Raw genomic sequence first — 57,671 nt, forward strand, 5'->3', positions numbered from 1 at the left:
ATGACCAGTTAAGAAAGTCCCATTAAACTAGAAAGCACGTAAGTCGTATTCATACTTACTGAAGGTTAGAAACAATAGATCCCTCTTAAAGGAGAAGAAACATGAAAAAAACAATTGAGACAAGTTTCAAACGAATCGAAACAAAATATATCGTCGCAAAAGATGACGTGAAGGACTTGATCAAAGACTTAAAAGAATACGTCGTAGAAGATGATTACCCAACCTCAACCATTTCAAACATTTATTTTGATACGGAAAATTTTGATGTCATTCAAGATGCTCTTGCAAAACAACACCGCCGTGAAAAAATTCGGATGCGGACTTATATAGAAAAACCTCAAGCAGACAGCCCAGTGTTTCTAGAGGTGAAGTCAAAAGATGAAGAAGGAATTGGCCATAAATTCCGCCTAGTCGCTACTTCGCAAGCCATTATCAACTTGATGACAGATGGGACAGTAGATCATCAGATACAAGATCCAGACTTAGTGCAAGAGATTCAGAGATTGCGCAAACGTTATGGTCATCGATTGGAACCACGGATGTTCATTTATTATGATCGTTTGTCTCTCAAAGAAAAGAAATCCATTCAGGGTTATCCTTATCAGAAGATTCGCGTGACAATCGATCAAAACTTAGTCTTTCGAGACCAGGCTGTTAGCCTTTTTGGTGGGAAGAAAGGAGAACCTCTACTAGAGGATGACTTCGTGATCATGGAAATTAAGGCTCCTGGCCAAGAACCTAAATGGCTAAAGGATATTTTAGAGAAGTATGGTTTGGTGAAACAGAAATTTTCAAAATATAGCTGTGCTTATCATAAATCACAAGGCTTGGATTATGCCCCAAGACCAGTTCAAGAAACGGTAGGTGCTGCCTATGTCTAATCTATTTGATTCTATTTTTAATAATGCCACAGCAGCGGTGGATCCCTTGCGCTTACTGCTGGCCCTTTTGGTCAGCCTCTTTCTAGGGTTGGCCCTATCTTGGACCTATAAATACCGAACACTTTACACTCGAGAGTTTGTCATTAGTTTGACCTTGCTTCCTTGTATGATGACCTTAGTGATCTTTTTGGTCAATGGAAGTTTGGGAACCTCGATTGCAGTGGCAGGGACCTTTAGTTTGATCCGTTTTCGTTCGGCTACGAGTGGTTCGAGAGAGTTGATTGCCATTTTCTTAGCTATGATTATAGGATTGGCTGCAGGTTCGGGCTATCTTTTATTGGCCATTTTATCAACTCTCTCTTTACTAGGGGTGTGGCTGGTATTAGAGAACAAACAGAGTAAGGCAGACCATCAACGGCGCCGCCATTTGACTATTACCGTCTCAGAACAAGATTCTGTTGCAGAACAAATCAGTCAGTTGTTGGACCAAAGTTGTTCAGAAATTGACTTTATTTCTGTCACAACGGCCCAAGCTGGAGAACAACTGACCTTGAACTACGAGGTAAATATGAAATCGAACATCGATGATTTTGCTCTTGCCAATCTATTGATTAGCAAGATTGAAAATTGTGATGTCGCTCTGACAAAGAAAGCGAAGAAAAGAAAGAATCTATAACGGCTATCCTACTTTAGGATAGTTTTTTAGGATTTTAAGAACTTTTTAAGAAAAAGTGGTATACTGTTTCTAAAAAATGGAAGGAATCCCTTATGAAAAAGACTGCTATTTTTGAAGATGTCGTCTCTATTATGACCCATGATTCATCTACCATCAAGGATCGAAAAGGATGCGATCTAGAGCCTTTTCGAGAAAACATTACAGATGATATGACAGATGATGCCTTTCTCTATCAAGTTAAGACTTACCTAGCTAGTTTTGGGGTGATCGGGCATGTTTCCTTTCGAGATAAAAAGGCCAGTCCAAAAGGGTTTCTTTTGAGAATAAACGGACAGAAACTGTATGTTGAGGAAGCTAATGAAGATACGGGTCTTCAAGTAGGAGATCAGATCCTAGGTTTGGATGGAAGTGACTTGGATCAGATAGCTTCTCTTCATAAAGACTATTTTATCAGTAAGACCCCTGAAAGACACTACCGAGAATGGGCGGATTTGGTCTCTCAGTCAACGAGTGTCACCCTGCTTCGAGAGGGGATAGAAAAGACCATTGAAGTAGTCCCTAGTCGAGAACCGATCCAAGATCAGATTTTTTGGAAAAGATTAGACGATGAGATTCTTTATCTTCGTCTGGATAACTTTATGGATGAAGGAGCCATTAGTCGGGTATATCAAGAGTGTTTACCGATGATGACGGAAGTCAAGTTTCTTCTCATTGATGTTCGACAGAACGGCGGAGGGACAGATTCTTTATATATCCCTCTGTTACATCTAGGCTTAGAGAAGGATCAGGGCTATGATTCGCTTGACTGGGATGATGATGGCATGGAAATTCTCTACACAGAGCGCAATGTTGACCTGCGCTTGAAAGACTTTGAGGACTGGATGCAACAGGAAGAAATTAGTCCCGAAACAGTTAAGCTACTTGAAGATATGAAAGAGAATTTGATCCACCATCGGGGGAAAGGCTATGTACCGTATCAGCAAGAAAGCGAGGAATTCTTCCCAGAGGTTAGAGGTGGCCACTATCCTGAACAGATCTTTATCTTATCAGATATTTATTGCGCTTCTTCTGGGGATAATTTTGTTCAGATGATGAAGCAGTTTAAGAAGGTAACGGTGGTGGGTCGACCAACTCTCGGGATTTTAGACTATTCTAATTGTTGTACAGTTGATTATGGCAATTTTTGTTTAATGTTTCCCACTTCTCGCTGCTTAAGCGTGGATCAAGGTAAAGGGATGACGGATCAGGGTGTTCTACCCGATATAGAGATTCCTTGGACACCTAGCCATTTCGAGAGAGATGTGGATCTGGACAAGTGTCTGGAGTTGATTCATCAGGGGACTGTGAAATAGAATAGGATTTCAACCAGAAAACTGATTAAAGAAAAATACTTTTGTTAGACAGCTTGAATGATCTGAAATGATAACGTTTTCTACGACATTCTCACTATGTTTAAAATTGCTTACTTGGTATAAAAAATGGTAAAATAGTGAGTAACAATCAAAATGAAGAGTGAAACTTATGAAACATAAAACACTTTATAAATTTATCGGGCAGACGGTCTTGTATTTCGCCATTTTCCTAGCCCTACTTTATTTCTTTAGTTACCTTGGTCAAGGTCAGGGTGGCTTTATCTACAACGAATTTTAGAAAAGGAGACTCCTAACCGTGTCAAACCAACCAATTACTGATATGATCGAGACAATTGAACGTTATGCGCAACTACAACCAGACTATCCGGTTTACAATGTCCTTGGTGAGGAACATACCTATGGCCAATTGAAGGCTGATTCAGATAGCTTGGCTGCCTACATTGACCAAATGGGACTTCCTGAAAAGTCACCTGTAGTGGTCTTTGGTGGACAAGAGTATGAAATGTTAGCAACCTTTGTAGCCTTGACAAAATCTGGCCATGCCTATATCCCAATTGATAGCCACTCTGCCTTGGAGCGCGTGTCTGCCATTGTTGAAGTAGCAGAGCCAAGCTTGATTATCGCCATCAATGAGTTCCCAATTGAAAACCCAGCTGCTCCAATCATGTCCTTGGAGCAAGTGAGTGAAGCTTATGCGGCTCAGCATGCCTATGACTTGCAACATCCGGTCAAAGGGGATGATAACTACTACATCATCTTTACCTCAGGGACAACCGGGAAACCAAAAGGGGTGCAAATTTCGCACGATAACTTGCTCAGCTTTACCAACTGGATGATTACGGACAAGGAATTTGCAACGCCAGAGCGTCCGCAAATGTTGGCGCAACCGCCCTATTCTTTTGACTTGTCTGTCATGTACTGGGCACCGACCTTAGCTCTTGGAGGAACGCTTTTTGCTCTTCCATCAGCTATCACTCAAGACTTCAAACAACTCTTTGCGACGATCTTTTCTCTTCCGATTGCTATCTGGACTTCAACACCATCTTTTGCAGATATGGCTATGCTGTCTGAAGATTTCAATGCTGAAAAGATGCCAGGTATCACCCATTTCTACTTTGATGGGGAAGAGTTGACCGTTAAAACGGCTCAGAAATTGCGCGAGCGTTTCCCAAATGCACGCATCATCAATGCCTACGGCCCAACGGAAGCAACTGTAGCTCTTTCGGCTGTAGCCGTAACAGATGAGATGTTAGCTACTTTGAAACGTCTGCCAATTGGTTATACCAAAGAAGATTCTCCAACCTTCATCATTGATGAGGCAGGCAACAAATTGCCAAATGGTGAGCAAGGGGAAATCATCGTGTCTGGACCAGCCGTTTCAAAAGGTTATATGAATAATCCAGAGAAAACAGCAGAAGCCTTCTTCGAATTTGAAGGTCTTCCAGCCTATCATACGGGAGATGTCGGAACCATGACGGATGAAGGCCTTCTTCTCTATGGTGGTCGGATGGACTTCCAAATCAAATTTAACGGTTATCGGATCGAGCTAGAGGATGTCTCTCAAAACTTGAACAAATCGAAGTATATTGATTCAGCAGTCGCAGTACCGCGTTATAATAAGGATCACAAGGTCCAAAATCTCTTGGCCTATGTCATCTTAAAAGAGGGCGTCAAAGAACAATTTGAGCGCGAAATTGATATCACGAAAGCCATTAAAGAAGATTTAGAAAATATCATGATGTCTTATATGATGCCTTCAAAATTCCTCTATCGTGACAGCCTGCCATTAACACCAAACGGGAAAATCGACATCAAAGGGTTGATTAGCGAGGTTAACAACCGATGATCGAGTTTTTGAAACAGCTCCCTCATTTAGAACACTATGGAACACCGATCTATTTTATCTACCTCATTCTAGCTTTTTTGCCGATTTTTGTGGGCCTCTTTTTCAAAAAGAGATTTCCGGTCTATGAAGGACTGGTGAGTCTGATCTTTATCATTTTGATGCTGACAGGTTCGAATCTCAAGCAAATTTATGCCCTGCTCTTTTACGTAGTCTGGCAAATCTTGATTGTGTATTCCTACAAAATCTATCGTCAGAAAGCGGACAACAAGTGGATTTTCTATCTTCATTCCTTCTTGTCTGTCTTGCCCCTGATCTTTGTTAAGGTAGAGCCAGCGATCAAGAACGGACACCAATCCTTGTTTGGATTTTTAGGGATTTCGTATTTAACCTTCCGAGCTGTCGGAATGATCATCGAAATGCGAGATGGTGTCTTGAAAGAATTCACACTCTGGGAATTCTTACGCTTTATGCTCTTTATGCCGACCTTCTCAAGTGGGCCGATTGATCGTTTCAAGCGTTTTAATGAGGATTATAACGCTATTCCTGAGCGTGAAGAATTATTGGATATGTTGGAGCAAGCTGTTAAGTATATCATGTATGGCTTCCTTTATAAATTTATCCTAGCTCATATTTTTGGCCACTTATTGTTAGGTCATGTGCAGACCTATGCCTTGTCTCAAGGTGGATTCTTCAATATCGGAACGCTGGGAGTCATGTATGTTTATGGCTTTGACCTCTTCTTTGACTTTGCAGGGTATTCCATGTTTGCTTTAGCAGCTTCCAATTTGATGGGGATTAAAAGTCCCATCAACTTTGACCGTCCTTTTAAATCACGTGATTTAAAGGAATTCTGGAATCGCTGGCATATGAGTTTATCTTTCTGGTTCCGTGATTTCGTCTTTATGCGTCTCGTAATGGTACTGATGCGCAATAAAGTGTTCAAGAGCCGGATTACCACCTCAAATGTTGCCTACATTATCAATATGTTGGTCATGGGCTTCTGGCACGGGGTGACCTGGTACTACATCGCTTATGGGCTCTTCCATGGGCTTGGACTGGTCATCAATGATGCTTGGATTCGTAAGAAAAAGACCATCAATAAAGAAAGAAAAGCAAAAGGATTGGATCCTATACCGGACAATCGTTGGACCAAAGCTTTAGGGATCTTTATCACCTTTAACACAGTGATGCTGTCCTTCCTGATTTTCTCAGGATTCTTGGATCAACAATGGTTTCCAAAATTGAAATAAAAGGAGAATAGAAAAATGGATGTAAAATCACAAGTAATTGAAATTATTGACGAATTGTTTATGGAAGATGTCTCAGACATGATGGATGAGGATCTCTTTGATGCGGGTGTCCTTGATAGTATGGGAACAGTCGAATTGATTGTAGAACTGGAAAATCGCTTTGGCATCCGTGTTCCTGTATCTGAATTTGGACGTGATGATTGGAATACTGCGAACAAGATCGTAGAAGGTGTAACGGAGCTTCAGAATGCTTAAGCGTTTGTGGCTGATTTTAGGGCCCGTATTTTGCGCGCTCCTCATGGTAACAGCTTTATTATTCTTTTATCCAATCAATCATAAGCACAACTATACCGAAGAGAAAAAAGCTGCGGTTAGTCTGAATGCAGAAGGATTCAAGAGCCGTACAAAGAAGCAAGAAGCGCTTTCTGATCCACAGCATCGCTTTGTCCCTTATTTCGGCTCCAGTGAATGGTTGCGCTTTGATGTGGTGCATCCAGCAGTTTTGGCTGAAAAATATGACCGCAATTATAGACCCTACTTTTTAGGAGAACGTGGTGCGGCTTCTTTGAACCAGTATTTTGGGATGCAACAGATTTTGCCAGAACTCAAGGACAATACAGCTGTTTATGTAGTTTCTCCGCAATGGTTTACCAAAAAGGGATACGATTCCTCTGCCTTTCAACAATTCTTTAATAGCGATCAGTTGAATAGCTTTATTGCCAATCACCAACAGGATGCTGCATCCCAGTATGCTGCAAAGCGTCTGTTACAACAGTATCCAAATGTCGCCTTTCAAAGTGTTGTAACAAAAATTTCTCAAGGAAAGAAAATTTCCAGATTTGATCAGTCTTTGAACCAGTTTGTTTCCCACCTTGTCCAGCGCGAAGATGCTTTGTTTAGTAATCTTGCAACGCGTACAAACGGGAATTACGATAAGAAGGTCAAAAAACGTCTACAAGATTTACCAGATCAATTCTCATATGAGAAATTGGAAGAAATTGCAACGGCTGAAGCAAAAGTCAAAACCAATAACAACGACCTTGGAATCAGCAATCATTTTTACAATACTCGTTTAAAAATGAAGTTGAAGAAACTAAAAGGTTTCCAAAAAAACGAATCCTATGTTCAATCTCCTGAGTACAATGACTTGCAGTTGGTTCTAGACCAGTTTGCTAAATCTCGGACCAATGTTATCTTTGTCATTCCTCCAGTTAATGCCAAATGGATGAAATACACAGGCTTGAGCCAAGAAAAGTATGAACAGGCTGTTCAAAAGATTCGTTACCAATTGGAAAGTCAAGGATTCACCAATATTGCAGACTTTTCTAAAGATGGTGATCAGCCTTACTTTATGGAAGATACGATTCATATGGGATGGAATGGTTGGCTAGCCTTTGATAAAGCGGTCAATCCCTTTGTCACAAAGGCTGAAAAAGCACCAACTTACCATCTAAATGACCGCTTCTTCAGCAAAGACTGGGCCCAATATAAAGGGACACCAGACGAATTTAAATAATGCTTGATCAAAGGGGGCAGGATCAAATCCTGGCTCCTTGATTTGTGAGGAAAGTGACGAGAAAGTCACAAATAAGCAAGAGAGTTATCCACAGGCTGTGGGAAACTTGCTTGTAAATGGATGAAAGCAAGTCCTGATGCTTCTGACGCTTCCTCTTTTGAGGGGGCAAAAAGTGAAAGTTATCCACATTTTTGTGGATAAGTGATAAAAAACAGTGGATAAGTCAGCTGGTTTGTGAAAAGGAGAATAGTGTGAAAAAAATTTGGTTTTACGCAATCGTTCAGGGAATTGTGATCTTTTTTATTGTGGGTGGCATGACCTATGTGCTTAGGGGAGATTTCTTTTTCCGCTACCTATCCCCTATTTTTGGACTAGCAGCAGCTGTCTTGCGATTTGGGACGGCGACTTTAATGAAGGTGCTAGCACCCACTCTCTACGATGATCCCAAAAAGAAAGAAGAGAGCCACGATAATTAAAGAAGTTGGTGACTGAAAAAGTTGAGCTAAAGGCCACTTTCTGCTGGTCTTTATGGTAAAATAGAAGGAAGAATATTAGTTTGGAGATTAATTAGAAATGAAACGTTCAATGTATGCTGGACGTGTTCGTGAAGAACACATTGGAACTCGTATTACCTTGAAAGGATGGGTTAGCCGTCGTCGTGACTTGGGTGGTTTGATCTTTATCGATCTACGCGACCGCGAAGGGATCATGCAATTGGTGATCAATCCAGAAACAGTTAGTACAGAAGTGATGGCTACAGCCGAAAGCATCCGTAGTGAATATGTTGTAGAAGTGACAGGTCTTGTAGAAGCTCGTGAACAAGCTAATCCAAACTTGCCTACAGGAGCAGTAGAACTCAAGGTAGAAACTATTACGGTTCTCAATACCGCAAAAACAACACCATTTGAAATCAAGGACGGTATTGAAGCCAATGATGATACTCGTCTTCGTTACCGCTACTTAGACCTTCGTCGTCCTGAGATGTTGGAAAACCTCAAACTTCGTGCAAAAGTAACCCATTCAATCCGCAATTACTTGGATGAATTAGAATTTATTGATGTGGAAACACCGTTTCTTTCTAAGTCAACTCCAGAAGGAGCGCGTGACTATTTGGTTCCTTCCCGTGTCAATAAGGGGCATTTCTATGCCCTTCCACAAAGTCCTCAGATTACAAAACAATTGTTGATGAATGCTGGATTTGATCGCTATTATCAAATCGTGAAGTGTTTCCGTGATGAGGATTTACGGGGAGACCGTCAACCTGAGTTTACACAAGTCGACTTGGAAACTTCTTTCTTGAGTGATCAAGAAATCCAGGATATCACAGAAGGCTTGATTTCACGTGTCATGAAAGAAACCAAGGGAATTGAAGTAACACTCCCATTCCCACGGATGAATTATGATGACGCTATGGCCTTGTATGGTTCAGATAAACCAGATACACGTTTTGAAATGTTGCTCCAAGACTTGACAGAGCTTGTCAAGGGTGTAGACTTCAAAGTCTTCTCAGAAGCTCCAGCAGTTAAGGCGATTGTTGTCAAAGGTGCAGCGGATCATTACTCTCGTAAAGACATCGATAAATTGACAGAAGTTGCGAAGCAATACGGTGCAAAAGGTCTTGCTTGGGTGAAATATGCTGAGGGTACTTTGAACGGTCCTGTTGCGAAGTTCTTGACAGACTTGACAAGTGACTTGACAGCTGCTTTACAGTTAGAAGACAAAGATCTAGTTCTCTTTGTAGCAGATACTCTTGAAGTAGCCAATGCAACGCTTGGTGCTTTGCGTGTTCGTCTTGCGAAAGAGCTTGACTTGATTGACAACAATCAATACAACTTCCTTTGGGTAGTGGATTGGCCAATGTTTGAATGGTCTGAAGAAGAAGGACGTTATATGTCTGCTCACCATCCATTTACACTCCCACAAGCTGAAACAGAGCATGAATTGGAAGGAGATCTTTCAAAAGTTCGAGCAATTGCCTATGATATCGTCTTAAATGGCTATGAATTAGGTGGAGGAAGCCTACGGATTAATCATAAAGATTTACAAGAACGGATGTTTAAAGCACTTGGCTTTACAAAAGAAGCTGCTAATGAACAATTTGGTTTCTTGTTGGAAGCAATGGATTACGGTTTCCCACCACATGGAGGATTGGCGATTGGTTTGGACCGCTTCGTGATGCTTCTTGCAGGTGAAGATAATATTCGGGAAGTCATTGCCTTTCCGAAGAATAACAAGGCGACAGATCCAATGACACAAGCTCCTTCTGTCGTTTCTGAAAAGCAATTGGATGAGTTAAATCTTCAAGTAGAACTAGCAGAGCAAGAATAGGACAAGAGAGAAAAGGGAAAGTCTAGGAATCAGTTGCTCTAAGATCTTCCTTTTCTTCTAATCGATGGATTGAAAATGAAAAAAACTCGCTTTCATAAGCTATTTCGCTATCATGTGCGGCGACTAGCTTATAACATTAAATTATTGCGCGTGCTGAAGAGCATCTCCCGTGAGAAGTACGATGAAAAAGTGTCAGCTTCCTTGCTGTATGGTTTTCTATCAGCGATTGCCGTCAACTTCTTCTTTCAACCAGGACATGTATACTCCAGCGGTGCAACAGGGCTAGCTCAGATTTTATCTGTTCTGAGCCAACGCTTTATTGGCTTTACGATTCCCGTTTCCTTGACCTTTTATGCCATCAATATCCCTTTGATGATTGTGGCTTGGTATCAAATTGGCCATAAATTTACCATCTTTACCTTTATTACGGTTTCGATGAGTTCCCTCTTTATTCAGTTCGTGCCAGTGATTACGTTGACCAACGATCCGATCATGAATGCCCTATTTGGTGGGGTTGTCATGGGAACAGGGATTGGTTTTGCTCTTCGGAACAACATTTCCAGTGGGGGAACCGATATTGTCAGTTTGACGATTCGAAAACGGACAGGAAAGAATGTCGGCAGTATCTCCTTTTTGGTCAATGGGACCATTATGTTGATCGCTGGTCTGACCTTTGGTTGGAAGTATGCTCTTTACTCTATGATTACCATCTTCGTATCGAGTCGAGTAACGGATGCTGTCTTTACCAAGCAAAAACGGATGCAGGCAATGATCGTAACGAGCCAGCCGGATGCCATTATTGAAAAGATTCATAAAAAATTGCATCGTGGAGCAACCATTATCCACAATGCAGAAGGAACCTATAACCATCAGGAAAAAGCGGTTCTGCTGACAGTTATTACGCGTGCAGAGTTTAATGAATTCAAATATATTATGAAAAAAGCTGATCCTCAGGCTTTTATCACCATTTCAGAAAACGTTCATATCATCGGACGCTTTGTAGAAACAGAAGAATAAAAATAAAGGTCCCACATTGTGGTGACCTTTATTTTGTTGATTCAGTTTCGTGGAGAAGGAGCCAACTATGGGCAGGAATAGAAAGTTCCTTTCCTTTAGGAATAGGGGTTTTTAGGTTGGCATGAGGATAGGCAAATAACAGCTGACTATCGCTCGGATGTTGATAGGTCTGTTCTTGATCACCGATATTGACAAGAATCGTTATTTTTTCACGATCTTTCTCAATCGTGTAGATCAAATGATGATCAGACAACCATTTGACATCACAGTAGTCGCGAATCTCTTGCCCTTTTTTCAAACGAAGGAGTGGCTGTGATTTCCGATAAGCAATCAATTCTTCAAGAAAAGCAATTTCTTCTTGGCATTTTGGAAGGGATGTCCAGTCCAATTGGTTGAGATTATCTGGTAGATTATAGGTGTTGTCTTCGAGCCCTTTTGTGCGGTAAAATTCTTGACCGGCATGGATAAACGGCACTCCTTGAGATAATAGTACCAAATGAAGCGCGAGACGTGAGAGAGCTTTTCGATCTTCTAAACGAATCTCTTCCTTTTCAAGTTGGAAATAATCAAAAACAGTTGCATTGTCGTGGCATTCGACGTACTGAATGGCTTGTTGCGGTTGGGTGAAATGAGCAGGCCCTAGCTTTCCGACATTCGCCGTTAGAATGTTCGCAAAATCATTCGCAGGATGTTGACTCTCACGACGGTGACCAGCTACAAGTGTTCTCTTGATCGTATCCCGGAAGTTATCACTGAAAAAGCCAAAGGCTGGTAATCGTTTCGAATTATATTGGTGAGCGAGCTGATCTTCAGAGAGGCCTGTATCCATCTTCCACCCTTCCCCATAGAGATAGATGTTAGGATAGATTTCACGGAGTTCTTCTGCAATCTCTGTCATGGTTTGAATGTCTAGGATTCCCATCAAGTCAAAGCGGAAACCATCAAAGCCGTAGAGGGAAACCCATTGTTTGAGGGATTGCTTGATATAGTGTCTCACCATGGAGCGTTCACTTGCTACGTCATTTCCACAGAAGGTTCCATTGGTCCGCTCTCCCTCTGCATTATAACGGTAGAAATAACCAGGAACGATCTGTTCAAAAGCATACTCATCTGCCTGGTAGACGTGATTGTAAACTACATCCATGATAACACTCAGATTGGCCCGGTGATAGGTGTCAATGGTGTCTTGGAGCTCTAGGATTCGTGCATAAGGATCGTTAGGATCACTCGCATAGCTGCCTTCTGGAACATTGTATTGAACAGGATCATAGCCCCAGTTGTAGGCTTTCCATTGATCCTCTTCATCGACACTACCGAAATCGTAAACTGGAAGTAACTGTACATGGGTAATGCCCAGTTTTTGAAGGTAATCAAATCCAAGGATCTGGCCATTTAGTTGGGGCGATTCTGTCAAGCCTTTAAACTTACCAGGATGCTTAAAGCCAGCCTCTTTTTGGACAGAGAAATCACGAACGCTCATCTCGTAAATGATTGCTTCTGTTGGGTCTAATTGACGAGTGGCACGCGTGATAGGACGTGTGATCTTCTTCCGGTCGATGACCAAGCTATCTCCAGAGTTCGCTAAAGAGGATAGAGCATAGGGATCATGAATCCGACGTTCTAGGCCATTGACACGAAACTTATAGTGGTAGGCAGCTCCTTCCCAATCCCCTTTGAGCACGAGTTCCCAGACACCGTTTTCTGTACGATTCATCGGATAGACCTGATCTTCGATATGGAGGGTCACATCTTGCGAAATTGGTGCCCAGAATTTAAATTGCGTCTGACTTGGTGTGTAGAAACTTCCTAGATCTTCTCCACTATAGGTGAAGGTTTGATCAAAAATGGGTTTGCGAACAATTTGACGATAGTGGAGAATAGAAGAATTTCCAGCAGCATCGTAGATGGTGTACTCTTCTCCCAGTTCAAGCGGAATCGGGCTTAAGAAATAGTCTCCTGTATCAGTCGCTCCACTTGACGTTTTGACAGGGATTAAGGCAAGACGACCTTGGTTTGTTTCCAAATAAAAAGGAAGGATATGCTCCTCTCCTTTTTGGATACGAATCAGGTCTTGGTCATCTAAATAAGCAGTAAATGTAGACATAAAGACTCCTAAAGTTTCGTAATGGTATGGTCAATCAATTGACGGTAGCAAACGGTTTTTCCTTCTTTGTGATCCTTGATAATTTGTAGAATTGTCCGAACAGACTCACGTCCGAGTTCCACCGCATTGATGTCAATATAGGCTTCAATATCGAGTCGTGGCTTGATCGAATCAAAGGAAATAATCGGGATTGTCAGCTGGTGTTCTAATAGGTATTGACGCACCCCTTCAGCAACGAGAATATCGGTTGTCATGATGGCATCTAACTCTGCTAGGGGAAGGCTTTCCATCATTTGATAAGAATTGTCTTCCAACATAAAGCCAAATGAGAAATGAACCAGTTTTTCATCCAGAGGAATCCCTGCTTTTTGGAGGGCTTCTTTATAACCTTCGTAGCGGTCTTGAGATACGAACAGTTCTTTGTTTCCCCCGATAAAAGCAATTTTTCGGTAGTTTTGTTGAATGAAATAATCCGTCGCATCAAATGCAGCCTTGATATTATCATTATCCACTAGTGATACAAAAGGTGAAGCTGCCTTTCCGAGAATGAGGAAGGGGAACTTGTCTTTGATCGCAAATTCAACGAGGGGATCATTCGGGTTGGAATAAAGGAAAATCAAACCATCTACACGATTTCCGTAGATGAGTTGTTTGAGGTTGTCGAGCCGCCGTTCTTCATTTTGCCCCGTACAGATTTGGATGGCATAATCATTGTCTGACGCGATCTGGGTAATTCCTCTTAAAACAGTTGGGAAGAAAGGATTCTGGTAGAAAACGTCACTATCGATTGGAAGAACCAAAGCAATGACTTGACTAGATTGGCTGACAAGGCTGCGAGCATTAAGATTGGGATGGTAATCCAACTCGACCATGGCCTCACGGACTCGTTTTTTTGTTTCATCACTAATCGTGGATTTATTTTGGATGACGCGCGTGACAGTTGAAGGCGCGACGCCAGCGAGTTTCGCAACATCTTTGATGGTAACACGCATGAGAAAACCTCCTAGCGGTGATAGTCTGGATCACGGAAGTGGGTCTTATAAAATACCATAGCAAGATAGAGTACAAATAAGACATTTTGGATCATGATCGTCGTAGTAAATACTTGATGGAATAGTAAACTGATGAGGACACTTAGTAAAATAGGAAGCCCCAAGCAATTCAGAATACAATTGAAACATTCCTTGAATGTTTGTAGTGAGAAGAGTCGAGATTTTCGTGTCAAGTAGAGGAAGAAAGATGCCCCTACGATGAGAATCAAATAATTGACTGTCGATAAGAAGCCAGAGAAAATCACGAGAAAGAGACTGACGGGGAGTCGGTTTTCACGGAACCAATCGCTAGAGATAGCTTGAGTGAAGCTTTTTTTATCCCGAAGGCTCTCTTGATTGATAGCCTGGTATGAGATTGTAGCGAGTTCTTTATTTTCTTTTGAGATGATCAACTGTTTGCGATCAAAATGGAGGGTTAACTCCTTGCTCTCGCTGGCCGTTGTTTCTTGGCCTAAGACAACCTGTCCTTTTGAAGTCTTGTGTACAGGGTTAGTTCCTATATAGGTGAGCACTTGGTCTTTGATCACGACGTGTTCTTGGATATCTTTCATAACGTCATTTGATAAGAGATCAAACACATCGCTAACAAAGGTTGTTAAGGGATAGGTTTTGAGTTGAGCATTTTGAAGAGCCACTGGTAATAGTGTGACAGAAATCAGAAAGAAAGAAGTAAAAATCATTTGGAACCAACTCAGCTTTTTGCGGTTTGCAAAAGAAGAGCGGAAATTGAAGATACTTGCAAAATAATTAAAAGGATAGGGCATGAGATGACCTTTCTAAACATAAGAGAATCAGAGATGCAAAGAGGAGTCTCTTTGATTGATTTTATTCTTAACGAAGGGTAGTAAAGCATTCACCATACTACCCTTAACTTAAAAATAAAATGTGTTTGAAATAAGGTTCTATTTTATCCTTTATCCCCACCAGCTGTCAAGCCTGAAACAAAGTTCTTTTGTAGGAAGAAGAATAGAATACAGATTGGAACCGCGATCAAAATGGCACCGGCTGCAAAGAAGGCGATCTTTTGATCTTTTTGGTCACTGATAAAGGTTTGAAGACCAACGGCTACAGTATAGTTTACTTCATCACGAAGCAAGAATTTAGACAAGATATAGTCTCCGAAAGGACCCATGAAAGCCCAGAGTGCTTGAACGGCGATCATTGGACGAACAAGTGGAAGGACAATTTGCCAGAAGCGACGGAAGTGCCCTGCACCATCCAATTTCGCAGATTCATCAAGTGAGATTGGAACGGTATCGAAGTATCCCTTCATCAACCAAGCGTTCATCGGAATACCACCACCAACATAAAGGAAGATCAAGAACCAAGGTTGGTTCAAGGCATTCAGCATCAAAGCCATAACGAAGAAGGCTGTGAGGGCTGCCATGGTTGGAACCATTTGAATAATCAAGAAGAAGACCAAACTTTGCTTACGCGCTAAGAAGTTGTAACGACTATAGGCGTAACCTGCGAAGGTGACAATGCTTGTTTGCACAATCATGGTGATAATGGCGATAACCAAGGTATTCATATACCAAGTCCCATAAGGAGTTTCAGAGAAAAGTTTTGAGAAGTTATCAAAATTAAGATTGCCACTTAAATCAAGTGTAAAGGCACTGACATTCCCTGATTTGAAGGCTGATAAAACCGTAATCAACAATGGATAAATGATAACGATTGAAAGAACCACCATGTACAGGTAAGTCAAGAAATGATTGAGGCGGCGTTTAAATTGAACTGAATTTTTCATTTTATACATCCTCCATATCAAATGCATGTAGTTTCTTGAAGGCAATCATAGAGATTGAGATCACGATTACAGAGATAATCAAGGTTACCGCAGCAGCCATTGAATATTGAGGAGAGGTATTGGTTGTCAACTTATAGATCCAAGAAATCAAGATATCTGTAGATCCAGCATTTCCTCCGACAGAACCGGGTCCCCCATCGTTAAACAAGTAAATGATGGAGAAGTTGTTAAAGTTGAAGGTGTATTGACTGATCAAGGTTGGTGCTGCAACAGCCATAATCATTGGGAAAGTGATGTTGCGGAATTTTTGCCAACCATTGGCACCATCAATATAAGCAGCTTCGTAAAGATCGTTTGGAATCGATTGAAGAATCCCCAAAGTCAAGACGTAGATATAAGGGAAGCCAAGCCAACCTTGCATCATAATCAAAGCGATTTTTGTCCAAGTAGGATCTGTCTTCCAAGGAATCAAGACACCATCTAAGAATGGGAAGATCTTTGCAAACAATGGGATAACTTGGGCGTTGATGGCACCGACACTATCGTTAAACATATTTGAGAATGTAAGGATAGTGATGAAGGCTGGAACAGCCCAAGGAAGCAAGAAGATAACCCCAAAGATTCGTTTTCCTTTTACGAATGGTTGGTTTGCCACAATGGCTGTCAAAATACCGAGTACAATTTGAAGAGTTGATGCTGCGAGAGCCCAAATCAAGGTCCAGCCAAGAACAGATGTAAAGGCTGAACGGAAGGTACTCAAGGTCCACATGTTAGTGAAGTTTTGGAACCCGATCCAATCCAACAAGGTTGTTGGTGCGGTATGTTTGAAGTCATAGTTGGTAAAGGCGATCATCAAGGTAACCAAAACTGGGAAGATAATCGCAAAGGTCATAGCGATATAAGAAGGGATAATCAAAAGATAAGGGAAGCCATTTTCATAGATTGCTTGCACCATTTCTTTTCCAGTTTTTGGAACTGCAATACCATTATTGATACGTTTTGCAACGGTTCCCGCATCCTTAATATTTAAGGCATAGAATAGGAAGTAAACAATGGTAATGATCAAGTGGAAGGCGCCACGAATCAAGATAAAGAGAGAATTATCTTGTCCACGGACTGTTCCAAGTGTAACCAATTTCGTTAATTCTCCAGCTCCGATTCCTAGGAAATAGGCGAGAAAGAGGACGGTTACGGCAAGAAAAATATAGCCTTTGGTTTTTTGTTTGTTATAAATTTGCCCAAGACCCGGGATCAAAGAGAGGCACATAGCCTTTTTTGGGTTTTGTTCTGTAGTCATTCAAATCTCCTTATAATGTCCTTGCTAGAGAGCAAGAAGACAAGTCCGACAGTGAGTTGTACTTGAAAATTGAACATAAGAGGTTGGGACCTTGTCGCCAACCTCTTACTGAAACCTAAAAACTGTCTTATTTGCTACCGAATTTTTGTTCGATGGTTTCTTTAATCAATTTCACTGCATCGTCAGCAGCAGCTTTTGCAGATTTTTTACCACTTACAGCATCGAAAAGCATAGTAGCAGCTGGATCCCAAACAGCACTCATTTCAGAGATGTTTGGCATTGGTTGAGCGTTCTTGAACTGATCAACAACGGCAGTTGTCAACTCATCGTTTTTGCTAACTGCATATTTACGAGCTTCTGTGTTGGCAGGAACTTCATTTGTCTTGTCAAACAAAGCTTTTTGTTGGTCAGTGCTTGTCAAGAAGTCAATGAACTTTTGAGCGCCATCAAGGTTTTTCGCACCTGCTGGGATAACCCAAGCTTTACCACCACCAAAGGCAGAATATTGTTTTCCGTTTGGAAGAGTTGGAATAGTTGCGACACCGTAGTTTACTTTAGCTTCTTTCAATGAAGCAGCTTTCCAAGGGCCGTCGATGATAGCAGCTGTTTTACCTTCTTGGAATTGTGTTTGGATGAAGTTAGCAGCACCTTTTGTATCTTGCAAACCTTTTGGCCATTTAGCATACCAAGTTTTCGCATATTCGATACCGTCGATAGAACCTTGGTTGTTCAATCCAAGATCTTTAGCATCTGTACCATCTTTACCAAATACATAACCACCATTACCTGAAAGCAAACCGTAAGCATAGTAGAAGTTTGTCCAGTCAGCTAAGAAGGCAGTTGTTTTACCAGGTTCGCTAGCAAAGTCGTATTTGCTATCTTTTGCAAGATTTTCAAGGTCACCAAATGTTTTTGGAGCTTCGCTTACAAGGTCTTTATTATAGTAGAGAACCAAAGTTTCGATCACGGCAGGTGCACCGTAAACTTTACCACCGTTTGTTACAAGAGCTTCAGTTGTTTTATCTGTATGGCTATCTTTGTTTAATGTCACTTCAGCTAATTGACCATCGTTACCAAGACCACCTACACGGTCGTATGGTGCCATCATAACGTCTGGAGCTTTTTTAGATTGGTTATCAAGAGAAAGGTTATCCAATCCACCAAGAGCATCGCCAGTTTTGATTTTAACTTTTACGCCATTTTCTTTTTCAAAAGCTTTTGCAGCTTCTTCAACATAAGATTTGTAGCCTTTGTCTACATAGACGTTGATTTCTTTACTTGCCTCAGAAGAACCTGATGAGCTATTGCTACAAGCAGCAAGCAAGAAGCCGGCAAAACCAACTGTACCAAGTACAGCAGCACTACGTAAAATTGTACGTTTCATGATTTATTCCTCCTAAAGAATAAAAAAAGATATTAATTAGAAACCGTTTTAGACAAACGTTTTCCTAAAACGACTTAAGTATATCACAAGACGAAAACGTTTGCAAGTGCTTTTGAAAAAATTTTTTAAAAATATTTTAATTCCGAACTTTCTTCTATAAAATGGATTATTTTGTTGACATTAGCCAAAGGAAAGAATACACTAGGGATGAGGGCGCTCTGAAAAAAAGTTAAAAAGTTTTTTAGAAACCCCTTGCAGAAAATGTGGAAAAAGTTTATAATGACATGGTACGCAAACGTTTTCGCAAAAATTGCGTAAATAGAGTTGCGCCTGTTTGATTTTAACAAAGAGTAGAGCCGCTCGAGAGCTGGATACGACTCTGCAACGATACCCATACCGTGCACCGAATCGCAGGCTTCAAAGAAATAAAAAGAGGTGGTAACCCATGAAAAAACGTCAAAGTGGTGTTTTGATGCACATTTCTTCCCTTCCTGGACAATACGGAATCGGATCATTCGGACAATCAGCTTATGATTTTGTTGATTTCCTCGTTCGGACCAAGCAACGTTACTGGCAAATTTTGCCACTTGGTACAACTAGTTATGGAGATTCTCCATACCAATCTTTCTCAGCTTTTGCTGGGAACACTCATTTTATTGATTTCGATCTTTTGATCAAACAAGGTTTGTTGACAGAAGAAGACCTTGAAGGAGTGGACTTTGGTCAAGATCCTTCTCAGGTTGATTATGCAAAAGTTTTTGAGCAACGTCGTCCCTTGCTTGAAAAAGCAGTTGCGAATTTCTTAAAATCAAGTGATCAAAAAGAATTCCAAGCTTTTTGCGAAGCCAATGCTTCTTGGTTGGAGCTATTCGCAGAATACATGGCTATTAAAGAACACTTTGATTTAAAAGCGTGGACAGAGTGGCCGGATGCTACCATTCGTGGACGTCAACCTGAAGCCTTGGCGCACTACCGTGAAGAATTGGCGGATAAATTGACTTACCATCGTGTAACTCAATTCTTCTTCTTCCAACAATGGTTGGCCTTGAAAGCTTATGCCAACGACCACCACATTGAAATTGTGGGAGATATGCCAATCTATGTGGCAGAAGATTCAAGCGACATGTGGGCTAATCCTCATCTCTTCAAAACAGATGAAAACGGAAAAGCAACTTGCATTGCAGGATGCCCGCCAGATGAGTTCTCAGCAACTGGTCAACTTTGGGGGAACCCAATCTATGACTGGGAAGCAATGGACAAAGATGGCTACCAATGGTGGATTGAACGCTTGCGTGAAAGCTTCAAGATCTATGACATCGTTCGGATCGACCACTTCCGTGGTTTCGAATCATACTGGGAAATCCCAGCTGGTTCTGAAACTGCAGCACCTGGTAAATGGGTTAAAGGTCCTGGCTACAAACTCTTTGCAGCAGTGAAGGAAGAACTCGGTGATTTGAACATCATCGCTGAGGACCTTGGCTTCATGACAGACGAAGTCATCGAACTTCGTGAACGCACTGGCTTCCCAGGAATGAAGATTCTTCAATTTGCCTTCAATCCTGACGATGAAAGTATCGATAGCCCTCACTTGGCACCAAACAACTCTGTGATGTACACTGGAACACATGATAACAACACAGTTCTTGGATGGTACCGCAATGAAATCGACGATCCAACTCGTGAGTACCTTGCTCGTTATACCAACCGGAAAGAGTACGAATCTGTACCGCATGCTATGCTTCGCACCGTCTTTGCTTCCGTCAGCTTCATGGCGATTGCTACTATGCAAGACTTGCTTGAGTTAGATGGCTCAGCTCGGATGAACTTCCCATCTACTCTCGGTGGTAACTGGTCATGGCGAATGACAGCGGATCAATTGACTCCAGCTGTCGAGCAAGAATTGCTTGATTTCACTACGATCTATCGTCGTGAAAACAAAGACTTGAAAAAAGAAGTTACGAAAGCAGAAAAATAATCTTTCCCCCTATTAAAAAATTGTTGAAACAAAGGAGACTCCCAACATGGAATCATTACAAAAATATGTGATTGATCATCATCAAAAAACAATTGCTGAATGTTCAAATGAAGAATTGTACCTTGCTTTGCTTAATTACACCAAGCAAGCAAGTGCCCAAAAGAAATTAAATACTGGTAAGAAAAAAGTTTACTATATCTCAGCTGAGTTCTTGATCGGTAAACTCTTGTCTAATAACTTGATCAACTTGGGTCTTTACGACGATGTCAAAAAAGAATTGTCTGATGCTGGTAAAGACTTGATCGAAGTCGAAGAAGTGGAATTGGAACCATCACTTGGTAACGGTGGTTTGGGACGTTTGGCAGCCTGCTTTATCGACTCTATCTCAAGCCTTGGTTTGACAGGGGATGGGGTTGGTTTGAACTACCACTTTGGTTTGTTCCAACAAGTATTTAGAAACAACCAACAAGAAACGATTCCAAACGCATGGTTGACTGACCAAAGCTGGCTCGTTCGTTCAAGTCGTAGCTACAAAGTGCCATTTGCACATTTCACATTGACTTCTACCCTTTATGATATCGATGTCCCTGGTTATAAGATTGATACGAAGAACCGTTTGCGTTTGTTCGACTTGGATTCAGTTGATTCATCTATTATTGAAGATGGTATTAACTTTGACAAGACAGATATCGCTCGCAACCTGACCCTCTTCTTGTACCCAGATGATAGTAACCGTCAAGGGGAATTGCTCCGTATCTTCCAACAATACTTCATGGTATCAAACGGTGCTCAATTGATCATCGACGAAGCCATCGAAAAAGGAAGCAACTTGCATGACCTTGCTGATTATGCTGTTGTACAAATCAACGATACTCACCCATCAATGGTCATCCCTGAATTGATCCGTCTTTTGACAGAACGTGGTATTGGAATGGATGAAGCCATCTCTATCGTTCGTAGCATGACGGCTTACACTAACCACACAATCCTTGCGGAAGCCCTTGAAAAATGGCCACTTGAATTCTTGCAAGAAGTGGTTCCTCACTTGGTTCCAATCATTGAAGAATTGGACCGCCGTGTTCGCGCTGAATACAAAGATCCAGCTGTTCAAATCATCGATGAGAATGATCGCGTACACATGGCACACATGGATATCCACTATGGATTTAGCGTAAACGGGGTTGCTGCACTTCACACAGAAATCTTGAAGAATTCTGAGTTGAAAGCTTTCTACGACATTTACCCTGAAAAATTCAACAACAAAACAAACGGTATCACATTCCGTCGTTGGCTCATGCATGCTAACCCAACCTTGTCACACTACTTGGATGATATCCTCGGACGTGACTGGCACCATGACGCATCTAAATTGGAAGACCTTCTTTCTTATGAAGATAAAGATGCCGTCAAAGCAAAATTGGAAAACATCAAGTCTCACAACAAACGCAAATTGGCTCGTTTCTTGAAAGACCATCAAGGTGTGGAAATCAATCCAAATTCTATCTTTGACACCCAAATCAAACGTCTTCACGAATACAAACGTCAACAAATGAACGCTTTGTATGTGATCCACAAATACTTGGACATTAAAGCTGGAAATATCCCTGCTCGTCCAATCACTGTTCTATTTGGTGGTAAAGCAGCTCCTGCTTACACCATTGCACAAGATATCATCCACTTGATCCTTTGCTTGTCTGAAGTGATTGCAAACGATCCAGCAGTAGCTCCACACTTGCAAGTTGTTATGGTAGAAAACTACAACGTAACTGCTGCAAGCTACTTGATCCCAGCTAGCGATATTTCTGAGCAAATCTCTCTTGCTTCTAAGGAAGCTTCAGGTACTGGTAACATGAAATTCATGTTGAATGGTGCATTGACACTTGGTACGATGGATGGAGCCAACGTGGAAATCGCTGAATTGGTTGGACGTGACAACATCTACATCTTCGGTGAAGATTCAGAAACGGTTATCGATCTTTACGCTAAATCAGCATACAAATCAGCAGACTTCTATGAACGTGAAGCTATCAAACCATTGGTAGACTTCATTGTCAGCGATGCAGTTCTTGCAGTAGGTAACAAGGAACGCTTGACTCGCCTTCATAATGAATTGATCAACAAAGACTGGTTCATGACTCTTCTTGACTTGGAAGACTACATTGTAACCAAAGAACGTATGTTGGCTGACTACGAAGACCGTGATGCATGGTTGGATCAAGTCATCGTTAACATTGCTAAAGCAGGATTCTTCTCATCTGACCGTACGATCGCTCAGTACAACGAAGATATCTGGCACTTAAACTAATCACTAGTTATTAGACCAAGGTTCTTAGGACCTTGGTCTTTTTTTGTAGCTTTGAGAGAGGCCACTGGTGAACTTTAAGAGATGTACAATGGGAGGAAGATAGAGATACGACATTTTTTTCAAATAAACTGAGAAGCTCCTCATAATTGAGAATGGTTTTCTTGTTTGAAGGAAAAAGATAAAAAATGAAACCTAATGGCTATCAAATGGGAATTTTAATGATGTCTTTTTTTTGAATCTGCAAAATACATAAGGGAAAAAGTTACATAATTTAAATTTCTAGAGTCTGTTCCTTACCGATGGATTATAAATATTTATTGTACCTATCTTTGTTTAGTGGTGAAAGTTTTAAAAATAAAAAACAGAGGAAATGCCTTGAGAATCCATTATTTTTTCAATACATAGTGCATTTATTTTCAACGAAAAAATTGGAAATGTTAGCAAATAAAAGTGCTATATATTGAGAGTAAAATAAAAAATTATATTAACACATCTTTTAAAATAGTTGATTGTGATACAATGTAATTAACTGGTAGTAGCATTTTTTTGTACCTACCGTGAGATTTTTTGACTAAAAAGGAGAATATTGGAAATGAAAAGCTATCGTGAACAGTGTTCGAAGCAGGAAAAATTTTCAATTCGTAAGTTATCAGTCGGTGTTGTTTCATTGGCCGTCGCTGGATTGGCTACTGTAAACACTTACGGAGCAGAAGTAAAAGCTGACGAGGAGACGGGACCTGCAACTGAAGCGACTACTACGGATACAGCAACAAGCGATGCAGCTGTTGCAACAAGTTCTAAGTTGACATCTACAACTGTGACAGAAGGAAATAAAACAGTTACGACTACTTATGTAGAATCACCAGAACTTGAAAAATCAAAAGCTGATGCAGCTACAGAAGGTGTGACAGTTACAGAAGAAGCTGAAAAAGTTCAACCATCTATCGCAGCAGCAGAAGCAGATAATAAAGCCCAAACAGCTGAAATCAACACAGTCGTTGAAAACTACAAAAAGGCAAAAGCTGAGTATGAAACAAAATCTCAAGAAATCACATTGATTGAAAAGAGAAATGCGGAAGCAGAAGCAGATTATCAAAAGAAATTAGCAGAGTACAATCAGCAAAAGGCAGCTTATGATGCCAAAGTAGCAGAAAAAGCAGCAGCAGATAAGGCCAATGCAGAAGCAAAAGCCAAGTATGATGCGGAAATGGTTCTTTATAATGCGGCTAAAGCGCAATACGATAAAGATTTACAAGAATATCAAGCTAAGAAAGCGCAATACGACAAAGATAAAGCAGCCTATGATCAACTTGTTGCTATTAAAGCAGAAGAAGATGCTGCTAAAGCTAAGTATGAAGTGGAGCTTGCTAAATACAATGTAGACCTAGAACAATACGGCAAAGATTTTGCTACATACCAAACAAAACTTGCTGAATATCAAACAGCTTTGGCACAGTACAAAGATGCTAAAAAAGCCTATGATAAGTACATGAATGACAATGGTTTCCAAGATCTTAAAAATGTAGAAACTGTTCAAGATTTGACCTTCCAACGTGAAGGTGGGGCTATTCACACCATTGATGGCATCAACACATATCTTACTCGTGATGCTCAAGCTCGTTTAAATACAAGCAATGTGCATCAGTATGATTCCAATAAATTGGAAGCTTCAGATATTGTAGCAACTAGTCCTTGGGCCAATAATGAAACTGAGTACATTCAAGTGAAAGAAGGCGATAAATTTGTCGTTACTTATGATAACTTGAATCAGTCTAGCATGCGTGAAAATACGGATATGCATCCAATCAAACGCGTGATTTATCGCTATGAGATTTTGAGTCTTCCATCAAATGATAGTAAAGGGATTGCAGCAGTCAGTGTGGACCCAACTGTTACTATGACAGTCGGAGCTTCAACAGATAAAGACAAACCTGTTAAAGTTGCTGTCGATGTTGAATTCTATGATGGTGATGGCAATAAGTTTGATTTGACACAGCATAATGCGATTGTCGCTTTGAACTCCCTCAACCACTGGACAGGTGCATCCTATGTAGATAGCGGAGATAAACCTCGTGCCCTTACAGTAGAAGCCAAAGATAAAGATGGCAACACTGTTCGTGGAACTTGGGATCCATATGCAGATGGTTCATCCATGAGCATTGAAAACAATGCGGTTGTTGTTAAAAATGGAACTGCTGACTTTGGTACTGCTGATGTGACGATCTCTGCTGAAAACCCAATCAAGATTGTGGCACAAAAAGCAACGTGGAATGGAAGTGAATTTACAGTTAGTGAAGAAACTGTAATTGACGCAACTTCAGTCAATGCTTCAGGTGCTGGGAATGGTCACTCTATCGGAACAGATGAATTCACATTTGATGGTAAAGATGATGTTATCGGTTCTTATACGATTGATCCAACTTCAGGACGGATCATCTTCACGCCTAAGAAGAAGTTTGAAAATATAGAGCACCAAGAGTCTGTAAATGTTGGTAACAATAAATACATTCCAATTCCAAATTCAAGTGTTTCTTACGATTCTGCTACAAAAGAGGTAACATCATTTAAAGATAACCAATACATTGAACATGGCTCTATCTTTAATGGTGAATCTTCAACGACTCTTGAAGGTTGGGACAATCCATCTTCTCCATACTTCTATTATGGTGGGGCAGGATTGAAGATGTCTGATGGTCACTTAGTCTTTACGGCTAATGGTGCCAATGCTGCTGGTCAACCAACAGTATATTGGTTCGCGATTAACTCAAATGTTGGTATTCCAAAAAATCCAGGTGAAGCACCAACAGAGCCAACAGCTCCTGAAGAACCAAAGGCTCCAACTCCACCAACGATCACAGTTGAAGTACTACCTGCAGAGCCAACAGCTTCAACTCCGCCAACAGAGCCAACAGCTCCAACAGAGCCAAACTATACAGTAGTGACAGTTGATGCTGAGGAGCCAACAGCTCCAACCCCACCGACTCCAGAAGTCGTTCCAAATACGAATCCGGTGAAACCGGAAGCTGAAGTGAAATGGCATAAGAATAAAGTGGTAACGGAAACAGATATTCCAACCCCACCAACACCAGTTCCACCAACTCCACCAACTCTATATAACCCACCAACACCAATTGTTCCACCGACTCCAGAGGTTCCAACAGAACCAACTCCTGAAGTTCCGGACCAGCCTGTACAACCTGCGCAACCACAAACACCTGCGCTTCCAAATACAGGTACAGAAAGCTCAACTGCAGCTGTTCTTGCAGTTGCGATGGCTGGATTGCTTGGATTGGGTCTTGCACGCAAGAAAAAAGAAGATTAATTCTTGTTTCTTTCGTTCATTCATCTAAATAAAGAAAGTCAGAAGGCAAGTCCTTCTGGCTTTTTTGATGGAGTGATGACCAAATAGTTGAGAAATAGAACAGAATAGTTTTTGGATAAGGAGAGGAAATGGCTTTTATAGACCAAATCGTGTCGAAATGAAGCAGAATAGAAATGGATGACACAAGAAGAAGAGAATGAGGTATACTGGTGGTGTTCGAATGAAAGTTTATAGGACTCCGTTATATCTCTAATCATTCCAATTATACAGTTGCGATGGCTTTTCATCTTTTGCACACATTACTTTTCCAAATGAATTTCATTTGAACGTATCAGTGATCAGGCAAGTGCTTCCACGGTTTTGAGGCGCTTGCCTTTCTATCTGTATCGCGATATAATAGGGTGTAAGAAATGAAAAGGAGTTTGTATGAAAAAGAAACCTATCTATCTTTACATCCTGTTATTTTTCTCTACGGTTGGAACCCTAACTTCAGCTGTTTCAACCTTTGGAGCTTCAAAGAGTTTTGAGTTGACAGATGATTTTGCGAAACAACTTGGTTTAACAACGGCTCAAGACAAGGCTGACTATGTGACATATTATGAGAAATCAGCCCAACTCAATCAGTCTCCATTAACCTTTTTATTTGTTTCCCTGATTCTGATTGCTTTGCTTGCAACTTTCTATTTCCTCTTTATGAAGCAGGATCTGTTAACAGCACATTATACTTATATGGGGCAGATTTTATTAAGTCAAGCCTTCTCTTGCTATAATTATTTTGCAGGGCGTCCACTGTTAGCTAGTTTTTCAACTCCGTCCCTTCGCCAACGATATCTGGCATCTTCGTCCATTGCTTTGTTACTCTTGACTGCTTTATCTCTTCTCTTCCTTGGAATTGTTTTGTATAAAACCTTGCGTTTGAGAAAAGCTCAAGCTACGGCGTAATAGATAAGTTTAAAGGGAGCTCTCTTAGAGGATAAGAGAGCTTCTTGATTGGAGAAAAAAGATGAAAGTATCCTTTGTTTATATTAGTCTGAGTGGAAATACAGAGAGTTTTGTCCGTCGCTTAAGTGACTATTTGCTGGAAGTCCATCCCGGACTTGAAATCGAGAAAGTTCATGTGAAAGACCTGGTCAAAGAGGGCCAGCCCTTCTTTGAAATGACCAATCCTTTTATCACTTTTTTGCCTACCTATTTGGAGGGTGGAAATGGTGTTGACAATGGCGATGTGGAAATTTTGACGACAGATGTCGCGGATTTTATTGCTTATGGAGACAATGCCAGCAAGTGCTTAGGAGTGGTTGGATCAGGCAATCGGAATTTTAACAATCAATATTGTTTAACCGCTAAGCAATACAGCCAACGCTTTGGTTTCCCCATGTTAGCCGATTTTGAAATGCGGGGGATGTTGGGAGATATTAAAAAAGTAGCTGCCATTGTAGAAGAGTTGTATCATCTTTAAAATAAAGAGAGTGGGACAGAAATCGGTAATTCGTTAGAATTCGATTTCGTCGTCCCACCTCCGCACAGTTGAGTAGGGCTGTAAAAGCTGATGAAATCAGCATAGTAGAGCCCACTCAACCACTGCGTCTTGCTCAACAATCCAAAAATAATTGAGAGGCTAGGACTTTTGTCCCCAGCCTCTTATTTGTTGCGACTGAATAGAAGAGGAGTCACATTTTATATGACTCCTCTTCTATGGCTTATTTTAATTTTTCAGTGATTTCTTTAGCAAGTAGGAGTCCCAATCGATAGTCCTTGTTGATTGCATGGATGACATCGTTGATATTGTCGGTCTCTTGGATTTTTTCCTTGATGCTATCTTTAAAAGCTTGATCTTTCAAGAGTTGCTCTTGTAAGAGCCGTTGTAGTTTTTCTCTTTCGTACTTGTTAAATAAAAAGAGGACCACTAAACTGATGAGGATTAAGATGTAAACGGTTTGATTCATAGATTTCTCCTGTATATAAAGGATCTGAAAATGTAGAGAATGAAGGGCATTGGGCATGAGAAAAGGAGTGAGAAAGAACTAAATTGAATCGCATTTAGTTTCTCCTCTCACTCCCATAAGAGATGTTCTACTTATCAATCATTAGATAAGAAATTACATTTTCTCAGGTGCATCGACACCAAGTAAGCGAAGGGCTTCTTTTAAGACTACTGCTGTTGAGTAGCTAAGAGCAAGACGGCTTTCGCGTTCTGGGCTTTCATCCAAGATACGAGTGTGTGCATAGTATTTGTTGAAGGCTTGAGCCAAGTTGATAGCATATTTTGCGATCAAGGATGGATCATAGTTTTCAGCAGCACGTTTGACAACACGAGAGAAGTCTTGGAGAAGCTTGATGATTTCCCAGCTTTCAGGATCGCTCAAGCTGTATGTCGCATCTGTAGATGGTGTAAAGTTTGCTTTGCGAAGGATTGATTGGATACGAGCGTAAGCGTATTGAACGTAAGGTCCAGTTTCTCCTTCGAAGGATACCATGGCTTCGAGGTCGAAGTCATACCCGTTGCGGCGGTCCGTCTTCAAGTCGTAGAATTTAACCGCACCAACACCGACTGCATGTGCTACTTCTTCCTTATTTTCAAGTTCAGGATTCTTTTCTTCGATCTGAGCTTTGGCACGAGAGATGGCTTCTTGAAGAGTTGGTTCGAGAAGGATGATATTTCCTTTACGAGTTGACAATTTTTGGCGGTTTTTCGTCACCAAACCAAAGTCAACGTGAACCATATCGTCGCTCCAGTCAAATCCCATTTTCTTCAAAACAGCTTTCAACTGACGGAAGTGGTTGGATTGTTCTTGACCTACAGCATAGATGTTTTTCACAAAGTTGTAAGTCCGTGCACGGTAGATAGCGGTTGCGATATCACGAGTGATATAAAGGGTTGCACCGTCTGATTTTTTGATCATAGCTGGTGGAAGGTTGACATCATCCAACTCAACGATGCTAGCCCCTTTAGATTCTTTCAACAAGCCTTTGTCTTCAAGGATTTGAACCCCTTCATCCATCTTGTCGTTGTAGAAAGCTTCCCCGTTTAAGCTATCAAACTCAACACCGAGGAGTTTGTAGATACGGTTGAATTCCACCAAGCTTTCGTCACGGAACCATTGCCACAATTCAGTTGCTTCTGGATCCCCATCTTCCAATTTTTTGAACCATTTACGTCCTTCTTCATCAAGCTCAGGATCGTTTTCGATTTCAGCGTTGATTCGAACGTAAAGTTTTAGCAATTCATCGATTGGGTTGGCTTCGACAGCTTCCTTGCTACCCCATTTTTTGTAGGCCACCATCAGGAGACCGAACTGTTTACCCCAGTCTCCCAAGTGGTTGATTTTAATCGTGTTGTAGCCCATTTTGCGGAAGATGTTCGAAAGAGCATCCCCGATAACGGTTGAGCGCAAGTGACCAACTGAGAATGGTTTTGCGATATTTGGACTTGAAAGGTCGATGGTAATGTTTTGGCCATGACCTTCGTCTTGTTGACCGTAGTCTGCCCCTGCTTCGATGACGGATTTGATTACCTGATCAGAGATCTTAGATTTGTCTAAGAAGAAGTTCACGTAAGGTCCAGTTGCAACGACTTTTTCGAAGGCACTTTGGTCGATCTTTTCAGCAATATCTGCAGCGATTGCTTGAGGAGCCTTGCGTTCCACTTTTGCAAGTGAGAAGGCTGGAAAAGCAATGTCACCAAGATCAGATGATTTTGGTTGTTCAAGCAAGTTTAAAATAGCATCTTGGTCAAGAGAGTCAATCACTTTGGCCAATTCACTAGCAATGAGTTCTTTATTGTTCATATTAGCTCCTTAGTCCTTTTAACTATTATTTTAACACAATTCTGAGCGAATTTTCAATTTTTTTGGTATAATTTAAAGTATATTTATTCAAAAGTGGAGGTCCAATGAAAAAGACAGAACGTCACCTTTTGATTCAACAAATGATTCGAAATGAAAAATTGTCGACTCAAAAAGAGATTCAGGATCGATTAGAAGCAAAAGGAATTGCTGTAACGCAAACAACTCTGTCACGAGATTTGCGCGATCTGGGTCTAGTCAAGGTGAAACGAAAAGACCAGTTGTATTATATTTTGCCCAATGAGCCTGAGGTGGCAGAGATTTATATTATGTTGTCCAGCCATGCCAAGTCTGTCTCACGAGCAGAATTCACTTTGGTTTTGCGGACAGAGCTGGGAGAAGCAGCTCTCTTGGCCAATGGTGTAGATGAGATGTCAGATGAGCGTATTTTGGGAACAGTAGCAGGGGCCAATACCCTCTTGATTGTCTGCCGTGACCAAGAGGCAGCCATTGAAATTCAAAATGAAATTTTAGGGATGATGCAGTAATCAAGCCCTGTTAAGATGTCAAAAGGAGGAAGATAGTGGGCTATCTACTCCTGTTTTCATCTATGGAGCTTGTGTCAGAAAATGATGCAACAGTAAGGAATAAAGAAGTATGGCAGTAGAGAAAATATCCCCTGGAATGCAGCAGTATCTAGATATCAAAAAAGACTATCCGGATGCCTTTTTGCTGTTTCGAATGGGAGATTTTTACGAATTATTTTATGAAGATGCAGTGAATGCGGCTCAAATTTTAGAGATTTCCTTAACCTCACGGAATAAAAATGCAGAGAATCCGATCCCTATGGCGGGTGTTCCCTACCACTCGGCTCAGCAGTATATTGATGTTCTCATTGAACAGGGGTATAAGGTCGCGATTGCAGAACAAATGGAAGACCCCAAAGAAGCCAAGGGGGTCGTTAAGCGGGAAGTTGTACAGGTGATTACACCGGGTACAGTGGTGGATTCGACCAAGCCAGATAGTGAGAATAACTTCCTAGTCGCTTTGGATCGTTCAGGAAATGAGTATGGGCTAGCCTATATGGATCTGGTGACAGGGGAGTTTCAGGTGACGACCCTCAATGACTTTAGCATGGTTTGTGGAGAAATCCGCAATTTACGTGCGCGTGAGGTGGTCCTGGGTTATGAGTTGCCAGAACAGGAAGAGCGTGTGTTTGTTAGCCAGATGAATCTCTTGTTGTCACATGTAGAGACGGCGCTCGACGATGTTCAACTCTTAGGGGATCAGTTGAGTGAGCTAGAAAAGAAAACGGCTGGAAAACTTCTCCAGTATGTCCACCAGACACAAATGCGGGAATTAAGCCACCTCAAAAAAGCCCATCATTATGAGATTTGCGATTTCTTGCAGATGGACTTTGCGACCAAGGCTAGTCTGGATTTGACAGAGAATGCACGGACTGGGAAGAAACATGGTAGCTTGTATTGGTATTTGAATGAAACCAAGACGGCCATGGGTGGTCGTTTGTTGCGGTCCTGGATTCAGAAACCCTTGGTCGATTTGAAACGGATTCGAGAGCGCCAGGACATCATTCAGGTCTTTATGGATCATTTCTTTGAACGGAGCGATTTGACCGACAGCCTCAAAGGAGTCTATGACATTGAACGCTTAGCGAGTCGGGTTTCCTTTGGCAAGATCAATCCTAAGGATCTCTTGCAACTAGGAGATACTCTGGGGCATGTGCCGACGATTAAGTCGATTCTACTGGGGATTGGCGATCCAGTCTTAGATGTCTTGATTGCACGCTTGGATGAACTTCCTGAGTTGCATCGCTTGATTACCTCAGCTATTGCTCCGGAAGCATCTGCTGTTATTACAGAGGGAAATATCATCCGAACTGGGTTTGACGAGCAATTGGACCAGTACCGTGTCGTTCTTCGGGATGGTACTGGTTGGATTGCTGAGATTGAGGCCAAGGAGCGCGAAGCCAGCGGCATTACAGGTCTCAAAATCGATTACAACAAGAAGGATGGCTACTATTTCCATGTCACCAATTCTCAATTGAGTCACGTTCCTGCTCACTTTTTCCGCAAGGCGACCTTAAAAAATTCAGAACGCTTTGGTACGGAGGAATTGGCACGCATCGAAGGAGATATGCTAGAGGCGCGTGAGAAGTCTGCTAATCTGGAATATACGATTTTTATGCGGATTCGGGAAGAAGTTGGCAAGTATATCCAACGTCTGCAACAGTTAGCTCAGGCGATTGCGACGGTTGATGTTTTACAAAGTTTAGCCAGTGTCGCTGAGTCGCAACAGTTGAATCGTCCCTTCTTTCATGAAGAACGACGAATCGCGATCGACAAAGGGCGCCATCCAGTAGTTGAGAAAGTGATGGGAGCCCAGTCCTATATTCCAAATAGCATCTTTATGGGTGAAGAACGGGATATTCAGCTGATTACGGGGCCAAATATGAGCGGGAAGTCTACCTATATGCGCCAATTAGCGATCATTGTGATTCTTGCCCAAATTGGCTCTTATGTTCCAGCGCAAAGGGCCGAGTTGCCAATCTTTGATGCCATTTATACCCGGATCGGAGCTGCTGATGACCTGGTATCGGGACAGTCTACCTTCATGGTGGAAATGATGGAAGCCAATCACGCCATTCGCAAGGCAACGCCTCAGTCTTTGATTTTATTTGATGAGTTGGGACGGGGAACTGCGACCTATGATGGGATGGCCCTCGCCCAATCCATCATCGAATACATTCACGATCGAACCGGTGCCAAAACCTTGTTTGCGACCCATTACCATGAGTTGACGGCTCTCTCAGAGACCTTGTCCCGTTTGGAAAATGTCCATGTTGCGACCTTGGAGCGAGATGGTCAGGTTACCTTCTTGCACAAGATTGAACCCGGTCCTGCAGATAAATCCTATGGGATTCACGTGGCCAAGATCGCTGGTTTGCCAGAAGAGTTGCTGGAGCGGGCGGATGAGATTTTGACCAAGCTTGAAGGACAAGCCCAGCAAGTACCGCTTGCGGATACAACTCCTAAAAAGGAAGTGTCTTCGCAGGTTGCTGAACAAATGTCCCTCTTTGAGGAGGAGGCAGAAAATACGGTGATCACAGAATTGAAGAATCTGGATCTCTACAACATGACTCCCATGGAAGTCATGATGGCAGTCGCCGAATTGAAAAAGAAATTGTAAAAAAGGGAGTGAGAAAGAACTCCAATATAAAAAAGGTTGAAAAGGTTCCCCAAACCTTTTCAATCTTCCCACCCCCGCATAGCTCCAACAGTCTGGGAGACTGTTGGAGGTTGCAGATAAAGGAAACATTGTTTCCGTCCACATAGGTCATCTTTGGAGCTTAATAAGCGAACAAAGATACCAATCAACCACTGCGTCATACAGTTATGCCTATTAAACATCGAAGACTGGACAGTTTTTGCCCAGTCTTTTTTCTCTTAGTGGTTAGTAATGCTTTGATTGATTTCTTGAACTTGTTTTTTATAAAAATGATAAGAGACTAACCAGATGATCACGTAAACGAGGGTGAATTCGACAACGAGTGAGAGGTAAAATCCGAGTCGTGCTGGAAACCAGCCGGCCAAAGTAGCCAGAGGAATAAACCCAAGTAACATGAGTAGGTAATGGCTCAGAGTAGCCCGTAAGAGGCTCCAGTCTTTTTGAAAGAGGAGACTTCCGAAGCTAAAGAGGACCCCAATTGCACCCCAAACGAGGGCACAATAGAGCATGACCAGTGAGCCGTGAACATGATGCAAGAACATCCAGTGGCCGACTGCAGAATTGGGACTTAAGGGAAGGTACAACTCAGGTGAGAAGAGATAGGAAAAGAAGATGGATAGGATGAGCCCGATGAGAATGCCTTTCAGGGCGTCAGAAAAAGATTGTTTTAGCATGATAATTTCTCCTTAATGGCTTTCAAGTAACGACGGGAGGAGTAGGTCAGACTCCCGTTTTTAAGATAGATTTGCACCGATCCTCCACTGGTAAAGTGCAGGTGATCGATGGATTGGGTGTTAATAATTTCAGATTGGGAAATTTTGAGAAAGAAGGTCGGTAAGTCTTCAGATAGCTGATAGAGTGGACCAGTCAGGATAAAATGATCTGTCATGGTCTCACCAATCACTTGCCGATTTTCAATGTAAAAACGTTGGAATAGCTGGCTTTCGATCAGATAAGCTTCCCCATCCTTTTTGGCACGTAAGCGCCCTTTTTGATCCAGCTCTCTCGCAAAGTCTCGGATTTTCTCTACACGCGCAGACAGTGCAGGTGCTGTGATCATCACCGCTTCTTCTTGGAAGTGGGAATCAATTTGTACTTCAACTTTCATAAGATCGTTTCTCCCTCCTTTGGGTAAAGTCGGTTGGCCTGCTAGCCCGGCTCCTTCTTTACACTACTATTAAACACTTTTTCCAAAGGGAAGACAAGGGGATTTGTCTATGTGGTCGTTTTCTTTGCCTATGCGGTTTTTAAGGAAGAAGATGGGGACAAGCCTACGTTTTTTAAGAAAGGGAGTCTTGTGGATCTGTGGTATAATAGAGCTACGTGTATCGGTGAAAAAATAGGTAAAGGAGCAGACATGTCACAGATTATTGAATTGCCAGAAGTCTTAGCCAATCAGATTGCGGCGGGTGAAGTGATTGAACGACCTGCTAGTGTGGTCAAGGAGTTGGTTGAAAACTCGATCGATGCTGGGGCTAGCCAGATCGTTGTTGAAATCGAAGAAGCAGGATTGAAGTCGATTCGGATTACAGACAATGGGGAAGGAATTGCGCACGATGAGGTCGCTTTAGCCCTCCGTCGACATGCGACCAGTAAGATCAAGAGTCAAGCGGATCTTTTTCGTATTCGAACGCTTGGTTTTCGTGGTGAGGCCATGCCTTCCATTGCTTCTGTCAGTATTCTAACCCTTCTAACGGCGCAAGAAGGAGCTGCCCACGGGACCAAATTGGTCGCAAAGGGTGGCGAAATTGAGGAAGTGGAGCCAGCGACAAGCCCTGTCGGGACCAAGATCACAGTGGAAGATCTCTTTTTTAATACACCTGCTCGTCTCAAGTATTTAAAGAGCCAGCAGGCAGAGCTATCCCATATCGTGGATATTCTCAATCGCTTGAGCTTGGCCCATCCTGAGATCGCCTTTACCTTGATCAATGATGGAAAAGAAATGACCAAAACAGCGGGGACTGGCAATCTCCGGCAAGCGATTGCAGGTGTCTATGGACTTGCGTCTGCTAAGAAGATGGTGGCCATTGAAAATCGCGACCTAGATTTTGAAGTGACGGGCTTTGTGTCTTTGCCTGAATTGACTCGTGCCAATCGCAATTACATCAGTCTCTTTATCAACGGCCGTTACATCAAGAATTTCTTGCTCAATCGAGCTATTTTAGACGGCTATGGCAGTAAACTCATGGTGGGTCGCTTTCCACTCGCGATCATTAATATCCAGATCGACCCTTACTTAGCGGATGTCAATGTTCACCCTACCAAGCAAGAGGTTCGTATTTCCAAAGAACGAGAACTGATGGCCTTGATCTCCCAGGCTATTGCAAACGCTTTGAAAGAGCAGGACCTGATTCCGGATGCTCTAGAAAATCTAGCCAAGTCGACCATTCGCCGAACAGAAAAGCCAGTACAGACAACCCTGCCTTTAAAAGAAAACCGCCTCTATTATGACCGAGAGAGCCAAGATTTCAAGCTTCGACCAGAAGTGGCAGATCCTCAACGGCCTCTAGCAGATGAGACTGCTACTGAAGCTAGAATCCAAGAAAACCCAGTAGAAAAACCAACAAGCGCGATCAAGTTTGCGGAAAGAAAGGCTGTGGTTTATGATGAACTGGATCATCCAGAGTTGGATCTGGCTAGTCTAGACAAGGTCTATGATAAGTTGGATGGGGAAGAACATTCGACCTTCCCAGAGTTGGAATATTTTGGTCAGATGCATGGAACCTATCTCTTTGCCCAAGGCAATGGGGGCCTTTATATCATTGACCAGCACGCGGCCCAAGAGCGGGTCAAATACGAAGAATACCGGGAGAGCATCGGGGACGTAGACGGCAGTCAGCAACAACTGCTGGTGCCCTATATCTTTGAGTTCCCTGCAGACGATCTAATCCGCCTACAACAGCGCAAGCACCTCCTAGAAGAAGTGGGCGTCTACTTAGAAGAATACGGAGCCAACCAGTTGATCTTACGGGAGCATCCGATCTGGATGAAGGAGGAAGAGATCGAGTCGGGTATCTATGAAATGTGTGATATGCTCCTCTTGACCAAGGAAGTGTCCATCAAGAAATACCGAGCTGAGTTGGCTATCATGATGTCCTGCAAACGCTCTATCAAGGCCAACCATATACTGGACGATTACTCTGCACGCGACCTGATCTATCAACTGTCCCAATGTGACAACCCCTATAACTGCCCCCACGGCCGTCCCGTCTTGGTTAACTTTACCAAGTCAGATATGGAAAAGATGTTCCGACGTATTCAAGAAAATCACACCAGTCTACGGGAATTGGGCAAGTATTAAACAAACAATAAAGGAAGATTATGTACGAATACATTAAAGGAATTTTAACGAAAATCACTGCTAAATACATTGTGGTAGAAACAGCTGGGATCGGCTATCTCTTGCATGTGGCCAATCCCTATGCCTACTCTGGCAAAATGAATCAAGAGGTGCAAGTCTATCTGCACCAAGTGGTCCGTGAAGACGCTCACCTTCTCTATGGCTTTGCGACAGAGGAAGAGAAACAGCTCTTTTTAAACTTGATCTCAGTCTCTGGGATTGGACCTGTCTCAGCTCTGGCTATCATTGCTGCGGATGACAATGCAGGCCTTGTCCAAGCTATCGAAAGCAAGAACATCACCTACTTGACCAAGTTTCCAAAGATCGGCAAGAAAACAGCCCAACAGATGGTGCTGGACTTGGAAGGTAAGATCAATCTTGATCTAGAAGATGCACCGGCTCAGTCCAAAGCCAAAGTTGCAGAAGAAAACCAAGCCCTTGAAGAAGCTATGGAAGCCATGTTGGCATTGGGCTACAAAGCAACGGAACTCAAGAAAATCAAGAAATTCTTTGAAGGAACTTCTGATACTGCTGAAAACTACATCAAGTCTGCCCTTAAGATGTTGGTCAAATAGGAGAAGAAGATGCCAAAACGTTGTGGATGGGTTAAAATGACCAATCCGTTATATATAGCCTACCATGATGAGGAATGGGGACAGCCCCTCCATGATGACCAAGCGCTTTTTGAGTTGCTCTGTATGGAGACTTATCAGGCCGGTCTATCTTGGGAAACGGTCCTCAATAAACGGCAGGCTTTCCGAGAGTCTTTTCATGGCTATCACCTTCAAAGTGTCGCGGAGATGACGGATGAGGAACTGGAGGCTTTGATGGACAATCCAGCTATCATCCGAAATCGTGCTAAGATCTTTGCGACACGGGCCAATGCTCAAGCCTTTCTACAAATCCAGGAGGAATTTGGATCGTTTGATGCTTATCTTTGGTCTTTTGTCGATGGAAAAACTATCGTCAATGATGTCCCAGATTACCGGCAGGCTCCAGCGAAGACAGCTCTTTCTGAGAAGCTAGCCAAGGACCTCAAAAAACGTGGTTTTAAGTTCACAGGACCAGTCGCAGTTTTATCCTACCTACAAGCAGCAGGCCTGGTCAATGACCATGAGAATGCTTGTGACTGGAAAAGTGGAAATAAGTGACGTTAGATGTCTAGAACATCGGAGAATATAGAAAAAAAGCTGAGAAATTCTTCCCAGCTTTATTTGTTATAGTCAAAGTGGATGACTTGCTCCGTTGCATCTACATGGGCGTGGACTCCGAAGGGGACAATTGCTCTTGGAGTTGCGTGTCCAACATTTAGATTATAGACAATCGGGATATTGCTATCAATGATATCCAATAGTGCCTCTTTATAGTCGTCATAGAAAGTTTCATCCATAGGTTTTCCGACCAAGAGTCCACTGATGACCTCGAATATACCAGTTTCCTTTAAAGTCCGCAACATCTTTTTGAAGTCTTCAGGATTAGGCTTTTCTTGGCTGGTTTCTAGCAAGAGGATTTTTCCTTCCCAGTCGGATAAGTCAGGGAAAAGTTTGTATTTTTGGCAGAGGTCTGTGCTATCTGCGTGTAGAGAGTTGTCAAAAATATCATAGAGAGACTCAAGACAACCACCGAGGATTTCCCCTTCGAATTGAGCATTGCTTTGTAACAAGTCAAAACCTGTATTTGCATGACTAACACGAGGTGTTCCCAGAGCCTTGGGACTAAAATCAGTCCGTTCCTCGTACCAAACGTTACTAGGGCGAATTTCTGAGATTTTTCCAGTCTCAATCAATTCTTTAAAGTAGTGGCGGCTATATGGCAACATTTCCTTGTCTAATTCACAAATGTCTGCAAAAAAGGATTGCCCATAAAAAGTCTTGATTCCTAGTTTATGCAACATGAGATGGTTCATGGTCGTATCCGAGAAGCCAAGAAAAATCTTTTGCTTGATAACCTTTTGTAGTTGGTCATTTTCAAAAAGATGGGGCAATAAACGATAGGTATCGTTTCCACCGATGGCGCATAAGATCATGTCGATGCTATCATCAGAAAATGCCTGAATCAAATCCTCCGCACGAGCTTCAGGATGTTCTTTGATAAAGTCTAAGCCTTTTAGTGAATGAGGTAAAAAGATAGGATTGAGTCCCAGGTCTTTGAGTCGTTGGACCCCCAAGTCCACTTCATGCTTGACAAAGTCCTCTCCGATAATCCCACTAGATAAACTTATAATACCAATAGTAGAAACCATATCTCATCCTCCTAGAAATAAATTGATGCTATTGTATCACAAAAAATGAGGGGAAACAACAAGAATTAGAGCCAGAAGAAGGCTTTTAGATCAAGAAAGAAGAAAAAAGCAACCGCTCGATATGGTTGCTTCAGAATAGAGATAAGCTCTATCAACAATAGAAAATAGCCCTTTAGAAGTTGATTACCACATAGTTAAAACTCTTAGGAATGTTGATGTAATAGTGTTTCTAAGAGTTTTTCACTTTATACTCTAAAAGAAAAAGATTGAAGAAAGTTGTCCAAAATGAACTTTATCTTCAATCTGTTTTTTAAATAATTTAGGAAATTGTGTTAAAATGAAATGAAAATTACGAATAGTATAAGTGGGAGGCACCATGAAGGCGGAAATTATTGCAGTTGGAACAGAAATTCTAACAGGACAAATTGTGAACACCAATGCTCAATTCTTGTCTGAAAAATTGGCTAGTTTAGGAATTGATGTCTATTATCATGTGGCGGTAGGAGACAATGAAGGCCGTCTCTTCTCGACCATTGAGACAGCTTCAAAACGCAGTGATTTGGTGATTTTATGCGGTGGACTTGGGCCAACAGAGGATGATTTGACCAAGCAAACCCTTGCTAAGTTTTTAGGGAAAGAACTGGTTTTTGATCCGACAGCGCTTGCTAAACTCGACACCTTCTTTGCCAGTCGCCCTGATTATGTCCGGACGCCCAATAATGAGCGACAAGCACAAATGATTGCCGGATCAATCCCCCTTCAAAACCGTACAGGTCTCGCGGTTGGAGGTTTGATTGAAGTCGATGATGTGACCTATGTCGTTCTACCTGGTCCGCCAAGTGAGTTAAAACCCATGGTCAATGAACAATTGGTGCCTCATTTGACAACAGGGGAACAGCTCTTTTCAAGAGTCTTGCGCTTCTTTGGGATTGGGGAAAGCCAGCTGGTTACGATCCTAGCAGATATCATTGAAGAGCAGAGTGATCCGACGGTTGCCCCTTATGCCAAGACGGGAGAAGTAACCTTGCGTCTATCTACAAAGGCGAAGGATCAAGCTTCAGCGGATGCTAAGCTCGATGTCTTAGAAAAGGAAATCTTATCACGTCACACGCTGGACCATCAACCCTTGCAAGAGTTGTTTTATGGTTATGGGGATGACAATTCGATGGCCAAGGTTGCCTTTGATCTCTTGAAACGGACTGGTAAGACCATTACAGCTGCAGAAAGCCTGACGGCTGGCCTCTTTCAAGCGACTTTGGCAGATTTTTCAGGGGCGTCCAGCATCTTCGCGGGTGGTTTTGTCACCTATAGTCTGGAAGAAAAAAGCAAGATGTTGTCTATTCCAGCTCAAGAGTTGGAGCAACATGGAGTTGTGTCTCATTTTACAGCACAAGCCATGGCTTCACAGGCCCGTAAGTTAACAGGATCCGATTATGGTGTTAGCCTAACCGGAGTTGCGGGGCCAGATAGTCTGGAAGGGCATCCAGCAGGGACCGTCTTTATCGGACTTGCGACTCCAAATGGAGTGGATAGTGTCCAAGTCAATATCGCCGGACGTAGCCGGGCGGATGTCCGCGAAATTGCAGTTCTTCATGCCTTTAATTTGGTACGCTTGGCTGTATTAAATGGTGAAAATTTGGTATAATGAAGCTTGTGCCAAATGGAAGAATAATTCTAAAAATGGATAGAAAATGTGCCTTCAAAGGACGGAAATCGTTGGTGAGTGGAGTGCATTTCCTGTATAGCAAAAAATAGGAGAAAAGAATGGCGAAAAAACAGAAAAAATTAGATGATATCACTAAGAAATTTGGAGATGAGCGTGAAAAAGCGCTCAACGATGCCCTGAAGTTGATCGAAAAAGACTTTGGTAAAGGATCCATCATGCGTTTGGGTGAACGTGCAGAGCAAAAAGTACAAGTCATGAGCTCTGGTTCCTTGGCGCTTGATATTGCCTTGGGTGCTGGTGGTTATCCGAAAGGTCGGATCATCGAAATCTATGGTCCAGAATCATCTGGTAAAACAACCGTTGCCCTCCATGCAGTAGCTCAAGCACAGAAAGAAGGAGGCATTGCAGCCTTTATCGATGCGGAGCATGCCTTGGATCCATCTTATGCAGCAGCTCTCGGAGTCAATATCGACGAACTTCTCTTGTCTCAACCAGACTCAGGGGAACAAGGACTTGAAATTGCTGGTAAATTGATCGACTCTGGTGCGGTTGATTTGGTGGTTGTCGACTCTGTTGCGGCTTTGGTCCCACGTGCGGAAATCGATGGAGATATCGGGGATAGCCACGTTGGATTGCAAGCGCGAATGATGAGCCAAGCGATGCGTAAGCTTGGAGCTTCGATCAATAAGACCAAGACCATTGCCATCTTTATCAACCAATTGCGTGAAAAAGTTGGAGTCATGTTTGGGAACCCTGAAACCACACCTGGTGGTCGTGCCCTGAAATTCTACGCTTCTGTCCGTCTAGATGTTCGTGGAAACACTCAAATCAAGGGGACTGGGGACCAAAAAGATACCAACGTTGGTAAGGAAACCAAGATCAAGGTTGTGAAGAACAAGGTAGCTCCACCGTTCAAAGAAGCCATGGTTGAAATCATGTATGGGGAAGGAATTTCACGTACAGGTGAATTGGTGAAGATTGCAACAGATTTGGATATCATCCAAAAAGCGGGTGCGTGGTACTCCTATAATGGCGAAAAAATTGGTCAAGGATCTGAAAATGCTAAGAAATTCTTGGCTGACCACCCAGAAATTTTTGACGAAATCGACCACAAGGTTCGGGTTCATTTTGGTTTGATCGAAGAAGACGAAGCAGTGAAAACCCTTGATAAAACTGAAGAAGCAGCTCCAGTCGTAGAAGAAGTAACTCTAGATTTAGATGACGCGATTGAAATTGAAGATTAATTTTTTTCAAAATAGGTCGCTAGACTGATGGTTTTTGTGTTATAATTTAATACGATAGTATTATCGTGTAGCGAAAGGAGTGCATGCATGATTAAAATTTATACAGTGTCAAGTTGCACCAGCTGTAAAAAAGCAAAGACTTGGCTCAACGCTCACCAGCTAACTTATAAAGAACAAAACCTCGGTAAGGAAGGGATCACCAAAGAAGAATTGTTGGATATCCTTACAAAGACTGAAAATGGAGTGGCAAGTATTGTCTCTTCAAAAAATCGATACGCTAAAAATCTAGGAGTGGACATCGAAGACTTGAGTGTCAATGAAGTCATTGACATCATCATGGAAACACCTCGTATTCTTAAAAGTCCGATCTTGGTAGATGACAAACGTCTCCAAGTGGGTTACAAAGAAGACGATATTCGTGCCTTCTTGCCACGATCAGTTCGAAATGTAGAAAATGCAGAAGCGCGGATGCGTGCAGCTCTTTAAAACGATTGAAAATCAGAAACAATTTGTTTCTGATTTTTTCTTTTTAAAAATCGAAATGGAAAGCAGTTTACTGCGCCATTTTACGAAATCTATGATACAATATTTTAGAAAACAATAACTAGTAAGGAATGGAAAATGAAAAGGAAAATCTTCTTATTGGGTGCGCTTGCCTTGTGTTTGACGGGATGCGGTCAAAAAAAACAAGCGAAAACGCCAAATTCAAGTGAACAAAAGGCAATCCAAGCAAAAGCAGAGCAGCTGCAAAAGGATAATAAGAGTATCCTGCAAAAAGCTGAAGAAAATAAAGTCATCACTAGAACCTTTGTCTTTCCAAAAGATGATAAGGGGACACAACAGACGCAAATCGTCACCTATGTGGGGAACACCTTTAAAAAATTGGAGACCATCAATGTGACGGCAACCGATGAGGAGTTGAAAAAAGGGATCCAACAGGTTGGAGTCGAGGAAGCACAAAAGCAATTGAGAGAATCCTTTAACAAGGACGATACCTTTAAGGAAGCTTTGACAGTGCCAGGTTTCACAGCTGATTTAACCTTGGAAAACGAGAATGAATACAAGGTAACGATCACCTATGACTTTGAAGCGATGGATGTGAAGAAGGCTGAAGGTATGACCTACTTCAAAAACAATCACTTACCAGAGTTGTTGAAGTTGACACCGAGTCAATTTGCGGACAATCTTATCAATGCTGGAGCAAGTGAGCAAAAATAAAAAAACAGTTTAACTGAAATAGCTCAAAAATGCTTGAAAAAGCTGTAAAATCAAGGGCTTGACCGTTGTGGAAAACTCTTGATTATGGTATAATAGTAATATTCTAAGGAAAGAGGGTGTTCTTGTGGGATTTACAGATGAAACAGTACGTTTTAATCTTGATGATTCAAATCGTAAGGAAATTAGCGAGACCTTGAAAGATGTGTACTTATCACTAGATGAAAAAGGCTACAATCCAATTAATCAAATCGTAGGATACGTACTCAGTGGTGATCCTGCCTATGTACCTCGTTATAATAATGCACGGAACCAAATTCGTAAATATGAACGAGATGAAATCGTTGAAGAATTGGTACGTTATTATTTGAAAGGGCAAGGAATAGACCTCTAATGAGAATTATGGGATTGGATGTTGGCTCAAAGACCGTCGGGGTTGCTGTGAGTGATCCTCTCGGTTTTACAGCTCAGGGTCTTGAAATCATCCAAATCGATGAAGACAAAAAAGAATTCGGTTTGGAGCGCTTAGCCGAATTAGTAGCTCAATACAAGGTAGACCGTTTTGTTGTAGGCTTGCCAAAAAACATGAACAACACCAGCGGACCGCGTGTGGAAGCCAGTCAGGCTTATGGCGCAATGATTGCTGAAAAGTTTGGGTTGCCAGTCGACTACCAAGATGAACGGTTGACAACAGTTGCTGCAGAGCGGATGTTGATTGAGCAAGCAGATATTAGCCGTAGCAAACGCAAAAAAGTTATTGATAAGTTAGCAGCGCAGCTTATTTTACAAAATTATTTAGATCGCAATTTTTAGAAAGAAAACGAGGAAGAATAGTATGGCACATGATCATAACCACGACCATGAAGAACGTGAATTAATCACATTGGTGGACGAACAAGGAAATGAAACCTTGTTTGAAATTCTTTTGACCATTGATGGCAAAGAAGAATTTGGAAAAAACTATGTTCTTTTGATCCCTGCAAATGCAGAAGAAGATGAAAACGGCGAAGTTGAAATCCAAGCTTATTCATTTACAGAAAACGAAGACGGAACAGAAGGCGACCTTCAACCAATCCCAGAAGACTCAGATGCAGAATGGGATATGATCGAAGAAGTCTTCAACAGCTTTATGGAGGAGTAAAAACATCCAGTGGATGTTTTTACCCCAACCCCAAGAAATTAGAAAGAGTTGGTAAGTCCGGGGGATGTTTTTAGCCCTGCTTCAAGAAACAAGAAAAAGCAGGAAGTCCGATGGACTTGCTGTAAAAATGAGAAAGAAATAACTACAAAAGAAAGGAGCGCAAACGTCAGAAGAGGTTTTGTCGCTTTTTTCTTTTAGGAGGAAGATGTGAATAAGATTGAGCAATGGATGAATAGTCGGATCGGTCTGAATTTTCGATCGGGCCTGGATCGTATGGAGCAGGCAGTGAGCCTTTTAGGGAGGCCAGATAAGGCTTACCCGATCCTTCATGTGACAGGAACCAATGGGAAGGGATCCACAATCGCCTTTCTGCGTCAATTATTGATGGCTCACGGGAAGAAGGTTGGGACCTTTACTTCTCCTCATATGATCAGTATCCATGATCGGATTTGTATTGGGGATCAGCCAATTTCAGATGAAGATTTTACTCGGATTGGTCAAGAAGTCCAACAAATGGAGCAGACCTTGCTTCAAACCCATGACCAACTCTCTTATTTTGAGATTATCTGCCTCATGGCCCTCTTGTATTTTAAGGAACAAGCAGTGGATGTGGTCTTGCTGGAGGTTGGTATCGGTGGGCTTCTAGATACGACCAATGTAGTAACAGGGGAGATCGCAGTGATCACTTCGGTTGGACTTGATCACCAAGAAACACTGGGAGGGACTGTTGCGGCTATTGCCCAGCAAAAGGCAGGAATCTTTAAGAAGGGAAAGAAAGCTGTGGTGGGTCCCTTGTCGGATGATGCTATAGCTGTGTGTCAAGAAAAAGCGAAGCAATTGGCTGTGGATCTCCACGCCTTCCAGAAAGATTTTGGCTTAGAGCAGGATCGTTTTTGGAATGAAAGTGTGGATCTTGTTTTGCCGTCTCTAAGCTTGAAGGGTGATTACCAACGAGAAAATGCTGCAGTAGCTCTGGAGGCCTTTATTCTCTATATGGAGGGCCTAGATCAAGTAGTGGATATGGATCAGGTCAAACTGGCCTTGCAAGAGACGCGTTGGCCTGGACGTCTAGAGTTGTTTGGTGACCAGGTGTATCTGGATGGCGCTCATAATCCTCATGCTATGTTGCGCTTGATCGAGTTTGCCAATAGCTTAGCAGGAAAGCGCGTGAAGATTTTATTTGGAGCCCTCAAGCGAAAAGATTATAGCGGGATGCTCCAAACGCTTCAAGCGGGATTGCCAGAAGCTGAATTGATTTTGACGACCTTTCATTACGGAGAAGTGGTGGCCCAGGGCGACCGACAAGACCTGCCCTATGTAGCGGACTACAAGGCCTATATCAAAGAATTTATGGATCAGAGTCGTCCAGATGAAGTCTTATTTGTGACAGGATCCTTGTATTTTATTGCGGAAGTAAGGGCATTTTTATTAGAGGGGTAAACAATTGACCTAAAGACTTTCTTGGCGTATACTGGTGGTAGATGGTATACGGTTATGGCGAAAGGAGTCGATCTTAATGAAAAAAATCATGTCTATAATGACCTTGGCAGCAACCCTTTTCCTGACTGCTTGTAGCCAGCAAGAAAAAGCGACACAGACTTCGAGCAAACAGACGTCTGCTTCATCACAGACTGTGACGTCAGCGAGTGAAGAACAGAAAGAAGGGGTGTCCATAGATGGCAGTTATCGTGGACAGGACGAGGAAAATACGATCCTCTTGGTGGTGACGGGTCGAAAAGGCACGTTTACGGTGCAAGATGCTGATGGAGAAGAAGAGGCCAAAGAGGTTAGTATTGATCCAGTCAATCAATCCATGCGTATCGGAGATGAGCCTTATCGCTATCGGATCGAAGGAAATCAGTTGTCGCTAGAAGATCTGGAGCAAGCAGAGGATGATCAAGGGATTATTGTCCTGACCAAGCAATAAGGGACGAGACAAGAGAGAGTGGGACAAAAGTCCTAGCCTCTCTTTTGTTTTTAGATTGTCGAGCAAGACGCAGTGGTTGAGTGGGCTCTACTACGCTGATTTCATCAGCTTTTACAGCCCTACTCAACTGTGCGGAGGTGGGACGACGAAATCGAATTCTAACGAATGACCGATTTCTGTCTCACTCTCTTTTTGTTTGTCAAGAAGGGGCTTGGTTGGTCGTTGCATCGGGTAAAAAGAATTGGTATACTAGTAGAAAGAAAAAAGGAGGATGCTGTGACCTTTCGAAAATTACGTCTATTAATGTCCAAATATGGATTTAGTATTTTGTTTATGGGCTTTGAACTTTGGGCATCCTTTGCGGCCTTCTTCTGGCTTAATAGATGGTTCCCGCATTGGCTATCTGTTGCGGTCATTGGGCTCTTATATGTGTCGACAATCTTGGCTATTGTTAATCGAAATACCCCGCCTGAAAATAAGGTGACCTGGCTCTTGATTGCCGTCATTCCTGTCTTTGGATCACTCTTGTATCTCATGTTTGGAGAGCGACGTTTGTCCAAGAAGGAAATGATCCAGTTGGAAAATATGGAATCCATGAAGTTTCGAGAGGACAATAGTCATCAGTTGCGTAAGGAGCTCAAGCAAGAAAGCAAAGCGGTTTATGGCTTGGTCAAGTCAATTTTATCCATGGACCACAATGCGGATCTCTATAATGGGACGGCATCGACCTTTTACCCTTTAGGGGAGGACATGTATGAGCAATTACTTGAGGATCTAAAAGCAGCGAAAAAATTTATCTTCATCGAGTTTTACATCATTGATGAGGGCTTGATGTGGAACAGTATCCTAGAGATTTTAGAGCAGAAAGTGAAAGAGGGGGTCGAAGTCAAACTCCTTTATGACGATATCGGCTGTATGGCGACCTTGGCTGGGAACTATACCAAACGATTGCGAAAGATGGGGATTGATGCCCATAAGTTTAACAAGGTGATCCCCCGTCTAACAGTGGCTTATAATAACCGAGACCACCGAAAGATTCTGGTCATTGATGGGCAGATCGGCTATACGGGTGGTGTCAATTTGGCAGACGAGTATATCAACCACATTGAGCGGTTTGGTCACTGGAAGGACAGTGCCATCCGTTTAGATGGACGAGCTGTTAAGGCCTTGACGCGACTCTTCCTCATGAACTGGTACATCAACCGTGGGGAAATCGAGGATTTTGACCGCTACCATATTGAAAATAAGGCAGTTGAAGGCGAAGGGCTCTACATTCCCTATGGGAGTGGGCCAAAGCCAATTTACAAGTCGCAGGTCGGAAAGACGGTTTATCAAAATATGATCAATCAAGCGACGGATTACGTCTATATCACGACTCCTTATTTGATCATCGATTATGATTTGACAGAAGATATCCGCAATGCGGCCCTTCGTGGGGTGGATGTTCGCATCGTGACCCCGCATATTCCGGATAAAAAATTGATCCAAATTGTTACGCGTGGGGCTTACTTGGATCTGATGGATGCTGGTGTGAAAATCTATGAGTACACGCCTGGTTTTGTCCATAGCAAGCAAGTCCTGGCAGATGACGAAATGGCGGTTGTAGGGTCGATTAACTTTGATTACCGCAGCCTGGTCCATCACTATGAAAATGCTGTCTGGATGTATCGGACGCCTGCCTTGAAAAAGATTCGGGAGGACTTTGACCATATCTTTGAAGTGTCTCAAGAAATTACAGAGGATACCTTCCGCTTTACATGGCACCAAAGCTTAATCAAGGAAATTATGCAATTGTTCGCACCGATGTTGTAATAGGTGTGGGAATACAGAAGAAAGAGTCAGAAGCTGAGAGATCTGACTCTTTTTCCATAGGACTATGTGGCAAGAGGCTGACAGGGTCGGCAGAATTTGGTATACTAGAGAAGATAATGGGCTTTTTTCTAAAAGGAAAGAGCAGAGGAATAGCGAAGAAAAGGAAAAAGAATGAGCGAAAAAGAGCAAGAAATGACTTCGAAAAAGTTAGGGCTTCACGTGGGAGATAGTTTTCAGGATACACGTGAAATTCGCGAAGTGCTAGATAAATCAGTCTTTCGTGAAGAAGAGCCGACTCATAGCCAACAGCCAGAAGTCTTGGAGGAGCCGGTTGCAATGGAGGCATCAGAGGAAATTCGTGATGCCAAGCCAGAAGCAGTAGCAGAACCTACACAAGAATCTGAACAGGAAGCGGAGCAAACGCTCAGTCGGATGAGTCGTCGTTCGCGTAAGGCGGGAGTTGAAGCGGCAAAAGCGGAAGCATCTAAGGTAGAAGAGAATACGGAAGAGCTAGAAGCAGATGTGGCAGTTGAGCCGATCCGTCGTCACTCCAAGCGTCCAGTGCCCCTAGCGATTCCTTTTGTGTTGAGTCTCTTGATTAGTTTACTGCATGTCGGGGTGCCATTTTTAACCCGTTTTGCAACCAATCAACAATCTCAAAACTTGTATGCTGGCTGGGCAATGACCAAGGGGCAAGTACCGTTTGGTGATTTTTACGGGACCAATGGTCTGCTCTATTATGCGATCAACTGGTTGGGAAGTTTAGCTGGTGGACATTGGATCTTGATGATCCTTCAAGCGATTGCTCTCTTCTTTGCGGGGACTTATCTCTATCGGGTTGTGCGCTTGCTGGTGTCTGATAAAGATACAGCGAAGAATGTCCAGTTACTCTTTTATTTCTTGGTGTTAGGCCTTGGTTTTGGAGGAACTTATGTGACTCTCTTTAGCCTTCCAATCCTATTTGCCAGCATGAATTTCATTTTGGCTTATTTGATTGGGCATCGTAAGGATGAAGGCTTTATCCTTTATGGTGCGATTGCAGCTGTGGCTTTCCTGATTGATCCGATGACCAGTGCCCTGTTTTATTTGTTGGCCTTCCTTGGATTAACAGCCTTTAATATCAAGCAGAAGAGATGGGCGCGGGGCTTTTATCAACTGCTGGCAGCTCTCCTTGGTTTTTCACTTGTCTTTTATCCAATTGGCTATATCACCGTTTTGAATCAGACTTTTGGCTATGCCATTAACCAAGTGACCTATGTCTTTAATGCCTTGAATTTCACGAATGGACAGACCTTCAGTAATGCCATTTATTATGGCCTATTGGCGCTCGCCTTTGGCCTAGTCTCTGCCTTTTTGATGTCCTTTACGAAGCAAAATAGCAGTGCTCGCCGGATCTTCCGCTTTATGGGATGGGCAGGTAGCTTGGTGGTCCTCATTGTGTCGATTGGTCTTCCTGAACAAGGCGCTTACCAATTGTTACCGATGTTGCCATTTGTTCTTCCTTTGTTTGCGATCTGGTTCTCACGAGATGGGGAAGAAAACGATGGGATCGAACGTCGTGGTCGGAAGAAGAAAAACAAGGAAGTTTGGGCCGCTTACTTTACGAGCCAAGTTTTCTTACCGCTAGTAGCCCTTGTCTATCTCTTGGCGAATCCAGTGGTTCAAGATGTCGTGCTTCAGTCTGGTCAATCGAGTGAACGGAGTGCTATTGCCAGCTACATTAAACATCACACCAAGTCGAAAGATACCATTTATGCTTGGGATGCGACAGCTACTCTCTATCAAGAAAGCGATCGTTTGGCAGCTTCTGCCTTATTGACCCCAACTTCTTATCTAGGGATTAATGAAAACCGGACCAATGTGATCCAACAAATCGATCGGTCTGAACCCAAGTATATTGTGGTCAACAATCAGGTGGAGTTGACCTCCAAAATGAAAGACTTGCTCAAAGAAAATTATCGTCTCGTTGAGAAGAAATACCGTCATTTCAAACTCTATCAACGCTCTTAATAAAATCAATATCTTGTGTTTTAGAAAGTTTTTTAGAATTTTCACCACAAGATATTGATTTTTATTTTTGGAGTGGTATAATACAACTTGTATGTAAATAAATGAAGAGAGGCATGTTTGGTATGATCACCTTGAGAGAAGAAAAACTGAGAATGGCCCCGGATATTTTTGTTGAAAAACGAGATGGCCGCCGTGTTCAATTCGATGTTGAAAAAATTTATAAAGCCTTGTTGAAGGCGACAGAAGAAGTGACTTCTCTCACTCCAGTGATGGAAGCCAAACTAGAAGCTATTGTCGATCGTGTGATCGCAGAGATCTTGGAACGTTTTCCAAAGGGCGTGAAGATCTATGAGATCCAAAATGTCGTCGAACATGAATTGCTTCAAGCCAACGAATATGCGATTGCTGAGAGCTACATTACTTATCGGACGCAGCGGGATTTTGAACGCTCAAAAGCGACGGATATCAACTTTACGATTGGAAAACTCCTCAACAAGGACCAAGCGGTTGTCAATGAAAATGCCAATAAGGACAGCGATGTCTTTAATACGCAACGGGACTTGACGGCGGGGATTGTCGGTAAGTCTATTGGTCTTAAAATGTTGCCTAAACACGTAGCCAATGCCCACCAAAAAGGGGATATTCACTACCATGATTTGGACTATAGCCCTTATACACCGATGACCAACTGCTGTTTGATCGATTTTGAAGGCATGCTCAGAAATGGCTTTAAGATTGGGAATGCAGAAGTAGAAAGTCCTAAGTCCATCCAAACTGCAACGGCTCAAATCTCGCAGATTATTGCCAATGTAGCTTCTAGTCAGTATGGGGGCTGTTCAGCAGACCGGATCGATGAAGTCTTGGCCCCTTATGCGGAAAAGAACTACCAAAAACACTTGGCAGATGCCAAAGAGTGGGTACTTCCTGAAAAGCAAGAGGACTATGCTTGGAGCAAGACTCAAAAAGATATCTATGATGCCATGCAATCGCTGGAATATGAGATCAATACGCTCTTTACCTCGAACGGACAAACTCCCTTTACTTCGCTTGGCTTTGGTCTTGGAACCAATCGCTTCGAGCGGGAAATCCAAAAAGCGATTTTGGAAATCCGGATTAAGGGACTTGGATCGGAACATCGGACTGCTATCTTTCCAAAACTGATCTTTACCCTCAAGCGGGGGCTCAACCTAGAACCTGGAACTCCTAACTATGATATCAAGCAATTGGCCTTGGAATGTGCCACTAAGCGCATGTACCCAGACGTTTTGTCTTATGACAAGATTGTCGAGTTGACAGGTTCCTTCAAGGTGCCGATGGGATGTCGTTCTTTCCTTCAAGGTTGGAAGGATGAAAATGGTGTGGAAGTTAATTCTGGCCGGATGAACCTAGGGGTTGTGACAGTCAATTTACCTCGGATTGCCTTGGAATCAGGCGGAGACAAGGAGAAGTTCTGGCAAATCTTTAATGAACGGATGAACATCGCTGAAGATGCCTTAGTTTACCGGGTGGAACGCACCAAAGAAGCGACACCAGCTAATGCGCCGATTCTCTACCAATATGGGGCTTTCGGGAAACGCTTGGGCAAGTATGACCAGGTAGATCAGCTCTTCCGTCATCGCAGAGCGACCGTTTCTCTTGGCTATATCGGACTCTATGAAGTTGCAACCGTCTTTTATGGTCCAAATTGGGAACATAATCCAGAAGCTAAACAATTCACGATCGATATCATCAAGGACATGAAAGCGCGCGTGGAAGAATGGTCTGACCAGTATGATTACCACTTCTCTATCTATTCGACACCATCAGAAAGCTTGACAGACCGCTTCTGTCGCCTGGATACGGAGAAATTTGGTAAGGTTCCGGATATTACAGACAAGGAATACTACACCAATAGTTTCCACTACGATGTTCGTAAGAACCCAACGCCGTTTGAGAAGTTGGATTTTGAAAAAGTTTATCCTGAAGCGGGAGCTTCTGGTGGCTTTATCCACTATTGTGAATACCCTGTGCTCCAACAAAATCCAAAAGCCCTTGAGGCGGTTTGGGATTATGCCTATGACCGGGTTGGTTATCTCGGTACCAATACGCCGATTGACCGTTGTTACAAGTGTGATTTTGAAGGAGATTTCACGCCGACTGAGCGCGGATTTGCTTGTCCAAACTGTGGCAATAGCGATCCGAAAACGGTTGATGTGGTCAAACGGACCTGTGGCTATCTAGGAAACCCGCAAGCTCGTCCGATGGTCAATGGCCGTCATAAGGAAATTGCTGCACGGGTCAAACACATGAATGGATCCACTATCAAATCAGCTGGACACCAAGTGACAGATTAGAAAAGGATATTATGGGAAAATACCAATTAGATGATAAAGGCAAGGCTCAGGTTCAACGATTCCACGAGAAGCATTCAAAGGGTGGAGTCAATAAAAAAGACCGAGTAGCCAGCCTGAGAGAACAGTTTTTAAATAAGAATAAGAAAAAGTGAGAGTTCGCTCTCGCTTTTCTCGTATGGGGGGAGGTAAAGATGGAACTACGTAGACCAACTTTAGCAGATAAAGAAACCATTCTAAACATGATGGCAGAGTTCGAAGAGAACCAGTCGGCCCACGACGGCGGCTTTTGGGATGCTGAGAACTTTGATTATGAGGAGTGGCTAGAAACTAACCTTAATAAAGAAATGGGAATAAACTTGCCTGAAAATCGCGTTCCATCAATTCAGTTCGTATTGTTTGATGAATCAGGTCATGCTTTAGGTTTTTTGAATCTACGGCTGAGACTAAATGAGGGATTGTTGAATTATGCTGGTCATATCGGTTATTCCATCCGCCCTTCTGAAAGGGGAAAAGGTTATGCCAAGGAAGCTCTCCGTCAAGGTCTGCAACTAGCTAAAGAAAAGAACATCCATCGTGCTCTGGTGACTTGTAGCACGGAAAATCCGGCCAGTCGAGCGGTTATCTTAGCCAATGGTGGTCAATTTGAAGATGTTCGAAATGGAACGGAGCGTTATTGGATAGAAGTGGAGTAGAAGGATGACATGGAATACACCTAAACCAGGTGAATGGAAGAGTGAGGAACTGAGTCAAGGGCGCATCATCGACTACAAGGCTTTTAACTTTGTCGATGGCGAAGGAGTCCGCAACTCCCTTTATGTGGCCGGCTGCATGTTTCACTGTGAGGGCTGTTACAATGTAGCGACCTGGTCTTTCAAGGCGGGAATTCCTTATACACAAGAGTTGGAAGAACAGATTATGGCAGATCTTGCCCAGCCTTATGTTCAAGGTTTGACCCTACTCGGTGGAGAGCCATTCCTGAATACTGGAATTCTTTTGCCTCTCGTTAAACGCATTCGGAAAGAGTTGCCCAACAAAGACATCTGGTCTTGGACCGGCTATACCTGGGAAGAAATGATGCTGGAGACACCAGACAAACTAGAGCTTCTCTCACTGATTGATATTCTGGTCGATGGCCGCTATGATAAGAGCAAACGCAACCTCATGTTGCAGTTTCGTGGCTCTTCTAACCAGCGGATCATTGATGTTCAAAAATCCCTCAAAGAAGGAAAAGTCGTCATCTGGGACAAGCTCAATGACGGTAAAGAAAGTTTTGAGCAGGTCAAACGAGATGATCTTTTGTAGGATCTTCAAAAACCGGGTTTTTCACTCAGTTCAGATTGAAGACAAAGTCATCTTAGAAACTTTCCTTAGGTGAGTACGGACGTCAGCGAACTTCGAAGAAGTTCCATGACTTAGTTTTGAACCTAAAGTTTCAAAACTCCCGAGTGATAGAAACACTAGTGTTTCTATCACTTTTCTCACGGCGGAAAGTTTCAGTAGATGATTGAATGAGCCTAAAAAGTATCTCATTTTAATTTGCTAGGCATTCATTAACTTGTTTGATGTAAAAAACAGCTTGTCTACATTCTCAAACCGGGTGTATCACCCGGTTTTTTTGGATTCTCTGCATAAGTATACAAGGGATTTTGCTTGTTTTAGAAAGCGCTTACTTTTTAAATGTACATAATGGACAAAAAAGTGATAATTAATGCATTTTTTGCTAAAAATATGTTACAATGAATATAATTAGGACTAATTGGAGGTATTTATGTCACAAAGGAGACGGAGTCGTCGTTCAGAACATAAGTGGGGGCAATTGCGAATCATTAATTCCGTATTGCTTATTTTTTTGCTTATGACTGCAAGTTGGGCGACCTATACCATGTTGGCCAATAACATCTTGGCTTTTCGCTATGTCAATGTTCTCGTGATTGCACTACTAGCACTTCTCTTGCTCTTGTCAGTTTGGTTTGTGATCAAAAATCAGGCTAAAAAGACAACTTTGGTCCTGCTTCTTGTCGGCTTATTGACTAGTTCAGGAGTTTTGTTTGCTAGTCAACAGCTGCTGAATCTGACTAGTAATGTCAATGGCCACTCTAACTATACAGAGTTTGAGATGGCTGTCTATGTCAAGAAAGACAGTGACATCAAAGATATCAAAGAAATCAAGGAAGTGGTGGCACCAAAGGGCAACAATAACGAAGCCAATCTTACGGCCCTCTTGGACAACATCAAAAAGACCAAGGGTCAGGAAATTTCTGTAGTGGATGCACCGACTTATCTTGATGCCTATAAGAGCCTGCAAGAGGGGAATGCTTCTGCTATGGTCCTCAACAGTACCTTTGAGGATACCATTGCCGCTGAAGATGCGGACTATGCGAAGAAGTTGAAGAAAATCTATTCCTACAAGATCCGAAAAGAAGTGGCAGCGACGAGCAAGGTGTCTGCCAATGCGGATGTCTTTAACATCTATGTCAGCGGGATCGATACCTATGGTCCGGTAACCTCGGTTTCTCGTTCAGATGTCAATATCATCATGACGGTCAATCGGAAGACCAAGCAAGTCCTATTGACAACAACACCACGGGATGCCTATGTACCGATTGCAGATGGTGGTAACAACCAAAATGATAAGTTGACCCATGCGGGGATCTACGGTGTGGATGCTTCCATTCATACCCTTGAGAATTTCTATGATATCAAGCTCAACTACTATGTTCGTCTCAATTTCACATCCTTCCTCAAGTTGATTGACCTTCTAGGGGGGATCGATGTGGAAAATGACCAAGAATTCACGAGCCTGCACGGGAAGTTCCATTTCCCAGTAGGAAAGGTCCATTTGAATTCAGAGCAAGCGCTTGGTTTTGTCCGAGAACGCTACTCTCTTCAAGGTGGTGACAATGACCGTGGGAAAAACCAAGAAAAAGTCATTGCGGCCATTATCAAAAAGTTGACCTCTACTAAGGTCTTAAGCAACTACAATGAGATTATCGGAAACCTCCAAGATTCTGTCCAAACCAATATGCAGTTGCCAACTATGATGAACTTGATCAATACCCAGCTAGAAACGGGTGGCTCTTATGAGGTGACTTCACAAGCGATCACCGGTCAAGGGCGAAATGACTTGCCGTCTTATGCCATGCCTGGTTACAACCTCTATGTCATGGAGTTGGATCAAGCGAGCTTGACTAAGGCTAAGGAAACCATTCAAAAAGTAATGGAAGGAAAAGAAAAATGATTGATATCCACTCGCACATCGTCTTTGATGTGGATGATGGACCAAAGACAAGAGAAGATACGCGTACCTTATTGGAAGAAAGTTATCGCCAAGGGGTACGGACCATTATCTCCACTTCTCATCGTCGCAAGGGAATGTTTGAAACTCCCGAAGAAAAGATTTCTGAAAATTTTCAAGAAGTGAAAAAAATTGCGGCAGAGGTCGCGCCAGATTTAACGATTCATTACGGAGCAGAGATCTACTTTACGAATGATGTCTTGAAAAAACTGGAAGAAAAGATCATTCCACGTTTAGCTGAGACGCGCTTTGCGCTGATTGAATTCAGTATGGGAACGCCTTACAAGGAGATTCATACCGCCTTGGACCGCTTGCTCCATCTAGGTGTGACACCGGTGGTAGCTCATATCGAGCGTTACAAGTGCTTGGAGAAAAATGAGGAGCGCGTGCAAGAGATGATTGACATGGGCTGCTACATGCAGATCAATAGTTCCAGTGTTCTCAAGCCTCGCCTCTTTGGGGATGAGCAAAAACAACTGAAAAAACGAGCTCGGTACTTCTTAGAGAAAGACTTGGTCCACTTTGTTGCCAGCGATATGCACAATGTGGATAAACGACCGCCATATATGGCAGAAGCCTATCGTTTGATCAAGGAAGAATACGGAGAACAACGAGCACAAAGGCTCTTTGTCGACAATCAACAGCTCTTGTTAGCGGATGAATTAATCTAACCAGGAAACAGGTGGAGAGATCCACATGAAGGAGTAATTAGGAAATGAACAATCAAGAAAATCAAGCAGTGGAAATTGATGTTTTCGCTATGCTGAAGACCCTATGGAAACGCAAGTTTTCGATCGTTTTGGTCGCTCTTGTCTTTGCCATTGCAGCCTTTGGCTACAGTGCCTTTTTAGCCAAGAAAGAATACCAAAGTACTAGCCGAATCTACGTGGTCAGTCGCCAAAACCAAGACAACAATGCCTTGACAAACTCGGATTTGCAGGCGGGTTCGTACTTGGTTAAAGACTACCGTGAGATCATCCTTTCTCAAAATGTCTTGACGCAAGCCATCGAAGAATTGAAACTCGATATGACACCTGGTGAGTTGTCGAAAAAGATCAGTGTATCCGTTCCGACAGATACTCGTATCCTTTCGATCACGGCTAAGGACGGAGATCCAAAAGAAGCAGCTCGTATTGCCAATGGCCTTCGGAATGTAGCAGCTGAAAAGATCATTGCTGTGACCAAGGTGTCAGATGTTACGACCTTGGATGAAGCAGAAGTGCCTCAATCACCTTCTTCACCAAATATCCGACGCAATGTCCTTCTTGGCTTTATTGCTGGAGCAGGCCTCATGGTGGTTCTCATGGTCGTAGTAGAAGTCTTGGATGATCGTGTCAAGAGACCAGAAGATATCGAAGAGCTGATGGGCTTAACCTTACTTGGTATTGTGCCAGATATTAAGAAACTGTAGACTGGGGATCGCATGAATACGTTAGAAATTTCAAAAAATAAATTACAAGAAATTCGGAAGGCAGAAGAGTACTTCAATGCCCTAGCGACGAATATCCAATTGAGTGGGGTGGACTTAAAAGTCATCGCCATCTCATCTGTTCAAGAAAATGAAGGGAAATCAACCACTTCAACCAACTTGGCCGTTGCCTTTGCGCGTGCGGGTTACAAGACCCTCTTGGTCGACTGCGATATCCGGAACTCTGTCATGACAGGGGTTTTCCGTAGCCGGGATAAGATCCAAGGCTTGACCGACTTCTTATCTGGTCGTAGCCAATTGGACCAAATCTTGTATGCGACTGATTTTCCAAATTTGGATATCATCGAGTCTGGACAGGTAGCGCCAAACCCAACAGGTCTCTTGCAAAGCAAGAACTTCACTGTGATGATGGATGCCTTGCGTGAGCATTTTGACTACATCATTGTCGATACGCCTCCAATCGGGGTCGTGATTGATGCGGCCATTATCGCCCAACGCTGTGATGGAACTGTCTTGATCACAGAATCTGGTGCCAATGGACGCAAGGCTGTCCAAAAGGCTAAGGAACAATTAGAACAAACAGGCACCCCTTTCTTAGGAGTCGTGCTCAATAAATTTAACATTAAAGCTGCTGAGTATGGTTCATACGGTGGATATGGATCTTACGGAGAGTACGGGAAAAAGTAAAGAATAGGATCGAGGGAAAATGGGAGAAGAAAGAATCGAACTGGAAAAATTAAATATTGTTCTCTTTCAAAGTTTAGCTGTCCTGTTTTCGGCTTACATTGTGAGTCTTTTTAAGGATGCAGAATACACGTCGCAGACAATTGCCATTCTCTATCTCTTGCATTTTGTATCCTTTTACATTAGCAATATTGCCTATCGTTTTTATAGCAGAGGCTATCTAGAT

General features: G+C 42.5%; 51 protein-coding genes and 1 pseudogene (1 of these 52 only partly in view). 41 read left to right on the plus strand and 11 right to left on the minus strand.

Features of this window, described 5'->3' with window-relative positions; all coding sequences use genetic code 11:
• Window positions 1–101 precede the first annotated feature (101 nt).
• The 11 genes from HMPREF2926_RS09765 (at window position 102) to HMPREF2926_RS09815 (ending at window position 10,887) form a co-directional block, all read left to right on the plus strand.
• Window positions 102–881, plus strand: coding sequence for a polyphosphate polymerase domain-containing protein (locus tag HMPREF2926_RS09765; protein WP_049492711.1), 780 nt, complete (start codon window positions 102–104; stop codon window positions 879–881).
• Window positions 874–1,557, plus strand: a complete 684-nt coding sequence (locus HMPREF2926_RS09770; RefSeq protein ID WP_070587679.1) for a DUF4956 domain-containing protein — start codon at window positions 874–876, stop codon at window positions 1,555–1,557. Before HMPREF2926_RS09765 ends, HMPREF2926_RS09770 begins: the two co-directional genes overlap by 8 nt.
• A gap of 92 nt (window positions 1,558–1,649) precedes the next feature.
• The gene (locus HMPREF2926_RS09775) at window positions 1,650–2,909 is read left to right on the plus strand and encodes a S41 family peptidase (protein WP_070587681.1); all 1,260 of its coding nucleotides are present in this window, start codon (window positions 1,650–1,652) and stop codon (window positions 2,907–2,909) included.
• A 169-nt stretch (window positions 2,910–3,078) separates the two neighbouring features.
• The gene (locus HMPREF2926_RS09780) at window positions 3,079–3,207 is read left to right on the plus strand and encodes a teichoic acid D-Ala incorporation-associated protein DltX (protein WP_003002102.1); all 129 of its coding nucleotides are present in this window, start codon (window positions 3,079–3,081) and stop codon (window positions 3,205–3,207) included.
• An 18-nt stretch (window positions 3,208–3,225) separates the two neighbouring features.
• Window positions 3,226–4,776 carry a D-alanine--poly(phosphoribitol) ligase subunit DltA gene (gene dltA / locus HMPREF2926_RS09785; RefSeq protein WP_070587683.1) on the plus strand — a complete coding sequence of 517 codons (1,551 nt, stop codon included), beginning with the start codon at window positions 3,226–3,228 and terminating at the stop codon, window positions 4,774–4,776.
• Window positions 4,773–6,026 carry a D-alanyl-lipoteichoic acid biosynthesis protein DltB gene (gene dltB / locus HMPREF2926_RS09790; RefSeq protein ID WP_049492700.1) on the plus strand — a complete coding sequence of 418 codons (1,254 nt, stop codon included), beginning with the start codon at window positions 4,773–4,775 and terminating at the stop codon, window positions 6,024–6,026. Before dltA ends, dltB begins: the two co-directional genes overlap by 4 nt.
• Before the next feature lie 15 nt (window positions 6,027–6,041).
• Entirely contained in the window at window positions 6,042–6,281 is a 240-nt protein-coding gene (dltC, locus tag HMPREF2926_RS09795; RefSeq protein WP_003002265.1) for a D-alanine--poly(phosphoribitol) ligase subunit DltC, read from the plus strand.
• Window positions 6,274–7,542 (plus strand): D-alanyl-lipoteichoic acid biosynthesis protein DltD, encoded by a 1,269-nt coding sequence (dltD, locus tag HMPREF2926_RS09800; RefSeq protein WP_049516102.1) that lies wholly within the window; start codon window positions 6,274–6,276, stop codon window positions 7,540–7,542. The genes dltC and dltD overlap by 8 nt, the downstream gene beginning before the upstream one ends.
• 251 nt (window positions 7,543–7,793) lie before the next feature.
• Window positions 7,794–8,018: a hypothetical protein gene (locus HMPREF2926_RS09805; protein ID WP_021154124.1), complete on the plus strand. Its 225-nt coding sequence runs from the start codon at window positions 7,794–7,796 to the stop codon at window positions 8,016–8,018.
• A 97-nt stretch (window positions 8,019–8,115) separates the two neighbouring features.
• Entirely contained in the window at window positions 8,116–9,870 is a 1,755-nt protein-coding gene (gene aspS, locus HMPREF2926_RS09810; protein ID WP_070587686.1) for an aspartate--tRNA ligase, read from the plus strand.
• 75 nt (window positions 9,871–9,945) lie between these two features.
• Complete coding sequence (locus HMPREF2926_RS09815; RefSeq protein ID WP_021154122.1) at window positions 9,946–10,887, plus strand: YitT family protein; 942 nt, start codon at window positions 9,946–9,948, stop codon at window positions 10,885–10,887.
• 28 nt (window positions 10,888–10,915) lie between these two features.
• Here HMPREF2926_RS09815 and pulA read toward each other — a convergent pair whose 3' ends face one another.
• From pulA to HMPREF2926_RS09845, 6 genes are all read right to left on the minus strand, one after another.
• Window positions 10,916–12,991 carry a type I pullulanase gene (pulA, locus tag HMPREF2926_RS09820; RefSeq protein ID WP_070587689.1) on the minus strand — a complete coding sequence of 692 codons (2,076 nt, stop codon included), beginning with the start codon at window positions 12,989–12,991 and terminating at the stop codon, window positions 10,916–10,918.
• 8 nt (window positions 12,992–12,999) lie between these two features.
• The gene (locus tag HMPREF2926_RS09825; protein ID WP_013904333.1) at window positions 13,000–13,983 is read right to left on the minus strand and encodes a LacI family DNA-binding transcriptional regulator; all 984 of its coding nucleotides are present in this window, start codon (window positions 13,981–13,983) and stop codon (window positions 13,000–13,002) included.
• Window positions 13,984–13,994: 11 nt separating this feature from the next.
• Window positions 13,995–14,807, minus strand: coding sequence for a DUF1189 family protein (locus HMPREF2926_RS09830; protein WP_070587692.1), 813 nt, complete (start codon window positions 14,805–14,807; stop codon window positions 13,995–13,997).
• A 143-nt stretch (window positions 14,808–14,950) separates the two neighbouring features.
• The gene (locus tag HMPREF2926_RS09835) at window positions 14,951–15,793 is read right to left on the minus strand and encodes a sugar ABC transporter permease (protein WP_045764049.1); all 843 of its coding nucleotides are present in this window, start codon (window positions 15,791–15,793) and stop codon (window positions 14,951–14,953) included.
• 1 nt (window position 15,794) lies between these two features.
• A complete protein-coding gene (locus tag HMPREF2926_RS09840) occupies window positions 15,795–17,090 on the minus strand; it encodes a sugar ABC transporter permease (RefSeq protein WP_014714071.1) in 1,296 nt (431 codons plus the stop codon).
• Between the two features lie 127 nt (window positions 17,091–17,217).
• Window positions 17,218–18,474: an extracellular solute-binding protein gene (locus tag HMPREF2926_RS09845; RefSeq protein ID WP_070587695.1), complete on the minus strand. Its 1,257-nt coding sequence runs from the start codon at window positions 18,472–18,474 to the stop codon at window positions 17,218–17,220.
• Between the two features lie 445 nt (window positions 18,475–18,919).
• On the opposite strand from HMPREF2926_RS09845, the gene malQ reads away from it, so the two are divergent.
• The 5 genes from malQ (at window position 18,920) to nrdI (ending at window position 27,535) form a co-directional block, all read left to right on the plus strand.
• The gene (gene malQ, locus HMPREF2926_RS09850) at window positions 18,920–20,449 is read left to right on the plus strand and encodes a 4-alpha-glucanotransferase (RefSeq protein WP_070587698.1); all 1,530 of its coding nucleotides are present in this window, start codon (window positions 18,920–18,922) and stop codon (window positions 20,447–20,449) included.
• A gap of 46 nt (window positions 20,450–20,495) precedes the next feature.
• Window positions 20,496–22,754 (plus strand): glycogen/starch/alpha-glucan family phosphorylase, encoded by a 2,259-nt coding sequence (gene glgP, locus HMPREF2926_RS09855; RefSeq protein WP_070587700.1) that lies wholly within the window; start codon window positions 20,496–20,498, stop codon window positions 22,752–22,754.
• Window positions 22,755–23,346: 592 nt separating this feature from the next.
• Window positions 23,347–26,076: a GbpC/Spa domain-containing protein gene (locus HMPREF2926_RS09860; RefSeq protein ID WP_070587702.1), complete on the plus strand. Its 2,730-nt coding sequence runs from the start codon at window positions 23,347–23,349 to the stop codon at window positions 26,074–26,076.
• 426 nt (window positions 26,077–26,502) lie between these two features.
• On the plus strand, window positions 26,503–27,018 hold the full coding sequence (locus tag HMPREF2926_RS09865; protein ID WP_070587705.1) for an ABC transporter permease: 516 nt from the start codon (window positions 26,503–26,505) through the stop codon (window positions 27,016–27,018).
• A 61-nt stretch (window positions 27,019–27,079) separates the two neighbouring features.
• The gene (gene nrdI / locus HMPREF2926_RS09870) at window positions 27,080–27,535 is read left to right on the plus strand and encodes a class Ib ribonucleoside-diphosphate reductase assembly flavoprotein NrdI (protein ID WP_070587707.1); all 456 of its coding nucleotides are present in this window, start codon (window positions 27,080–27,082) and stop codon (window positions 27,533–27,535) included.
• A 241-nt stretch (window positions 27,536–27,776) separates the two neighbouring features.
• Here nrdI and HMPREF2926_RS09875 read toward each other — a convergent pair whose 3' ends face one another.
• A complete protein-coding gene (locus tag HMPREF2926_RS09875; RefSeq protein WP_023919916.1) occupies window positions 27,777–28,022 on the minus strand; it encodes a hypothetical protein in 246 nt (81 codons plus the stop codon).
• A 153-nt stretch (window positions 28,023–28,175) separates the two neighbouring features.
• Window positions 28,176–29,864, minus strand: a complete 1,689-nt coding sequence (argS, locus tag HMPREF2926_RS09880; protein ID WP_049507196.1) for an arginine--tRNA ligase — start codon at window positions 29,862–29,864, stop codon at window positions 28,176–28,178.
• Between the two features lie 104 nt (window positions 29,865–29,968).
• Between argS and argR the strand changes: the two genes are divergently transcribed.
• On the plus strand, window positions 29,969–30,409 hold the full coding sequence (gene argR / locus HMPREF2926_RS09885; RefSeq protein ID WP_023919910.1) for an arginine repressor: 441 nt from the start codon (window positions 29,969–29,971) through the stop codon (window positions 30,407–30,409).
• Between the two features lie 109 nt (window positions 30,410–30,518).
• The gene (gene mutS / locus HMPREF2926_RS09890) at window positions 30,519–33,068 is read left to right on the plus strand and encodes a DNA mismatch repair protein MutS (RefSeq protein WP_070587709.1); all 2,550 of its coding nucleotides are present in this window, start codon (window positions 30,519–30,521) and stop codon (window positions 33,066–33,068) included.
• 257 nt (window positions 33,069–33,325) lie between these two features.
• Here mutS and HMPREF2926_RS09895 read toward each other — a convergent pair whose 3' ends face one another.
• Together HMPREF2926_RS09895 and HMPREF2926_RS09900 are read right to left on the minus strand one after the other, a co-directional pair.
• Window positions 33,326–33,781: a DUF3021 domain-containing protein gene (locus tag HMPREF2926_RS09895; protein ID WP_013904322.1), complete on the minus strand. Its 456-nt coding sequence runs from the start codon at window positions 33,779–33,781 to the stop codon at window positions 33,326–33,328.
• Entirely contained in the window at window positions 33,775–34,215 is a 441-nt protein-coding gene (locus tag HMPREF2926_RS09900) for a LytTR family DNA-binding domain-containing protein (protein ID WP_061590659.1), read from the minus strand. The genes HMPREF2926_RS09895 and HMPREF2926_RS09900 overlap by 7 nt, the downstream gene beginning before the upstream one ends.
• Before the next feature lie 249 nt (window positions 34,216–34,464).
• On the opposite strand from HMPREF2926_RS09900, the gene mutL reads away from it, so the two are divergent.
• Genes mutL through HMPREF2926_RS09915 form a run of 3 tightly spaced genes read left to right on the plus strand, consistent with a single transcriptional unit; the run spans window position 34,465 to window position 37,598 of the window.
• The gene (gene mutL, locus HMPREF2926_RS09905; RefSeq protein ID WP_049472118.1) at window positions 34,465–36,408 is read left to right on the plus strand and encodes a DNA mismatch repair endonuclease MutL; all 1,944 of its coding nucleotides are present in this window, start codon (window positions 34,465–34,467) and stop codon (window positions 36,406–36,408) included.
• Window positions 36,409–36,428: 20 nt separating this feature from the next.
• Window positions 36,429–37,022, plus strand: coding sequence for a Holliday junction branch migration protein RuvA (gene ruvA, locus HMPREF2926_RS09910; protein ID WP_013904320.1), 594 nt, complete (start codon window positions 36,429–36,431; stop codon window positions 37,020–37,022).
• A 9-nt stretch (window positions 37,023–37,031) separates the two neighbouring features.
• Window positions 37,032–37,598, plus strand: coding sequence for a DNA-3-methyladenine glycosylase I (locus tag HMPREF2926_RS09915; RefSeq protein ID WP_049487736.1), 567 nt, complete (start codon window positions 37,032–37,034; stop codon window positions 37,596–37,598).
• 59 nt (window positions 37,599–37,657) lie between these two features.
• Here the strand turns inward: HMPREF2926_RS09915 and HMPREF2926_RS09920 are convergent, their stop codons facing one another.
• Window positions 37,658–38,689 (minus strand): S66 family peptidase, encoded by a 1,032-nt coding sequence (locus HMPREF2926_RS09920; RefSeq protein ID WP_070587712.1) that lies wholly within the window; start codon window positions 38,687–38,689, stop codon window positions 37,658–37,660.
• A gap of 376 nt (window positions 38,690–39,065) precedes the next feature.
• Here HMPREF2926_RS09920 and HMPREF2926_RS09925 point away from each other — a divergent pair, with 376 nt between their 5' ends.
• From HMPREF2926_RS09925 to HMPREF2926_RS10015, 20 genes and pseudogenes are all read left to right on the plus strand, one after another.
• A complete protein-coding gene (locus HMPREF2926_RS09925) occupies window positions 39,066–40,334 on the plus strand; it encodes a competence/damage-inducible protein A (protein WP_041826499.1) in 1,269 nt (422 codons plus the stop codon).
• A gap of 119 nt (window positions 40,335–40,453) precedes the next feature.
• On the plus strand, window positions 40,454–41,599 hold the full coding sequence (gene recA, locus HMPREF2926_RS09930; protein WP_070587715.1) for a recombinase RecA: 1,146 nt from the start codon (window positions 40,454–40,456) through the stop codon (window positions 41,597–41,599).
• Window positions 41,600–41,686: 87 nt separating this feature from the next.
• A complete protein-coding gene (gene spx / locus HMPREF2926_RS09935; protein WP_003009108.1) occupies window positions 41,687–42,085 on the plus strand; it encodes a transcriptional regulator Spx in 399 nt (132 codons plus the stop codon).
• 135 nt (window positions 42,086–42,220) lie between these two features.
• On the plus strand, window positions 42,221–42,817 hold the full coding sequence (locus HMPREF2926_RS09940; RefSeq protein ID WP_070587716.1) for an SP0191 family lipoprotein: 597 nt from the start codon (window positions 42,221–42,223) through the stop codon (window positions 42,815–42,817).
• 124 nt (window positions 42,818–42,941) lie between these two features.
• Entirely contained in the window at window positions 42,942–43,208 is a 267-nt protein-coding gene (locus tag HMPREF2926_RS09945; RefSeq protein ID WP_003002070.1) for an IreB family regulatory phosphoprotein, read from the plus strand.
• Window positions 43,208–43,627 carry a Holliday junction resolvase RuvX gene (ruvX, locus tag HMPREF2926_RS09950; RefSeq protein WP_023919889.1) on the plus strand — a complete coding sequence of 140 codons (420 nt, stop codon included), beginning with the start codon at window positions 43,208–43,210 and terminating at the stop codon, window positions 43,625–43,627. Before HMPREF2926_RS09945 ends, ruvX begins: the two co-directional genes overlap by 1 nt.
• A gap of 22 nt (window positions 43,628–43,649) precedes the next feature.
• The gene (locus tag HMPREF2926_RS09955; RefSeq protein ID WP_003001941.1) at window positions 43,650–43,955 is read left to right on the plus strand and encodes a DUF1292 domain-containing protein; all 306 of its coding nucleotides are present in this window, start codon (window positions 43,650–43,652) and stop codon (window positions 43,953–43,955) included.
• 207 nt (window positions 43,956–44,162) lie between these two features.
• Entirely contained in the window at window positions 44,163–45,395 is a 1,233-nt protein-coding gene (locus HMPREF2926_RS09960) for a bifunctional folylpolyglutamate synthase/dihydrofolate synthase (protein WP_070587719.1), read from the plus strand.
• A 76-nt stretch (window positions 45,396–45,471) separates the two neighbouring features.
• Window positions 45,472–45,882 (plus strand): SP_0198 family lipoprotein, encoded by a 411-nt coding sequence (locus HMPREF2926_RS09965; RefSeq protein ID WP_070587722.1) that lies wholly within the window; start codon window positions 45,472–45,474, stop codon window positions 45,880–45,882.
• Between the two features lie 276 nt (window positions 45,883–46,158).
• Window positions 46,159–47,694, plus strand: a complete 1,536-nt coding sequence (cls, locus tag HMPREF2926_RS09970; RefSeq protein ID WP_070587724.1) for a cardiolipin synthase — start codon at window positions 46,159–46,161, stop codon at window positions 47,692–47,694.
• A 171-nt stretch (window positions 47,695–47,865) separates the two neighbouring features.
• Window positions 47,866–49,704, plus strand: coding sequence for a glycosyltransferase family protein (locus HMPREF2926_RS09975; RefSeq protein WP_070587726.1), 1,839 nt, complete (start codon window positions 47,866–47,868; stop codon window positions 49,702–49,704).
• Between the two features lie 122 nt (window positions 49,705–49,826).
• Window positions 49,827–52,037, plus strand: a complete 2,211-nt coding sequence (gene nrdD / locus HMPREF2926_RS09980) for an anaerobic ribonucleoside-triphosphate reductase (protein ID WP_070587861.1) — start codon at window positions 49,827–49,829, stop codon at window positions 52,035–52,037.
• 11 nt (window positions 52,038–52,048) lie between these two features.
• Window positions 52,049–52,189: a hypothetical protein gene (locus HMPREF2926_RS11105; RefSeq protein WP_101770863.1), complete on the plus strand. Its 141-nt coding sequence runs from the start codon at window positions 52,049–52,051 to the stop codon at window positions 52,187–52,189.
• A gap of 39 nt (window positions 52,190–52,228) precedes the next feature.
• Window positions 52,229–52,729 carry a GNAT family N-acetyltransferase gene (locus tag HMPREF2926_RS09985; RefSeq protein ID WP_070587729.1) on the plus strand — a complete coding sequence of 167 codons (501 nt, stop codon included), beginning with the start codon at window positions 52,229–52,231 and terminating at the stop codon, window positions 52,727–52,729.
• Window positions 52,730–52,733: 4 nt separating this feature from the next.
• Window positions 52,734–53,339 carry an anaerobic ribonucleoside-triphosphate reductase activating protein gene (nrdG, locus tag HMPREF2926_RS09990; RefSeq protein ID WP_070587731.1) on the plus strand — a complete coding sequence of 202 codons (606 nt, stop codon included), beginning with the start codon at window positions 52,734–52,736 and terminating at the stop codon, window positions 53,337–53,339.
• A 466-nt stretch (window positions 53,340–53,805) separates the two neighbouring features.
• Entirely contained in the window at window positions 53,806–55,275 is a 1,470-nt protein-coding gene (locus HMPREF2926_RS09995) for an LCP family glycopolymer transferase CpsA (protein ID WP_070587734.1), read from the plus strand.
• Window positions 55,272–56,003, plus strand: coding sequence for a capsular polysaccharide biosynthesis protein Cps4B (cps4B, locus tag HMPREF2926_RS10000; RefSeq protein ID WP_070587737.1), 732 nt, complete (start codon window positions 55,272–55,274; stop codon window positions 56,001–56,003). Before HMPREF2926_RS09995 ends, cps4B begins: the two co-directional genes overlap by 4 nt.
• 44 nt (window positions 56,004–56,047) lie before the next feature.
• Window positions 56,048–56,743 (plus strand): Wzz/FepE/Etk N-terminal domain-containing protein, encoded by a 696-nt coding sequence (locus HMPREF2926_RS10005; protein ID WP_070587740.1) that lies wholly within the window; start codon window positions 56,048–56,050, stop codon window positions 56,741–56,743.
• Window positions 56,744–56,755: 12 nt separating this feature from the next.
• Complete coding sequence (locus tag HMPREF2926_RS10010) at window positions 56,756–57,448, plus strand: tyrosine-protein kinase (protein WP_023919867.1); 693 nt, start codon at window positions 56,756–56,758, stop codon at window positions 57,446–57,448.
• A gap of 19 nt (window positions 57,449–57,467) precedes the next feature.
• Window positions 57,468–57,671: pseudogene (locus HMPREF2926_RS10015) on the plus strand (sugar transferase) (it continues 1,173 nt past the right edge of the window).

The organism is Streptococcus sp. HMSC078D09, from assembly GCF_001813675.1.
Classification (GTDB): domain Bacteria; phylum Bacillota; class Bacilli; order Lactobacillales; family Streptococcaceae; genus Streptococcus.

Excerpts from the sequence above, each read along its gene's own strand:
- HMPREF2926_RS09965 (WP_070587722.1), top strand. The coding sequence starts at position 45,472 with ATGAAAAAAATCATGTCTATAATGACCTTGGCAGCAACCCTTTTCCTG.
- HMPREF2926_RS09940 (WP_070587716.1), top strand. The coding sequence starts at position 42,221 with ATGAAAAGGAAAATCTTCTTATTGGGTGCGCTTGCCTTGTGTTTGACG.
- HMPREF2926_RS09920 (WP_070587712.1), bottom strand. The coding sequence starts at position 38,689 with ATGGTTTCTACTATTGGTATTATAAGTTTATCTAGTGGGATTATCGGA.
- recA (WP_070587715.1), top strand. The coding sequence starts at position 40,454 with ATGGCGAAAAAACAGAAAAAATTAGATGATATCACTAAGAAATTTGGA.
- ruvX (WP_023919889.1), top strand. The coding sequence starts at position 43,208 with ATGAGAATTATGGGATTGGATGTTGGCTCAAAGACCGTCGGGGTTGCT.
- HMPREF2926_RS09895 (WP_013904322.1), bottom strand. The coding sequence starts at position 33,781 with ATGCTAAAACAATCTTTTTCTGACGCCCTGAAAGGCATTCTCATCGGG.
- glgP (WP_070587700.1), top strand. The coding sequence starts at position 20,496 with ATGGAATCATTACAAAAATATGTGATTGATCATCATCAAAAAACAATT.
- argS (WP_049507196.1), bottom strand. The coding sequence starts at position 29,864 with ATGAACAATAAAGAACTCATTGCTAGTGAATTGGCCAAAGTGATTGAC.
- nrdG (WP_070587731.1), top strand. The coding sequence starts at position 52,734 with ATGACATGGAATACACCTAAACCAGGTGAATGGAAGAGTGAGGAACTG.
- HMPREF2926_RS10010 (WP_023919867.1), top strand. The coding sequence starts at position 56,756 with ATGAATACGTTAGAAATTTCAAAAAATAAATTACAAGAAATTCGGAAG.
- HMPREF2926_RS09835 (WP_045764049.1), bottom strand. The coding sequence starts at position 15,793 with ATGAAAAATTCAGTTCAATTTAAACGCCGCCTCAATCATTTCTTGACT.
- HMPREF2926_RS10005 (WP_070587740.1), top strand. The coding sequence starts at position 56,048 with ATGAACAATCAAGAAAATCAAGCAGTGGAAATTGATGTTTTCGCTATG.
- HMPREF2926_RS09845 (WP_070587695.1), bottom strand. The coding sequence starts at position 18,474 with ATGAAACGTACAATTTTACGTAGTGCTGCTGTACTTGGTACAGTTGGT.
- HMPREF2926_RS09925 (WP_041826499.1), top strand. The coding sequence starts at position 39,066 with ATGAAGGCGGAAATTATTGCAGTTGGAACAGAAATTCTAACAGGACAA.
- HMPREF2926_RS09840 (WP_014714071.1), bottom strand. The coding sequence starts at position 17,090 with ATGACTACAGAACAAAACCCAAAAAAGGCTATGTGCCTCTCTTTGATC.
- HMPREF2926_RS09830 (WP_070587692.1), bottom strand. The coding sequence starts at position 14,807 with ATGCCCTATCCTTTTAATTATTTTGCAAGTATCTTCAATTTCCGCTCT.
- aspS (WP_070587686.1), top strand. The coding sequence starts at position 8,116 with ATGAAACGTTCAATGTATGCTGGACGTGTTCGTGAAGAACACATTGGA.
- mutL (WP_049472118.1), top strand. The coding sequence starts at position 34,465 with ATGTCACAGATTATTGAATTGCCAGAAGTCTTAGCCAATCAGATTGCG.
- HMPREF2926_RS11105 (WP_101770863.1), top strand. The coding sequence starts at position 52,049 with ATGGGAAAATACCAATTAGATGATAAAGGCAAGGCTCAGGTTCAACGA.
- nrdD (WP_070587861.1), top strand. The coding sequence starts at position 49,827 with ATGATCACCTTGAGAGAAGAAAAACTGAGAATGGCCCCGGATATTTTT.
- HMPREF2926_RS09875 (WP_023919916.1), bottom strand. The coding sequence starts at position 28,022 with ATGAATCAAACCGTTTACATCTTAATCCTCATCAGTTTAGTGGTCCTC.
- HMPREF2926_RS09995 (WP_070587734.1), top strand. The coding sequence starts at position 53,806 with ATGTCACAAAGGAGACGGAGTCGTCGTTCAGAACATAAGTGGGGGCAA.
- dltB (WP_049492700.1), top strand. The coding sequence starts at position 4,773 with ATGATCGAGTTTTTGAAACAGCTCCCTCATTTAGAACACTATGGAACA.
- argR (WP_023919910.1), top strand. The coding sequence starts at position 29,969 with ATGAAAAAGACAGAACGTCACCTTTTGATTCAACAAATGATTCGAAAT.
- dltD (WP_049516102.1), top strand. The coding sequence starts at position 6,274 with ATGCTTAAGCGTTTGTGGCTGATTTTAGGGCCCGTATTTTGCGCGCTC.
- HMPREF2926_RS09865 (WP_070587705.1), top strand. The coding sequence starts at position 26,503 with ATGAAAAAGAAACCTATCTATCTTTACATCCTGTTATTTTTCTCTACG.
- cps4B (WP_070587737.1), top strand. The coding sequence starts at position 55,272 with ATGATTGATATCCACTCGCACATCGTCTTTGATGTGGATGATGGACCA.
- pulA (WP_070587689.1), bottom strand. The coding sequence starts at position 12,991 with ATGTCTACATTTACTGCTTATTTAGATGACCAAGACCTGATTCGTATC.
- HMPREF2926_RS09770 (WP_070587679.1), top strand. The coding sequence starts at position 874 with ATGTCTAATCTATTTGATTCTATTTTTAATAATGCCACAGCAGCGGTG.
- HMPREF2926_RS09815 (WP_021154122.1), top strand. The coding sequence starts at position 9,946 with ATGAAAAAAACTCGCTTTCATAAGCTATTTCGCTATCATGTGCGGCGA.
- mutS (WP_070587709.1), top strand. The coding sequence starts at position 30,519 with ATGGCAGTAGAGAAAATATCCCCTGGAATGCAGCAGTATCTAGATATC.
- HMPREF2926_RS09825 (WP_013904333.1), bottom strand. The coding sequence starts at position 13,983 with ATGCGTGTTACCATCAAAGATGTTGCGAAACTCGCTGGCGTCGCGCCT.
- HMPREF2926_RS09900 (WP_061590659.1), bottom strand. The coding sequence starts at position 34,215 with ATGAAAGTTGAAGTACAAATTGATTCCCACTTCCAAGAAGAAGCGGTG.
- spx (WP_003009108.1), top strand. The coding sequence starts at position 41,687 with ATGATTAAAATTTATACAGTGTCAAGTTGCACCAGCTGTAAAAAAGCA.
- HMPREF2926_RS09860 (WP_070587702.1), top strand. The coding sequence starts at position 23,347 with ATGAAAAGCTATCGTGAACAGTGTTCGAAGCAGGAAAAATTTTCAATT.
- HMPREF2926_RS09955 (WP_003001941.1), top strand. The coding sequence starts at position 43,650 with ATGGCACATGATCATAACCACGACCATGAAGAACGTGAATTAATCACA.
- dltC (WP_003002265.1), top strand. The coding sequence starts at position 6,042 with ATGGATGTAAAATCACAAGTAATTGAAATTATTGACGAATTGTTTATG.
- HMPREF2926_RS09775 (WP_070587681.1), top strand. The coding sequence starts at position 1,650 with ATGAAAAAGACTGCTATTTTTGAAGATGTCGTCTCTATTATGACCCAT.
- HMPREF2926_RS09780 (WP_003002102.1), top strand. The coding sequence starts at position 3,079 with ATGAAACATAAAACACTTTATAAATTTATCGGGCAGACGGTCTTGTAT.
- HMPREF2926_RS09765 (WP_049492711.1), top strand. The coding sequence starts at position 102 with ATGAAAAAAACAATTGAGACAAGTTTCAAACGAATCGAAACAAAATAT.
- ruvA (WP_013904320.1), top strand. The coding sequence starts at position 36,429 with ATGTACGAATACATTAAAGGAATTTTAACGAAAATCACTGCTAAATAC.
- HMPREF2926_RS09975 (WP_070587726.1), top strand. The coding sequence starts at position 47,866 with ATGAGCGAAAAAGAGCAAGAAATGACTTCGAAAAAGTTAGGGCTTCAC.
- HMPREF2926_RS09985 (WP_070587729.1), top strand. The coding sequence starts at position 52,229 with ATGGAACTACGTAGACCAACTTTAGCAGATAAAGAAACCATTCTAAAC.
- nrdI (WP_070587707.1), top strand. The coding sequence starts at position 27,080 with ATGAAAGTATCCTTTGTTTATATTAGTCTGAGTGGAAATACAGAGAGT.
- malQ (WP_070587698.1), top strand. The coding sequence starts at position 18,920 with ATGAAAAAACGTCAAAGTGGTGTTTTGATGCACATTTCTTCCCTTCCT.
- HMPREF2926_RS09915 (WP_049487736.1), top strand. The coding sequence starts at position 37,032 with ATGCCAAAACGTTGTGGATGGGTTAAAATGACCAATCCGTTATATATA.